This is a genomic window from Acidocella sp. (assembly GCF_050253495.1).
Lineage (GTDB): Bacteria > Pseudomonadota > Alphaproteobacteria > Acetobacterales > Acetobacteraceae > Acidocella.
In genome coordinates, this window is record NZ_JBFWIX010000003.1 from 108,959 (window position 1) to 165,323 (window position 56,365).

Annotated in this window: 54 protein-coding genes and 2 tRNA genes (2 of these 56 cut by a window edge); 40 read left to right on the forward strand and 16 right to left on the reverse strand. The window is 64.7% G+C overall.

The window, feature by feature from the left end:
• From lon to AB7D48_RS04080, 25 genes are all read left to right on the forward strand, one after another.
• On the forward strand, positions 1–1,882 hold the 3' portion of the coding sequence (gene lon / locus AB7D48_RS03960; protein ID WP_427976022.1) for an endopeptidase La. The gene continues 530 nt to the left of window position 1, outside the view; only the last 1,882 of its 2,412 coding nucleotides appear in the window; its start codon lies off the left edge, out of view; its stop codon occupies positions 1,880–1,882.
• 122 nt (positions 1,883–2,004) lie between these two features.
• Positions 2,005–2,283 (forward strand): HU family DNA-binding protein, encoded by a 279-nt coding sequence (locus AB7D48_RS03965; RefSeq protein WP_427976023.1) that lies wholly within the window; start codon positions 2,005–2,007, stop codon positions 2,281–2,283.
• Positions 2,284–2,333: 50 nt separating this feature from the next.
• A tRNA-Val gene (locus AB7D48_RS03970) sits at positions 2,334–2,405 on the forward strand.
• 87 nt (positions 2,406–2,492) lie between these two features.
• Positions 2,493–2,569 (forward strand) — tRNA-Asp (locus tag AB7D48_RS03975).
• A 196-nt stretch (positions 2,570–2,765) separates the two neighbouring features.
• Positions 2,766–3,131 (forward strand): NADH-quinone oxidoreductase subunit A, encoded by a 366-nt coding sequence (locus AB7D48_RS03980; RefSeq protein WP_427976024.1) that lies wholly within the window; start codon positions 2,766–2,768, stop codon positions 3,129–3,131.
• A 4-nt stretch (positions 3,132–3,135) separates the two neighbouring features.
• Entirely contained in the window at positions 3,136–3,699 is a 564-nt protein-coding gene (locus AB7D48_RS03985; protein ID WP_427976025.1) for a NuoB/complex I 20 kDa subunit family protein, read from the forward strand.
• The gene (locus AB7D48_RS03990) at positions 3,692–4,321 is read left to right on the forward strand and encodes an NADH-quinone oxidoreductase subunit C (RefSeq protein WP_427976026.1); all 630 of its coding nucleotides are present in this window, start codon (positions 3,692–3,694) and stop codon (positions 4,319–4,321) included. Before AB7D48_RS03985 ends, AB7D48_RS03990 begins: the two co-directional genes overlap by 8 nt.
• Complete coding sequence (locus AB7D48_RS03995; protein ID WP_427976027.1) at positions 4,318–5,517, forward strand: NADH-quinone oxidoreductase subunit D; 1,200 nt, start codon at positions 4,318–4,320, stop codon at positions 5,515–5,517. Before AB7D48_RS03990 ends, AB7D48_RS03995 begins: the two co-directional genes overlap by 4 nt.
• Entirely contained in the window at positions 5,514–6,155 is a 642-nt protein-coding gene (gene nuoE, locus AB7D48_RS04000; protein WP_427976028.1) for an NADH-quinone oxidoreductase subunit NuoE, read from the forward strand. The genes AB7D48_RS03995 and nuoE overlap by 4 nt, the downstream gene beginning before the upstream one ends.
• A 4-nt stretch (positions 6,156–6,159) precedes the next feature.
• On the forward strand, positions 6,160–7,452 hold the full coding sequence (nuoF, locus tag AB7D48_RS04005; protein WP_427976029.1) for an NADH-quinone oxidoreductase subunit NuoF: 1,293 nt from the start codon (positions 6,160–6,162) through the stop codon (positions 7,450–7,452).
• Between the two features lie 3 nt (positions 7,453–7,455).
• The gene (gene nuoG / locus AB7D48_RS04010; RefSeq protein ID WP_427976030.1) at positions 7,456–9,507 is read left to right on the forward strand and encodes an NADH-quinone oxidoreductase subunit NuoG; all 2,052 of its coding nucleotides are present in this window, start codon (positions 7,456–7,458) and stop codon (positions 9,505–9,507) included.
• Positions 9,504–10,508 carry an NADH-quinone oxidoreductase subunit NuoH gene (gene nuoH / locus AB7D48_RS04015; protein WP_427976031.1) on the forward strand — a complete coding sequence of 335 codons (1,005 nt, stop codon included), beginning with the start codon at positions 9,504–9,506 and terminating at the stop codon, positions 10,506–10,508. Before nuoG ends, nuoH begins: the two co-directional genes overlap by 4 nt.
• Positions 10,509–10,520: 12 nt before the next feature.
• The gene (gene nuoI, locus AB7D48_RS04020; RefSeq protein WP_427976032.1) at positions 10,521–11,009 is read left to right on the forward strand and encodes an NADH-quinone oxidoreductase subunit NuoI; all 489 of its coding nucleotides are present in this window, start codon (positions 10,521–10,523) and stop codon (positions 11,007–11,009) included.
• 12 nt (positions 11,010–11,021) lie between these two features.
• Positions 11,022–11,663 (forward strand): NADH-quinone oxidoreductase subunit J, encoded by a 642-nt coding sequence (locus tag AB7D48_RS04025; RefSeq protein ID WP_427976033.1) that lies wholly within the window; start codon positions 11,022–11,024, stop codon positions 11,661–11,663.
• The gene (gene nuoK, locus AB7D48_RS04030; protein WP_008494402.1) at positions 11,663–11,971 is read left to right on the forward strand and encodes an NADH-quinone oxidoreductase subunit NuoK; all 309 of its coding nucleotides are present in this window, start codon (positions 11,663–11,665) and stop codon (positions 11,969–11,971) included. Before AB7D48_RS04025 ends, nuoK begins: the two co-directional genes overlap by 1 nt.
• Before the next feature lie 2 nt (positions 11,972–11,973).
• Positions 11,974–13,884, forward strand: coding sequence for an NADH-quinone oxidoreductase subunit L (gene nuoL, locus AB7D48_RS04035; RefSeq protein WP_427976034.1), 1,911 nt, complete (start codon positions 11,974–11,976; stop codon positions 13,882–13,884).
• Positions 13,885–13,886: 2 nt separating this feature from the next.
• Positions 13,887–15,407, forward strand: coding sequence for an NADH-quinone oxidoreductase subunit M (locus AB7D48_RS04040; protein ID WP_427976035.1), 1,521 nt, complete (start codon positions 13,887–13,889; stop codon positions 15,405–15,407).
• Entirely contained in the window at positions 15,404–16,825 is a 1,422-nt protein-coding gene (gene nuoN / locus AB7D48_RS04045; RefSeq protein WP_427976036.1) for an NADH-quinone oxidoreductase subunit NuoN, read from the forward strand. The genes AB7D48_RS04040 and nuoN overlap by 4 nt, the downstream gene beginning before the upstream one ends.
• Positions 16,822–17,538: a biotin--[acetyl-CoA-carboxylase] ligase gene (locus tag AB7D48_RS04050; RefSeq protein ID WP_427976037.1), complete on the forward strand. Its 717-nt coding sequence runs from the start codon at positions 16,822–16,824 to the stop codon at positions 17,536–17,538. Before nuoN ends, AB7D48_RS04050 begins: the two co-directional genes overlap by 4 nt.
• 13 nt (positions 17,539–17,551) lie before the next feature.
• Entirely contained in the window at positions 17,552–18,361 is an 810-nt protein-coding gene (locus AB7D48_RS04055) for a type III pantothenate kinase (RefSeq protein ID WP_427976038.1), read from the forward strand.
• Positions 18,362–18,418: 57 nt separating this feature from the next.
• Positions 18,419–20,068 carry a ribonuclease J gene (locus AB7D48_RS04060; protein WP_427976131.1) on the forward strand — a complete coding sequence of 550 codons (1,650 nt, stop codon included), beginning with the start codon at positions 18,419–18,421 and terminating at the stop codon, positions 20,066–20,068.
• 444 nt (positions 20,069–20,512) lie between these two features.
• Complete coding sequence (locus AB7D48_RS04065) at positions 20,513–21,670, forward strand: acyltransferase family protein (protein ID WP_427976039.1); 1,158 nt, start codon at positions 20,513–20,515, stop codon at positions 21,668–21,670.
• Between the two features lie 8 nt (positions 21,671–21,678).
• Positions 21,679–22,971 carry a proline--tRNA ligase gene (gene proS / locus AB7D48_RS04070; RefSeq protein WP_427976040.1) on the forward strand — a complete coding sequence of 431 codons (1,293 nt, stop codon included), beginning with the start codon at positions 21,679–21,681 and terminating at the stop codon, positions 22,969–22,971.
• Positions 22,971–24,221: a lipoprotein-releasing ABC transporter permease subunit gene (locus tag AB7D48_RS04075; RefSeq protein WP_427976041.1), complete on the forward strand. Its 1,251-nt coding sequence runs from the start codon at positions 22,971–22,973 to the stop codon at positions 24,219–24,221. The genes proS and AB7D48_RS04075 overlap by 1 nt, the downstream gene beginning before the upstream one ends.
• Positions 24,214–24,888, forward strand: coding sequence for an ABC transporter ATP-binding protein (locus tag AB7D48_RS04080; RefSeq protein WP_427976042.1), 675 nt, complete (start codon positions 24,214–24,216; stop codon positions 24,886–24,888). Before AB7D48_RS04075 ends, AB7D48_RS04080 begins: the two co-directional genes overlap by 8 nt.
• 3 nt (positions 24,889–24,891) lie before the next feature.
• Here AB7D48_RS04080 and AB7D48_RS04085 read toward each other — a convergent pair whose 3' ends face one another.
• The 7 genes from AB7D48_RS04085 to AB7D48_RS04115 are packed head-to-tail and all read right to left on the reverse strand — an operon-like array spanning position 24,892 to position 32,380.
• Positions 24,892–25,374, reverse strand: a complete 483-nt coding sequence (locus tag AB7D48_RS04085; RefSeq protein ID WP_427976043.1) for an N-acetyltransferase family protein — start codon at positions 25,372–25,374, stop codon at positions 24,892–24,894.
• Positions 25,371–26,351: a TAXI family TRAP transporter solute-binding subunit gene (locus tag AB7D48_RS04090; RefSeq protein WP_427976044.1), complete on the reverse strand. Its 981-nt coding sequence runs from the start codon at positions 26,349–26,351 to the stop codon at positions 25,371–25,373. Before AB7D48_RS04090 ends, AB7D48_RS04085 begins: the two co-directional genes overlap by 4 nt.
• On the reverse strand, positions 26,348–27,298 hold the full coding sequence (pip, locus tag AB7D48_RS04095; protein ID WP_427976045.1) for a prolyl aminopeptidase: 951 nt from the start codon (positions 27,296–27,298) through the stop codon (positions 26,348–26,350). The genes AB7D48_RS04090 and pip overlap by 4 nt, the downstream gene beginning before the upstream one ends.
• A 1-nt stretch (position 27,299) precedes the next feature.
• Entirely contained in the window at positions 27,300–28,448 is a 1,149-nt protein-coding gene (locus AB7D48_RS04100) for a DegT/DnrJ/EryC1/StrS family aminotransferase (RefSeq protein WP_427976046.1), read from the reverse strand.
• A gap of 11 nt (positions 28,449–28,459) precedes the next feature.
• Positions 28,460–30,349, reverse strand: coding sequence for a polysaccharide biosynthesis protein (locus AB7D48_RS04105; RefSeq protein WP_427976047.1), 1,890 nt, complete (start codon positions 30,347–30,349; stop codon positions 28,460–28,462).
• Between the two features lie 60 nt (positions 30,350–30,409).
• Positions 30,410–30,871: a RidA family protein gene (locus tag AB7D48_RS04110; RefSeq protein WP_427976048.1), complete on the reverse strand. Its 462-nt coding sequence runs from the start codon at positions 30,869–30,871 to the stop codon at positions 30,410–30,412.
• A gap of 3 nt (positions 30,872–30,874) precedes the next feature.
• Entirely contained in the window at positions 30,875–32,380 is a 1,506-nt protein-coding gene (locus AB7D48_RS04115; protein WP_427976049.1) for a TSCPD domain-containing protein, read from the reverse strand.
• Between the two features lie 237 nt (positions 32,381–32,617).
• Between AB7D48_RS04115 and AB7D48_RS04120 the strand changes: the two genes are divergently transcribed.
• The 5 genes from AB7D48_RS04120 (at position 32,618) to AB7D48_RS04140 (ending at position 36,640) form a co-directional block, all read left to right on the forward strand.
• A complete protein-coding gene (locus tag AB7D48_RS04120) occupies positions 32,618–32,962 on the forward strand; it encodes an NADH-ubiquinone oxidoreductase subunit NDUFA12 family protein (protein WP_427976132.1) in 345 nt (114 codons plus the stop codon).
• Complete coding sequence (gene mlaD / locus AB7D48_RS04125) at positions 32,962–33,504, forward strand: outer membrane lipid asymmetry maintenance protein MlaD (RefSeq protein WP_427976050.1); 543 nt, start codon at positions 32,962–32,964, stop codon at positions 33,502–33,504. The genes AB7D48_RS04120 and mlaD overlap by 1 nt, the downstream gene beginning before the upstream one ends.
• Positions 33,504–34,172 carry a DUF2155 domain-containing protein gene (locus AB7D48_RS04130; protein WP_427976051.1) on the forward strand — a complete coding sequence of 223 codons (669 nt, stop codon included), beginning with the start codon at positions 33,504–33,506 and terminating at the stop codon, positions 34,170–34,172. Before mlaD ends, AB7D48_RS04130 begins: the two co-directional genes overlap by 1 nt.
• 147 nt (positions 34,173–34,319) lie before the next feature.
• On the forward strand, positions 34,320–35,357 hold the full coding sequence (locus tag AB7D48_RS04135; RefSeq protein ID WP_427976052.1) for an OmpA family protein: 1,038 nt from the start codon (positions 34,320–34,322) through the stop codon (positions 35,355–35,357).
• Positions 35,358–35,554: 197 nt separating this feature from the next.
• Positions 35,555–36,640 carry an OmpA family protein gene (locus AB7D48_RS04140; RefSeq protein WP_427976053.1) on the forward strand — a complete coding sequence of 362 codons (1,086 nt, stop codon included), beginning with the start codon at positions 35,555–35,557 and terminating at the stop codon, positions 36,638–36,640.
• Positions 36,641–36,694: 54 nt separating this feature from the next.
• Here AB7D48_RS04140 and AB7D48_RS04145 read toward each other — a convergent pair whose 3' ends face one another.
• Both AB7D48_RS04145 and ubiA read right to left on the reverse strand, forming a co-directional pair.
• The gene (locus AB7D48_RS04145; protein ID WP_427976054.1) at positions 36,695–37,651 is read right to left on the reverse strand and encodes an ABC transporter substrate-binding protein; all 957 of its coding nucleotides are present in this window, start codon (positions 37,649–37,651) and stop codon (positions 36,695–36,697) included.
• 123 nt (positions 37,652–37,774) lie between these two features.
• Positions 37,775–38,674, reverse strand: a complete 900-nt coding sequence (gene ubiA / locus AB7D48_RS04150; protein ID WP_427976055.1) for a 4-hydroxybenzoate octaprenyltransferase — start codon at positions 38,672–38,674, stop codon at positions 37,775–37,777.
• Positions 38,675–38,693: 19 nt separating this feature from the next.
• Between ubiA and AB7D48_RS04155 the strand changes: the two genes are divergently transcribed.
• Together AB7D48_RS04155 and AB7D48_RS04160 are read left to right on the forward strand one after the other, a co-directional pair.
• Entirely contained in the window at positions 38,694–39,398 is a 705-nt protein-coding gene (locus tag AB7D48_RS04155; protein ID WP_427976056.1) for a 16S rRNA (uracil(1498)-N(3))-methyltransferase, read from the forward strand.
• 22 nt (positions 39,399–39,420) lie between these two features.
• Positions 39,421–40,791: a glutamate--cysteine ligase gene (locus tag AB7D48_RS04160; RefSeq protein ID WP_427976057.1), complete on the forward strand. Its 1,371-nt coding sequence runs from the start codon at positions 39,421–39,423 to the stop codon at positions 40,789–40,791.
• A 103-nt stretch (positions 40,792–40,894) separates the two neighbouring features.
• Here AB7D48_RS04160 and AB7D48_RS04165 read toward each other — a convergent pair whose 3' ends face one another.
• From AB7D48_RS04165 to AB7D48_RS04175, 3 genes are all read right to left on the reverse strand, one after another.
• Positions 40,895–41,476: a hypothetical protein gene (locus AB7D48_RS04165; RefSeq protein WP_427976058.1), complete on the reverse strand. Its 582-nt coding sequence runs from the start codon at positions 41,474–41,476 to the stop codon at positions 40,895–40,897.
• Positions 41,477–41,630: 154 nt separating this feature from the next.
• Positions 41,631–43,052, reverse strand: coding sequence for a pyruvate kinase (gene pyk, locus AB7D48_RS04170; protein WP_427976059.1), 1,422 nt, complete (start codon positions 43,050–43,052; stop codon positions 41,631–41,633).
• A gap of 10 nt (positions 43,053–43,062) precedes the next feature.
• Complete coding sequence (locus AB7D48_RS04175; RefSeq protein WP_427976060.1) at positions 43,063–44,190, reverse strand: glycerate kinase type-2 family protein; 1,128 nt, start codon at positions 44,188–44,190, stop codon at positions 43,063–43,065.
• Positions 44,191–44,217: 27 nt separating this feature from the next.
• Here AB7D48_RS04175 and AB7D48_RS04180 point away from each other — a divergent pair, with 27 nt between their 5' ends.
• From AB7D48_RS04180 to AB7D48_RS04215, 8 genes are all read left to right on the forward strand, one after another.
• The gene (locus tag AB7D48_RS04180) at positions 44,218–44,529 is read left to right on the forward strand and encodes a DUF1244 domain-containing protein (protein WP_427976061.1); all 312 of its coding nucleotides are present in this window, start codon (positions 44,218–44,220) and stop codon (positions 44,527–44,529) included.
• A 63-nt stretch (positions 44,530–44,592) separates the two neighbouring features.
• Positions 44,593–44,850 (forward strand): DUF2312 domain-containing protein, encoded by a 258-nt coding sequence (locus AB7D48_RS04185; protein WP_427976062.1) that lies wholly within the window; start codon positions 44,593–44,595, stop codon positions 44,848–44,850.
• Between the two features lie 150 nt (positions 44,851–45,000).
• The gene (locus tag AB7D48_RS04190) at positions 45,001–46,815 is read left to right on the forward strand and encodes a M3 family oligoendopeptidase (protein WP_427976063.1); all 1,815 of its coding nucleotides are present in this window, start codon (positions 45,001–45,003) and stop codon (positions 46,813–46,815) included.
• Positions 46,812–48,161, forward strand: coding sequence for an ABC1 kinase family protein (locus AB7D48_RS04195; RefSeq protein ID WP_427976064.1), 1,350 nt, complete (start codon positions 46,812–46,814; stop codon positions 48,159–48,161). The genes AB7D48_RS04190 and AB7D48_RS04195 overlap by 4 nt, the downstream gene beginning before the upstream one ends.
• 1 nt (position 48,162) lies before the next feature.
• Entirely contained in the window at positions 48,163–48,915 is a 753-nt protein-coding gene (locus tag AB7D48_RS04200; protein ID WP_427976065.1) for a class I SAM-dependent methyltransferase, read from the forward strand.
• Between the two features lie 59 nt (positions 48,916–48,974).
• Positions 48,975–50,108 (forward strand): Re/Si-specific NAD(P)(+) transhydrogenase subunit alpha, encoded by a 1,134-nt coding sequence (locus AB7D48_RS04205; RefSeq protein ID WP_427976066.1) that lies wholly within the window; start codon positions 48,975–48,977, stop codon positions 50,106–50,108.
• A gap of 21 nt (positions 50,109–50,129) precedes the next feature.
• Positions 50,130–50,519: a proton-translocating transhydrogenase family protein gene (locus AB7D48_RS04210; protein WP_427976067.1), complete on the forward strand. Its 390-nt coding sequence runs from the start codon at positions 50,130–50,132 to the stop codon at positions 50,517–50,519.
• A gap of 6 nt (positions 50,520–50,525) precedes the next feature.
• Positions 50,526–51,935, forward strand: a complete 1,410-nt coding sequence (locus AB7D48_RS04215) for an NAD(P)(+) transhydrogenase (Re/Si-specific) subunit beta (RefSeq protein ID WP_427976068.1) — start codon at positions 50,526–50,528, stop codon at positions 51,933–51,935.
• Positions 51,936–52,046: 111 nt separating this feature from the next.
• On the opposite strand, the gene shc is transcribed toward AB7D48_RS04215, so the two are convergent.
• From shc to hpnC, 4 genes are all read right to left on the reverse strand, one after another.
• Complete coding sequence (gene shc, locus AB7D48_RS04220; protein WP_427976069.1) at positions 52,047–53,960, reverse strand: squalene--hopene cyclase; 1,914 nt, start codon at positions 53,958–53,960, stop codon at positions 52,047–52,049.
• 61 nt (positions 53,961–54,021) lie between these two features.
• A complete protein-coding gene (gene hpnE, locus AB7D48_RS04225; protein WP_427976070.1) occupies positions 54,022–55,203 on the reverse strand; it encodes a hydroxysqualene dehydroxylase HpnE in 1,182 nt (393 codons plus the stop codon).
• Between the two features lie 10 nt (positions 55,204–55,213).
• Positions 55,214–56,059 (reverse strand): presqualene diphosphate synthase HpnD, encoded by an 846-nt coding sequence (gene hpnD, locus AB7D48_RS04230; RefSeq protein WP_427976071.1) that lies wholly within the window; start codon positions 56,057–56,059, stop codon positions 55,214–55,216.
• Positions 56,056–56,365: the end of a squalene synthase HpnC gene (gene hpnC / locus AB7D48_RS04235; RefSeq protein ID WP_427976072.1), read on the reverse strand. The gene runs 560 nt beyond the window's last position; only the last 310 of its 870 coding nucleotides appear in the window; its start codon lies beyond the right edge, outside the window — the gene reads right to left on this strand; the stop codon is at positions 56,056–56,058. The genes hpnD and hpnC overlap by 4 nt, the downstream gene beginning before the upstream one ends.

The following is a 56,365-nucleotide window of genomic DNA, read 5'->3' on the forward strand; positions in this document are numbered from 1 at the left end:
GCTGAAGATTTCCGAACGCCAGGAATTGCTGGAGTTGGATGGCACGGCCGAACGGCTGGAGCGCGTGTTCAACCATATGGAAGCCGAGATCGGCGTGTTGCAGGTCGAGAAAAAGATCCGCAACCGGGTCAAGCGCCAGATGGAGAAAACCCAGCGCGAATATTACCTCAATGAGCAATTGAAGGCGATTCAGAAGGAGCTGGGCGAGGGCGAGGACGGCAAGGACGAAACCGCCGAGCTTGAGGAAAAGATCAAGGCCACCAAGCTGTCCAAGGAGGCGCGCGAGAAGGCCGTGGCGGAGCTGAAGAAGCTGCGCTCCATGAGCCCGATGAGCGCCGAGGCGACCGTTGTCCGCAATTATCTGGACTGGGTTGTCGGCATTCCCTGGAAGAAGCGCAGCAAGGTCAAGAACGATGTGGTCGAGGCGGAAAAAATCCTCGATACCGACCATTTCGGCCTGGAGAAGATCAAGGAGCGTATCGTCGAATATCTGGCGGTGCAGGCCCGCAGCCCGAAGGTGAAGGGGCCGATTCTCTGCCTGGTCGGCCCGCCCGGCGTGGGCAAGACTTCGCTCGGCAAGTCCATCGCCAAGGCGACGGGGCGGCAATTCGTGCGCATGTCCCTGGGTGGGGTGCGCGACGAGGCGGAGATTCGCGGCCACCGGCGCACCTATATCGGCTCCATGCCCGGCAAGATCATCCAGGGCATGAAGAAGGCCAAGACCTCCAACCCGCTTTTCCTGCTGGATGAGATCGACAAGCTGGGTGCCGATTGGCGGGGCGATCCGGCCTCCGCGCTTTTGGAAGTGCTGGACCCCGAGCAGAACGCAACCTTCGCGGACCATTATCTGGAAGTGGATTACGATCTTTCGGATGTGATGTTCGTGACCACCGCCAACAGCCTGCGCATGCCCCAGCCGCTGCTGGACCGCATGGAGATCATCCGCATCCCCGGCTATACCGAGGATGAGAAGGTGGAGATTGCCAAGCGCCATCTGCTGCCCAAGCAATCCGAGGCGCATGGGTTGAAGAAGGAGGAATGGTCCGTCGCCGACGATGCGTTGCTGGAACTGGCGCGGACCTATACCCGCGAGGCCGGCGTGCGTAACCTGGAGCGCGAGATCGCGACCCTGGCCCGCAAGGCGGTGAAGGAGATTGTCACCGGCAAGGCCAAGAAAGTGGCGATCACCAAGAAGAACCTGCAAAAATTCGCGGGCGTGCCGAAATTCCGCTATGGCGAGACCGAGGCCGAGGACATGGTGGGTGTGGTCACCGGCCTGGCCTGGACCGAGGTTGGCGGCGAGATTCTCACCATCGAGAGCGTGCTGCTGCCCGGCAAGGGCGTCATCAAGCAGACCGGCAAGCTGGGCGATGTGATGCAGGAGAGCGTGGCGGCGGCTTATTCCTATATCCGCTCGCGGGCCACGCAATTTGGCATCAAGCCACCTTTCTTCGACAAGCGCGACATCCATGTGCACGTGCCCGAGGGCGCGACTCCGAAGGATGGCCCCTCGGCCGGCATCGCCATGGCCACCTCCATCGTCTCCGCCATTACCGGCATACCAATCCGTAAGGATATTGCCATGACCGGCGAAATCACGTTGCGCGGGCGGGTATTGCCGATTGGCGGCTTGAAGGAGAAGCTGCTGGCGGCCTTGCGCGCGGGCATCACCACGGTCTTCATTCCCAAGGACAATGAGAAGGATCTCATTGAAATTCCTGCGAATGTGAAGAAAGGCCTGACCATTATCCCCGTCAGTCACGTGGATGAGGTGATCAGCCGCGCGCTGGTGCGCGCCCCGGAACCGATCCAGTGGGACGATGCGCCCGAGGAGCTGGCCAAGGCGCCGGAGGGAGGAGTCCCCGCTTCCTTGCCGCATTAGGAGCCGGGACACGTTTGACGGGTGGCGCGCAGTTTGGTTATGACCGCGCGCCACCTTTTTTTGTGGTCTGCCCGCTAGGTTTGCGGACAAGCCTGTCACACTCAACCCGATAACAGGGAGTTTTGCCCGTGAACAAAAATGATCTGATCGCCGCCGTGGCGGAGGATGCCGACCTTTCCAAGGCCAAGGCCGCCGAGGTGGTGGATGCCGTGTTCGGCGCGATCGAGAAGACGCTGAAGAAGAAGGAAGAGGTCCGTCTGGTCGGCTTCGGCACCTTCGCCACCGCCGAGCGTGAGGCCTCCAAGGGCCGCAACCCCCGCACGGGCGAAGAGATCGATATTCCCGCGTCCACCTCTGTCCGGTTCAAGCCGGGCAAGACGTTGAAGGACGCCGTTAACTAAGTTATCTGATTGCTGAAAATGGGCGGCGTTGCCGTCCATTTTCTTTTTTTGGGCGGTTAGCTCAGCGGTAGAGCGTCTCGTTTACACCGAGAGGGTCGGCGGTTCGAAACCGTCACCGCCCATTCGAAACATCCACAATTTCTTCGATAAACGCCCCGGCCTGTGCTTGACGCGCCTTTCAATGCCAAGTACACGGCGCCCACCCTTGCGCGGGTGTAGCTCAGTTGGTTAGAGCGCCGGCCTGTCACGCCGGAGGTCGCGGGTTCGAGCCCCGTCACTCGCGCCATTCCTTTTTTCCCCAAAATAGAATAGCTATTCATCGGTGGGCGTGGAAAAATATTTTTCCGCCATGCCATGAAGCAGCATGGCTGCCCTTTTTGGAGCGGGCTTGACCGCAACCTGTTGCGGTGCGACACGGCGGATAACAATTTCATGTGGGATTGGCGTTTCAGCCTTCCCGGCGCGATCAAGGAGATGAGCGAGTGCAGCTGAACCTGGCGCAGTACTTCCCGATTCTTATTTTTCTCGCTCTCGCCGCCATACTGGGCCTCGCCTTTGTGTTCGGCTCGCTGATCGCCGCCAGACAGAAGCCTTACCCGGACAAGCTCTCGGCATATGAATGCGGTTTCGAGGCGTTTGGCGATGCTCGCCGCCGTTTTGATGTGCGCTTTTACCTGGTGGCAATTCTTTTCATTATTTTCGATGTCGAAGTCGCGTTCCTGTTTCCTTGGGCCGTGTCGCTCGGGCGTATCGGCCTGGTCGGCTTCTGGTCGATGATGGGGTTTCTCGGTGTGTTGACGGTCGGCTTTATTTACGAGTGGAACAAGGGCGCTTTGGATTGGGAGTAAGGGCATGACCACGGCCGCAAACAGCGCTGACGTTGCCTGGAACAGGGAGCATCTGCCTCCCGGAGCGGAGCAGGACGCGGTGATCAAGGGGATCACCGGAGAGCTTGCCGGCAAGGGGTTCATCGTCGCCAATATAGATAAGGTGGTGAACTGGGCCCGCACCGGCAGTCTTTGGCCGATGACATTCGGCCTGGCCTGCTGCGCGGTGGAGATGATCCACGCTTATATGCCCAAATACGATCTGGACCGATTCGGCATTATCCCGCGTTCTTCGCCCCGCCAGTCGGATGTGATGATCGTGGCCGGCACGCTGACCAATAAAATGGCGCCGGCGATGCGCAAGGTCTATGACCAGATGCCCGAGCCGCGCTGGGTGATTTCCATGGGCAGCTGCGCCAATGGCGGCGGCTATTATCATTATTCCTATTCCGTCGTGCGCGGCTGCGACCGCATCGTGCCGGTGGATGTATATGTGCCGGGCTGCCCGCCCACGGCCGAGGCGCTGGTGTACGGCATCATGCAATTGCAGAAGAAAATCCGGCGGACGGGGACGGTGTTGCGTGGCTGAGGAAACCGAAATCCAGGAAGGCCAGCCGGTGCGGCCGGTCGATGAGGTGCTGGAGGCGCTGAAGACGCTGCCGGGTGTGGTCGAGGCCAAGCGCGAGCTTGGCGAGGTGGTGCTTCTGAGCGAGCGGGCCAAGGCCCATGCGCTGTTGAAAACACTGCGCGACGATTTCGCCTTTCAGCAGATGATGGATGTGTGCGGTGTCGATTATCCCGAGCGCGCCGCGCGATTCGAGCTGGTCTATAATCTGTTGTCCGTCACCCGGAATCAGCGCGTGCGCGTGATTTTCAGCACCGATGAGGACGGCGCCGTCGATTCGGTCAGCGATCTCTGGCCCGCCGCCGCCTGGTGGGAGCGGGAAGTTTGGGATCTGCTCGGCGTCAGTTTCGCCGGGTTGGAGGATCATCGTCGTATTCTCACCGATTATGGGTTCGAGGGGCATCCTTTGCGCAAGGATTTTCCGCTGACCGGTTATGTCGAGGTGCATTATGACGAAGACCGCAAATCTGTCGTTTACGACAAGGTGAAACTTACGCAGGAATTCAGGAATTTCGATTTCCTTTCGCCGTGGGAGGGCATGACCCTTTTGCCCGGCGATGAGAAAGTGAACAGGAGCCGGTCATGAGCGAGACCGTACCGAACACCCGAACCTTCGAGGTCGACAGCCACACCATCAATTTCGGCCCGCAGCATCCTTCCGCGCATGGCGTGCTGCGCCTGATTCTGGAAATGGATGGCGAGGTGATCGAGCGTTGCGACCCGCATGTCGGGCTGTTGCACCGCGGCACCGAAAAGCTGATCGAATATAAGAGCTACATGCAGGCGGTGCCGTATTTCGACCGTCTGGATTATGTCTCGCCGATGGGCTGCGAGCATGCGTTCGCGCTCGCCACGGAGAAGCTGCTGGGCGTGGAAGCACCCGAACGCGCGCAATGGATTCGCGTGATCTTCGCGGAAATCACCCGTGTGCTGAACCATCTTCTCAATGTCGGGCATTTCGCGCTGGATTGCGGCGCGATCTCTCCCAGCCTGTGGATGTACGAGGAGCGTGAAAAGCTCCTCGAATTTTATGAGAGGGCATCCGGCGCGCGATTCCACTCCAATTATTTCCGTCCCGGTGGTGTGGCGAAGGATCTGCCCGCGGGGCTGGAACAGGATATTGCCGCCTGGGCCAATGAGTTTCCGAAATTTATCGATGAGATGGAAGCGTTGCTCAACGGCAACCGCATCTTCAAGCAGCGTCTTGTCGATATCGGCGTGATTTCGGCGGACGATGCGCTGGCCTGGGGATTTTCCGGCCCGTCCCTGCGTGGCTCGGGGGTGGCGTGGGATCTGCGCCGTGCCCAGCCTTACGATAAATATGCCGAGGTGGAATTCGATGTCCCCGTCGGCAAGCATGGCGATTCCTACGACCGCTATCTCGTGCGCATGGCCGAGATGCGCGAGAGTGTGAAAATCGTGAAGCAGGCCCTGGCGAAAATCAAACCAGGGCCGGTCAAGGTGCAGGACCGCAAGATCACCCCGCCCAAGCGCGCGGAGATGAAGCATTCGATGGAAGCCTTGATCCATCATTTCAAGCTTTATACCGAGGGCTATCACGTTCCCGCCGGCGCGACCTACACCGCCGTGGAAGCGCCGAAGGGTGAATTCGCGGTCTATCTGCAAGCGGATGGCACCAACCGTCCCTATCGTTGCAAGATCCGGGCGACTGGTTTCTCGCATTTGCAGGCGACGGAAAAGCTCTGCAAGGGCCATATGCTGGCCGACATGGTGGCGATCCTCGGGTCGCTCGATATTGTTTTTGGTGAGATCGACCGGTGAGCAGTACACAAGCAGAACCGACCAGCTTCGCCTTTACCGAAGCCAACATGAAGTTGGTGGAAAAGGCGATCAAGAAATATCCCGAGGGCCGCCAGATGAGCGCGGTGAAAACGCTGCTGGATCTGGCGCAGCGGCAGATGGGGGCGCAGTCCGGCGCCGCCTGGCTGCCCCGCGCGGCCATGGACAAGGTGGCCGAAATTCTCGGCGTGGCGCCCATCCGCGTTTATGAGGTGGCGACCTTCTATTCGATGTTCAATCTGGAGCCGGTTGGCAAATATCATCTCCAGGTCTGCACCACGACGCCGTGCTGGTTGCGCGGTTCCGACGATGTGGTCGCCGCCTGCAAGAAGGCCACCGGCATTCAGGCATTCGGCGAAACCAGCGAGGATGGGCTCTTCACCCTGAAGGAGGTCGAGTGTCTCGGCGCCTGTGTGAACGCGCCGATCCTACAGGTGAACGACGATTATTTCGAGGATATGGACGCGGCGCGCACGGAAGCGCTGATCGCGGATTTGAAGGCGGGCAAGCCCTTGCCGCCAGCGGGTTCGCTGGGCGGGCGCAAATCCTCCGCGCCGGCCCCTGGCCAGACCACCTTGATCTCAGCCCCTGGGATCTCAGCCCCTGGTTCCTCGGAGTGAGCATATGCTGAAGGATTCAGACCGCATCTATCAAAATCTCTACGGCCAGCAGGATTGGAAGCTGGCGGGCGCGCGCGCGCGCGGAGATTGGGACAATACCGCCGCCATCATCGCCAAGGGGCGCGATGCGCTGGTGGATGAGATGAAGACATCCGGCATGCGCGGGCGCGGAGGGGCGGGTTTTCCCACCGGCATGAAATGGTCCTTCATGCCCAAGCAGAGCGATGGCCGCCCGTCTTATGTCGTCATCAATGCCGATGAATCCGAGCCCGGCACCTGCAAGGACCGCGACATCATCCGCAACGAGCCGCACAAGCTGATCGAGGGCGCGCTGATCGCCGCCTTCGCCATGGGGGCCAACAAGGCCTTCATCTATATTCGCGGTGAGTATTACAACGAAGCCCAGCGCCTCCAGTTCGCCATCGACGAAGCCTATGAAGCGGGTTTGATTGGCAAGAATGCGGCGGGTTCGGGGTGGGATTTTGACCTCGTGCTGCAACGTGGCGCTGGCGCGTATATTTGCGGCGAGGAATCGGCGATGCTGGAAAGCCTCGAAGGCAAGAAGGGCATGCCGCGCATGAAGCCGCCTTTCCCCGCGGCGATGGGGCTTTATGGCTGCCCGACCACGGTGAACAATGTCGAGACCATCGCGGGCGTGCCGACCATCATGCGCCGTGGCGGCGCCTGGTTCGCGGGGCTTGGCCGGCCGAAAAACGCCGGCACCAAGATCTTCTGCATCTCCGGCCATGTGAATAATCCCTGCAATGTCGAGGAAGAGCTCGGCACGCCGCTGAAGGACATCATCGAGAAGCATGCGGGCGGGGTGCGCGGCGGCTGGGACAATCTCCAGGCCATCATTCCCGGCGGCGCTTCCATGCCGGTGCTGAACAAGGCCATGGCCGATGTGCAATTGATGGATTTCGACAGCCTGGCGGCGGTGAAATCCGGCATGGGTTCCGGCGCCATCATCGTCATGGACAAATCCGTGGACGTGGTGAAGGCCATCTGGCGGCTTTCGAAATTCTTCAAGCATGAGAGCTGCGGTCAGTGCACGCCCTGCCGTGAGGGCACGGGCTGGATGATGCGTCAGATGGACCGCATCGTGCGGAACAAGGCCACGCTGGCGGATATTCATCTGCTGGAGCAGGTGACCACCCAGGTGGCCGGCCACACGATCTGTGCTTTCGGCGAGGCGTCTTCCTGGCCGATTCAGGGCATGATGCGCGCCTTCCGGCCGGAGGTCGAGGCGCGGGCAATCGATTATCAACCGCCCGCTCAGGCGCAGGCGGCGGAGTAAGCCATGGCAAAACTCACCATTGATGGCATCGAGGTCGAGGTTCCGAACGGTTCGACCGTGATCCAGGCAGCCGAGGCGGCGGGCGTTGAAATTCCCCGCTTCTGCTATCATGAGCGTCTTTCCATCGCCGGCAATTGCCGCATGTGCCTGGTCGAGATCGAGAAGATGCCACCCAAGCCCGTGGCCTCCTGCGGTCAGCCGGTGGCCGATGGCATGGTGGTGCACACCGACACCGAGATGGTCCGCAAGGGCCGGCGCGGGGTGATGGAGTTCCTGCTCATCAACCACCCGCTGGATTGCCCGATCTGCGACCAGGGCGGCGAGTGCGACTTGCAGGACGAGGCGGTGTCCTATGGGCGCGATCATTCGCGTTACGAGGAAGGCAAGCGCAGCGTGGCCCAGCCCGATTGGGGCCCGCTGGTGAAAACCACCATGACGCGCTGTATCCACTGCACGCGCTGTGTGCGTTTTACCACCGAGGTGGCGGGCACGGCGGAAATCGGTGGCACCTTCCGGGGTGAAAACACCAAGATCAGCACCTATGTCGAAAAGGCGCTGACTTCCGAACTTTCCGGCAATATCATCGATCTTTGCCCGGTTGGGGCGCTTACCTCCAAGCCCTACGCCTTCACCGCCCGCCCCTGGGAGCTGCGCAAGACAGACAGCATCGACGTGCTGGACGCGCTGGGCGCCAATATCCGCGTGGATGCGCGCGGCGCCGAGGTGCTGCGCATTCTGCCGCGCATCAATGACGAGGTGAACGAGGAATGGCTGGGCGATAAATCCCGCTTCTCGGTGGATGGGCTCAAGCGCCGCCGCCTGGATCGCCCCTGGATCCGCGAGAACGGCAAATTGCGCGCCGCGAGCTGGGAAGAAGCCTTCGCCGCCATCGCCGCCAAGGTCAAGGCGACCGCGCCCGCGAAGATCGGCGGGCTGGTCGGCGACCTGGCCGACGCGGAATCCATGCTGGCGCTGAAGGAGTTCCTGGCGGGGCAGGGCTCGAAGAATATCGATTGCCGGATCGACGGCTCCGCCTACGATGTTTCCAAGCGTGCTTTTTACAGCTTCAATACCGGTATCGCCGGCATCGAGGAGGCCGACGCGCTGCTGATCATCGGCGCCAATCCGCGTCATGAGGCGCCGGTCCTGAACGCGCGCATCCGCAAGCGCTGGCTGGCGGGCAAGTTCCAGATCGGCGTGATCGGCGCGGCCGCTGATCTCACCTATCGATACGAGCATGTGGGGGAGGGGCCCGGGGCGTTGCGGGCGCTTCTGGATGGTGCCCATCCCTTCGCCGAAATTCTCAAGAGCGCCGCCAAGCCGATGCTCATTCTGGGGGCTGGGGCGCTGGCGCGGCCGGATGGCGCGGCCATCCACGAAGCCGCGTGGAAGCTGGCGGTTCAGGCCGGCATGCTCACCCCGGACTGGCATGGCTTCAACGTGTTGCAGCACGCGGCCTCGCGCGTTGGCGCGCTGGATCTTGGCATCCTGCCGGGCCAGGGCGGGCTCAGTGCCCAGGCGATGCTGGGCGGTGCCGCGGACCTGCTCTGGCTGCTCGGCGCGGATCACGAGGCGGTGCGCGGCATTCCCTCCCAGACCTTCGTGATCTATCAGGGCCATCATGGCGATGCGGGGGCCGCCCGCGCCGATGTGATCCTGCCCGGTGCCGCTTATACCGAGAAGGACGGCACCTATGTGAATACCGAGGGCCGGGTGCAACAGGCCTATATCGCGGTGAAGCCGCCGGGCGACGCGCGGGAGGATTGGCGGATCCTGCGCGCGATCTCCGCCTATCTCGGCCATGCGCTGCCTTATGACGATCTTGAGCAGCTGCGGGCGCATATGAAGGCGCGCTATCCGGTTTTCGCGGAGGAGTTTCACCGCTTCGCCGGTACCGACACCGCCGCCCCCGCCAGCTATGGCGCGTTGTCCGACACGGTGTTCGGCGCGTTGCTGGCGAATTATTACCAGACGGACGTGATCAGCCGCTCCAGCCCGACCATGGCCGCCTGTGTTGCCGCCCATAATCCTGCCCTCGCGGAGGCCGCGGAATGATGAGCCCGTTCTGGGATAGCTATACCGGGATCTTGATCCTCTCGATCCTCAAGACCCTGGCGTTGGTCGTGCCGTTGCTGATCGGCGTCGCCTATCTGACCTATTTCGAGCGCAAGGTGATGGGCGCCATCCAGCTCCGCAAGGGGCCTAACGTGATCGGCCCGTTCGGTCTCTGGCAGCCCTTCGCCGACGCGCTGAAGATGCTGATGAAGGAAACCGTCATCCCCACCGGGGCCGACAAGGTTTTGTTTATTCTCGCGCCGATGATCACCTTTGGCCTCGCCATCATCGCCTGGGCGGTGATTCCGGTGAATAATGGCTGGGGCATCGCCAACATCAATGTCGGCGTACTGTATCTCTTCGCCATCTCCTCGCTGGGCGTCTATGGCGTCATCATCGCGGGGTGGGCGTCCAATTCCAAATATGCCTTTCTCGGCGCGCTGCGCTCCGCGGCGCAGATGGTCTCCTACGAAGTCTCCATGGGCTTCGTGATGGTGACGGTGCTGATCCTGGCGGGCACGCTGAACCTGAACGAGATCGTCAACGCCCAGCGTCATCTCTGGTTCGCGGTGCCGCTGTTTCCGCTTTTCATCATCTTCTTCATCTCCGGTCTCGCGGAAACCAACCGCGCCCCGTTCGACCTGGCGGAGGGTGAATCGGAAATCGTCGCCGGCTTTTTCGTCGAATACAGCGCCATGTCCTTCGCGCTGTTCTTCCTGGGCGAATACGCCAACATGATCCTGATCAGCGGCATGACCACCACGCTCTTCCTGGGCGGCTGGCTCTCGCCGGTGCCGTTCCTGCCCTCGGGGGTGCTCTGGTTCCTCATCAAGGTGCTCATCTGCCTGTTCGTGTTCGTCTGGGTGCGCGCCACGCTGCCGCGCCTGCGGTACGATCAGTTGATGGCGCTGGGCTGGAAGGTCTTTTTGCCGATCTCTCTGGTCTATCTCGTCGCGGTCGCGGGCGTGATGGAATATCTCGGATGGCTGCCGCATGCGTAAGGGAGCAGAATCATGAACAAGGTCCTCCGCTGGACATGGGGGCTGGTGCTTTGGGAAATCCTTTGCGGCCTCGGTATCACCTTGCGTTATTTCTTCCGGCCCAAGGCGACGATCAATTACCCGTTCGAGAAGAACCCCACCTCGGCGCGCTTCAAGGGGGAGCACGCGCTGCGCCGCTACCCCAATGGCGAGGAGCGCTGCATCGCCTGCAAGCTGTGCGAGGCGGTGTGCCCGGCCCAGGCCATCACCATCGAGGCCGAACCGCGCGAGGATGGCTCGCGCCGCACCACGCGTTACGACATCGATATGACAAAGTGCATTTATTGCGCGCTGTGCGAGGAGGCCTGCCCGGTGGATGCCATCGTCGAGGGACCGAATTTCGAATTCGCGGCGGAGACGCGCGAGGAGCTGATGTATAACAAGGCCAAGCTCTTGGATAACGGCGACCGTTGGGAGCCCGAACTCGCCAAGCGGCTAGAGCTGGACGCGCCGTACCGGTAAGGGGCCGCAGACATGATCGCAAATATCGCTTTCTATCTCTTCTCCTTCATCCTGCTGGCTTCGGCGGTGATGGTGGTGACGAGCCGTAACCCCGTGCATGCGGTGTTGTTTCTCATACTCGGTTTCGTGAACGCGGCGGTGCTGTTCCTGCTCGCCGGAGCGGAGTTCCTGGCCTTCATTCTCGCCATCGTCTATGTCGGCGCCGTCGCGGTGCTGTTCCTGTTCGTGGTGATGATGCTGGATGTGGATTTCACCGCCCTGCATGAGGGCTTCCAGCGTTACGCCCCGGTGGGCGCGCTGGTGGCGTTCATCATGTTCGTCGAGCTGGCCTTCATCGCGGGCAACTGGGCCATCGCCCCGGCGGGCAGCGCCGACAGGCTGTTCCCCACGCCCGACAATGTCACCAACAGCGTGGCGCTCGGCCAGCTCATCTACACTTCCTACCTGCCGCTCTTCCAGCTTTCCGGGGTGGTGCTGCTGGTGGCGATGATCGGCGCCATCGTGCTCACCCACCGCGACCGTCAGCGCTCGCTGCACCAGAATCTGGCCGCCCAGCATGCCCGCACACCGGCCCAGACATTGGCGCTGGTGCCCGCGAAGCTGGGCGAGGGAGCTTCCCTGCCGGCCAAGCAGCCGGAAAAGGAGACGCTGTGATGCTCATCCCGCTTTCTCATTACCTCGTCGTCTCGGCGATGTTGCTGGTGATCGGCATTTTCGGGATCTTCATGAACCGGAAAAACATCATCGTCATCATGATGTCGATCGAGCTGATCCTGCTCGCCGCCAACCTCAATTTCGTCGCCTTTTCGGGGGCGCTGCACGACATGGTGGGGCAGGTCTTCACCATGTTCGTCCTCACCGTCGCCGCCGCTGAATCGGCGATTGGTCTTGCCATCCTGGTCATTTATTTCCGCAATCGCGGCTCGATCGAGGTCGAGGACGTGACGCTGATGAAGGGCTGAACATGTTCACCTTGATTGCCGTTTTCGCGCCGCTTGTCGGCTCCATCCTCGCGGGTATCGCCCGGCCCGCCCTGGGCAAGCAGCTCGCCATCGCGGCGAGCATATTGTTCATGCTCATCTCCGCCGCCGCCGCCATCGCCGCTTACCGCGCCGGGGTGCAGCCGCCGCTTTATCTCGCCCACTGGATCCAGGTTGGCGGCTTCACGCCCAACTGGACCCTGCGTCAGGACCAGCTCAGCCTGGTCATGGTGGTCATGGTCAGCGTGGTGTCCATGCTCATCCATGTCTATTCCGTGGGCTACATGGCGCATGACAAGACGCCGCAGCGTTTCATGTCCTATATCTCGCTGTTCACCTTCGCGATGCTGATGCTGGTGACGGCGAACAATCTGCTTCAGCTCTTCTTCGGCTGGGAAGGGGTGGGGCTCGTCTCCTACCTGCTGATCAATTACTGGTATGACCGCAAGGCCGCCAACGATGCCGCCATCAAGGCCTTCATCGTCAACCGCGTGGGCGACCTCGCCTTCGCCGTGGGCATCGCGCTCACCTATTTCACCTTCGGCTCCATCCAGTTCGACGTGATCTTCGCCGCCGTCGGCTCTCATGCCAGCCAGCATTACATGTTGTTTGGCACGCAATTCCCGGTGCTGGAGATAATCGCCCTGCTGCTGTTCATCGGCGCCATGGGCAAATCCGCGCAGATCGTGCTGCATACCTGGCTGGCCGACGCGATGGAGGGCCCGACGCCGATCTCCGCCCTCATCCATGCCGCCACCATGGTCGCGGCGGGCGTGTTCATGATCGTGCGCATGTCGCCGCTCATCAACATGGCGCCCGATGTGATGAACTTCATCACCTTCATCGGCGCCAGCACGGCCTTCTTCGCGGCCACCATCGGCTGCGTGCAGAACGACATCAAGCGCGTCATCGCCTATTCCACCTGTTCCCAGCTCGGCTATATGTTCCTGGCGGCCGGGGTCGGCGCCTATCCGGTGGCGATGTTCCATCTCATCAACCATGCCTTGTTCAAGGCGCTGCTCTTCCTCTCCGCCGGCTCCGTGATCCATGCGATGTCCGACGAGCAGGACATTCGCCTGATGGGCGGGCTGGCGGGCAAGCTGCCCTTGACCTGCGCGATGATGCTGATCGGCTCCCTGGCGCTGATCGCCATTCCGCCTTTCTCCGGCTATTATTCCAAGGACGCGATTTTGGACGCGGCGCTGGCCGCGCATACGCCGATGGCGACCTATGGCTGGGTTTGCGGCACGCTGGCGGCCGGGCTCACGGCGTTCTACACGGCCCGCCTGTTCTTCCTGGTGTTCACGGGCAAATCGCGCGCGCCCAAGCATGTGCAGGAGCATGTGCATGAAAGCCCGGCGGTGATGCTGCTGCCGCTTCTGATTCTGGGTGTCGGCGCCTTCGGCAGCGGCATGGTGCTCAAGCCCTACTTCATCGGCGGGCAGTTCCAGGCTTTCTGGGGCAATTCCATCAATGTCGCGGCCAATTCCCCGATGTTCAGCATGGACAGCATCGTCGGCTGGACCAAGCTGGCGCCGCTGGCCCTGGCCATTTTCGGCATATTGGTGGCGGCCTTGTTCTATCTGCTGGCGCCCTCCCTGCCCGGGCGGCTCGCGCAGAGCTTTTCGCCGTTTTATAAATTCCTGCTCAATAAATGGTATTTCGACGAGCTGTACGACGCGCTGCTGGTGCGGCCCTCGCTCAAGCTCGCGCGCTTTGCCTGGCGCTTTGGCGATGAGCAGGTGATCGACGGCGTGCCCAACGGCCTCGCCGCCCTGACCTCCGATGCCTCGGCGCAGGCCGTGAAGCTGCAAACCGGCTCCATCGCGCTCTATGCCTTCATCATGCTGATCGGCCTGTTGGTCTTTGTCAGCCTCTTCATCTGGGTGCGGTGATCATGAACCAGCTCGGTTTTCCCATCCTCTCGCTCATCACTTATCTGCCGCTGCTGGGCGCCTTCCTGGTTGCCACGCTGAGCGGGGACGACGAGAAGGCGGCCGGCAAGGCCCGTTGCATCGCCTTCATCTTCTCCATGGTGGTGCTGCTTCTGGGGATTTATGTCTGGACGCAATTCAACCCCGCCATCGCGGGGTATCAGTTCGTCGAGGAGATGCCCTGGCTCGCCGGGATCAATGTCGAATACCGCATGGGTGTCGATGGCATCAGCCTGTTCCTCATCCTGCTGACCCTGGCGCTCACCCCCATCGCCATCCTCGCCGGTAACGGCATCAAGACCCGCGCGCGCTCCTTCTTCGCCGCCATGCTGCTGCTGGAGACGATGACGGTCGGCATGTTCGCCGCCACGGATTTCGTGCTGTTCTATATTTTCTTCGAGGCCGTGCTGCTGCCGATGTATCTGATCATCGGTGTCTGGGGTGGCGAGAGGCGCGTCTATGCGGCGGTGAAGTTCTTCGTCTTCACCCTGGCCGGCTCGCTCTTCATGCTGCTGGCCGTGGTCTGGATCTGGCGCCATCTCGGCACCACGGACATGGCGGTGATGGCTCATGCCCATATTCCGGCCTCCGCGCAGACCTGGCTGTTCCTGGCTTTCCTGGCGGCCTTCGGTGTCAAGGCGGCGGTGTGGCCGCTGCATACCTGGCTGCCGGATGCCTATGGCGAGGCCCCGGTGCCCGGCACAATCATGCTGGCCGCCGTGCTCTCCAAAATGGGGGCTTATGGTTTCCTACGTTTCGCCATCCCCATGCTGCCCAACGCCTCGGCCATGTTCGAGCCGCTGATGTTCGTGCTCGGCGTGGTGGCGGTGATCTATATCTCCTATGTCGCCCTGGCGCAGACGGACATGAAGCGCATGATCGCCTATTCCTCGGTCGCGCATATGGGGGTCATCGTCATCGGCCTGTTCACCTTCACGGTGGAAGGGATCGAGGGGGCCTTGTTCCAGATGCTCAGCCATGGGCTGGTCATCGCGGGGCTGTTCATTTGCGCGGGCATCGTCACCGCGCGCGGCGAGACGCTCACTTTGCGCAATCTCGGCAGCCTGGCGGTGAACATGCCGGTTTTCGCCGCGGCGCTGATGTTCTTCACGCTGGCCAATATGGGCCTGCCCGGCACGTCCGGCTTCATCGGTGAAATCCTCGTCATCGTCGGCGCGTTGAAGGTGAATTTCTGGGTCTCGCTGCTGGGCGGCGCGGGCATGGTGCTGGGCGTCACCTATTCGCTGGTGCTGGTCCGCGCGGTGCTGTTCGAGAAATATGCCCGTCCGGATCTGGCCAAGCTCAAGGATCTCACGGGCCGTGAATATGCCATGCTGGTGCCGCTCGCGGTGCTGGTGATGTGGCTGGGCGTCTATCCCTCCAGCTTCACCCATGCGTTCGACGCGCCGATCTCCGCCCTGGTGCAGGCGCATGTCGCTGCCCTTAACCCGCATATGGCCCTGGCCATGGTGAGCGCGAAATGACCGAAACATATTCTCTTCTTCCGGCCCTGTTTTTGGGGGTTGGCGGCATGGTGCTGCTGCTCGGCGGCGTGCTGGCCAAGAAAACCGACGCCACCTCCGCGGTGACCTTCGGCGCCGTGGTGCTGATGATCATCGCCGCGGTGCTGACCTGGCTAGCACCCGACGCGGTGCTGTTCGGCGGGCTGCTCAAGACCAGCCTGTTCACCCGCTATGCGGATATTCTGGTCTATCTCGGCGCCATCGCGGCGCTCATTCTCTCGGTCGATTACAATAAGCGCGAGAAGATCGCCCGGTTCGAGTATCCGATCCTGGTGCTGTTCGCGGTGCTCGGCATGATCGTCATGATCTCCGCCGCCGACATGATGACCCTTTATGTCGGGTTCGAGCTGCAATCCCTGGCCTTGTATATTTCCGCCGCCCTGGCGCGCGACAGCTTGCGCTCCACCGAGGCGGGGTTGAAATATTTCGTCCTCGGCGCCCTGGCCTCGGGCTTGCTGGTTTACGGCATCTCGCTGGTTTACGGCTTCGCGGGCACCACCAATTTCGCCACGCTGGCCGAGGTTTTCCGGCATGGGGCCGATTATGGCACCATTGTCGGGTTGGTGTTCGTGCTGGTGGGGCTGGCCTTCAAGATTTCCGCCGCGCCTTTCCATATGTGGGCGCCGGATGTGTATGAGGGGGCGCCCAGCTCCGTCACGGCGCTGTTCGCCACGGCGCCCAAGGCCGCGGCCATGGCCCTGTTTCTCTCGGTGATGGAAGGGCCGTTCGGTCATCTCGTCGATGAGTGGCAGTCCCTCATCCAGATTCTCGCGGTGCTGTCGATGGTGATCGGCGCTCTCGCCGCCATCGGCCAGTCCAACATCAAGCGTCTGCTGGCTTATTCCTCCGTCAGCCATATGGGGTTCGCCCTGATGGGGCTGGCCACCGGCACGGTGGCGGGGGTGCAGGCCACGCTGGTTTATATAGCGCTGTACGTGGTGATGTCCTTTGGCGCTTTCGCGTGCGTGGTGGCGATGCGCCGCAACGGCCAGGCGGTCGAGCGGATAGAGGATCTCGCCGGGCTCTCGGGTGAGCATCCAGCCTATGCCTTCGCCTTCGCGCTGTTCATGTGGTCCATGGCGGGCATTCCGCCGCTGGCGGGCTTCTTCGCCAAGCTTTACGTCTTCGCCACCGCGTTCAATCATGGCTATGACACGCTGACCATCATCGGTATCATCGCCAGCGTCATCAGCGCTTTCTACTATCTGCGCGTGATCAAGGTGATGTATTTCGACCAGGGTCAGCCGCAATTCGACAAGACCTCCGCCGGCGCCGGGTTCGTGATGGCCGTGGGCGCGGTGATCACCATGTTCTTCGTCGTCATCCCCGGTCCGTTGATGGCGGTGGCGGGCGCGGCCGCGAAAGCCTTGATGGGGTGATCTCCTGGCGTCTGGAGGCCCATGCGGAGCTGGGATCCACGTCGGATGAAGTGGTGCGCCGGGCCAAGGCGGGCGAGCCCGCTGGCCTCGCGGTACTGGCGCACCGGCAGACGGCCGGGCGTGGCTCGCGCGGGCGGGCCTGGAGCGCGCCGGAGGGGAACCTGAACCTATCCATTCTGCTCCGCCCGGCCCAGCCGCCGGCGCGGGCGGGGCTGTTTTCCCTGCTCTGCGGCATCGCCGTGGCGGAGGCGCTGAAAGGGCTGGGGGCTCGTTCCCTGTCTCTGAAATGGCCCAACGATGTCTTGTGCGGCGGGGCCAAGCTGGCGGGGCTCCTCATCGACGCGGCGCCCGATGGTGAGCGGCTGGACTGGCTCTGCGTCGGGATCGGCGTCAATCTGAAGGCCGCGCCGGATATTCCCGGCCGCCGGACCGCCGCGCTGGCGGCGCAAGGGTTGGACATCGCCCCCGAGACCGCCGCCAGGGCCATCCTCGTCCGGCTGGAAGGCTGGCTGGAGGCGCCGGCCTCGGAGATTCTCGCCGCCTGGCTGGCCAGGGCCCATCCCCCGGGCACGCAGATGGACATCGCCTATGCCGGGCAGCGCCGTTCGGGGCGCTTCGCCGGGCTCTCGGCCAGCGGCGAATTGCTGTTGCAATGTGAAGATCGTATCGAAACCATCAATACCGGCGAAGTCTTGCTGGCAAGGGGCTCATAGCGGGGAGGGAAGCATGCTTCTGGTCATCGATGCGGGCAATACCAACATCGTATTTGCCGTGCATGACGGTGTGGAATGGCGCGGCAACTGGCGCCTGGCCACGTCCACGCAACGCACCTCGGATGAATATGGCGTCTGGCTGGAGGCGCTGCTGCGCCGTGCCGGCATCGCCACGGGGGATATTTCCCATGCGGTCATCGGCACGGTGGTGCCCGCGGCCTTGTATCATCTGCGGCGCCTGTGCCGGGAATGGTTCGAGGCCGAGCCGCTGGTGGCCCGTGCCCCGCTGGACTGGGGCTTCGCCATCAAGACGCATAATCCCGAGGGGGTGGGGGCGGACAGGCTGTTGAACGCGCTGGCGGCGCATCAGCATTATCACGGCCCGCTGGTGGTGGTGGATTTCGGCACCGCCACCACCTTCGACGTGGTGGATGAAGCCGGCGCCTATGTCGGCGGGGTTATTTCGCCGGGCATCAACCTGTCCATCGAGGCGCTGCACCAGGCCGCCGCCCGGCTGCCGCGCATCGGCATCGGCCGTCCGCACGCGGTTATCGGGCGTGACACGGTGCCCGCCATGCAGTCGGGCATTTACTGGGGCTATATCGGCCTCATCGAAGGGTTGCTGGCGCGGATCGAGGGAGAGTTCGGCGCTCGCCTGAAAGCCATCGCCACGGGCGGGCTGGCCCCGCTTTTCGCGGAGGGAACGAGCAAATTCACCGCCATCGACCCTGATCTGACGCTGGAAGGGTTGCGCCTTCTCTCCTTGCGCAATAAGCCCCCAGCCTTACCGCGCGACCGCGCGCGGTTCCTGGAAACAGAGTGAGCGTACACGGGAGCAGACTGGTTCGTGGCTAATAGCAAAGGCAAGACCGCCCCTCCGATGGATGAGGCGGAGGACGGGTTCATCTTCGTGCCGCTCGGCGGCACCGGCGAGATCGGGATGAATCTCAACCTCTATGGCTGCGACGGCGCCTGGCTGGCGGTGGATTGCGGCATGGGCTTCTCTGGCCCGGAAACGCCGGAGACCGAGATCATCCTGCCGGATCCGGGTTTCATCGCGCAGCAGCGCGAGGATCTGCTGGGGCTGGTGATCACCCATGCGCATGAGGATCATATTGGCGGCATCGCCCGGCTCTGGCCACAATTGCGCTGCCCGGTCTATGCCACGCCCTTCGCCGCCGCCGTCATCCGCCGCAAGTTGCAGGAGACGGGTTTGCAGCGCGAGGTGCCCCTGCATGTTATCCCGCCCGGCGGCGCCTTCGAGCTGGGGCCCTTCAAGCTGCGTTATATCCGCATGACGCATTCCACCCCGGAAGCCCAGGCCCTGGCCATCACCACGGCTCACGGCACCGTGCTGCATACCGGCGACTGGAAATTCGACGCGGCCCCGGTGATCGGCGAGGTGTCGGACGAGGCGGCGCTGCGCGCGCTGGGCGATGCGGGGGTGCTGGCCATTGTCTCGGACTCCACCAACGCCATGGTGGAAGGGCATTCCGGCTCCGAGCTCGATGTGAAGAAAAGCTTCGAATCCTTCCTGCCGGATCTCACCGGGCGCGTGGCCATCACCTGCTTTGCCAGCAACGTGGCGCGGGTGGCCAGCATCATCGCGGCGGCGGAAATCGCCGGGCGGCACATCGCGCTGGTCGGGCGCAGCCTGAACAACTACATCACCGCCGCGCAGGAGGCCGGTTATCTCCAGGATGTGCCGGATTTCGTGCCGGAGGAGGAAATCGGCGGTATTCCGGAGGATCATCTGCTGCTTCTGGTGACCGGCAGCCAGGGGGAGCCGCGCTCGGCCATGGCGCGCATCGCGGCGGATACGCATCGTTATGCCGTGCTGGGAGACGGGGACAAGGCGATTTTTTCCTCGCGCACCATTCCCGGTAATGAACGCGCGATTTTCGCGGTGCAGGATCAGCTCGCCCGGCGCGGCGTGCAGGTGATCGTGGATGGGGACGAGTTCGTGCATGTCTCCGGCCATCCGGCGCGTGAGGAGCTGCGCAAGCTCTATAAGCTGGTGCGGCCCCGCTATGTGATTCCCACCCATGGCGAATGGCGCCATCTCTCCACCCAGGCCGCCCTGGCCCAGGAAGCCGGCATCAAGACCCTGCTGGTTGAGGATGGGGATGTGGTGTTGTTCACGGGCAATGGCCCGGCGGTGGTGGACTCCGTGCCCACCGGGCGGCTGGCGGTGGATGGCCAGCGTGTGGTGCCGCTGAAGGGCGGCGTGCTGGCGGCGCGCAAGCGCATGCTGTTCAATGGAGTCGTTGTCGGCAGTTTCGCCATCGACGCCAAGGGCCTGCTGCATGGCCTGCCGCGCATTTCCGCCCCCGGCCTGCTGGATGAGCTGGATGGCGCCCAGCGCCTGGCTTTTGAGCGGGAATTTCAGGAGCTTTTACAGGATCTCGCCCCGGCCTTGCGCCAGGATGAAGCGGCTTTCGCCGATGCGGCCCGGGCCGGCTTGCGCCGCATTGTCGGCAAGCCGCTGGGTAAGCGACCTCTGGTGGATGTTCATATTCTTCGTATTTGATCATAAAACGGTCCATTTTAGCCTAAAAACAATGCAACGGATCGAAAAAACCGGCTTTCCTCGCTTAAAAGCCTAAAAAATCCTCTTTTTCGAGGGTGTTTTTTCTGGACGGGTCATGATGCTGCGTTGCATTATGATGTCAGGATGAGGTTTGGTTCTTCATCCTGCCGTGTGACTGGCGTTTCCTCCCTGAACTTGGCCCGCCGCCCAACTGGGCTGGCGGGCTTCTTTCTTTCAGGCCTGTTTACACGCTTTATGGGGCCGGCGCGGCTTCAACCCGGGCGGATCTTGATCTAGAGTACGGCCATATCTGACTGATTCGCCTCGCGGATCGGCCGGATGCCTGAAACGCCCTCTCACTCAATGAGCGGAGCCGGGGTCCGGTGCGAGATGGTTTGCGCGGCAAGCTGTCTGGTGCTGTCCGGTTCTGAGCCAGATCCGCGGATGAGCCAGAAGCCGGACATCACCGACCTCACGATCTGCCGTGCCGCCTTCGCGGCCTGGGTGTTCATCTATCATGTGGATCTGCACCTGCATTTTTCCTCATGGCTCGGCCCGGCGGCGGCGCTGGTCACCCATGGCTATATGGGCGTGGACGGGTTCTTCATTCTCTCCGGCCTCATCCTCATGCACGCCCACCGGGAGTTCGACGTGCCGAAGATGGACACGGCTCACCCGCTTCTGCTCGGGCCGGGCCGGGCCGCGGCCCTGCGGTTTTACGGCAAGCGCCTGGCGCGGATTTATCCGGTGCATCTGGCGGTGCTCGCCATCTTGCTGGTGCTGGCCGGCGCGGGGGCGGCCTTCGGCGTGGCGGCGCATGAACCGCAGCGTTTCAGCCTCTCGACGCTGGTGCAAAATCTGCTCCTGGTGCAAGGCTGGGGGGATGACCGGTTCGGCGCCTGGAACTACCCTTCCTGGTCGATCAGCACGGAGTGGGCCGGGTATCTGCTGTTTCCCTTCATCGCCTGCCTGCTGAGCTATTTCATACGGCTGGTATCCGTCCAGATCGTGGTCGCCATGCTGCCCGTGCTGGGGCTGCTTTACGCTTTTCATGACTATAATCTGAACCTCGCCTTCGGCGCCGGGCTGGCGCGGTTCTTTCCGGAATTCCTGGCCGGCATGGCGACATACCGCCTGGTTCCGCTCGCGGCGGACCGGGATGGCGTGCGGCGTTTATTCCTGTGGGGTGGAGCGGGGCTGCTGGCCCTCGGCGCCGTCGCGGGGATCGATATTGTCACCGTGACCGGCTTGTGGGCGCTGCTCTTCACGTTTTACATGCAGGCCGAGGCGCAGTTTCCGCCTGTTCTGGGCAAGCGCCCGGTGCTGCGTGGGCTGGGGATGCTGTCTTATTGTTTCTATATGAGCTTTGCCACCGCCGAACTGCTCACCTCCCAGCTTTTCCGCCATCTGGGCTGGCAGCCCACCGGCCAGAAGCTGATCTTCGCCGCGACGATGACGGGGCTGACCTTCATCCTCGCCATCCTGCTGCGCGTTATCGTCGAAAAACCCTGCCGGCGGGCGGCCAATCGCTGGCTGCGTCTTGAAACTTCCGCCGCGCCGCCGCCCGCGCCGGCCACTGAAAAGCCTCAATCCCTGTTTTAAGGTTCCTCATGCGTCTCTCCAAAAGCCTGATTCCCACCCTCAAGGAAACGCCAGCCGAAGCGCAGATCGTCTCGCACCGGCTGATGCTGCGCGCGGGCATGATCCGCCAGATGGCCTCGGGCATTTATGCCTGGCTGCCCACCGGCAACCGCGTGCTCGCCAAGATCGCCCGGATCGTGCGTGAGGAGCAGGATGCGGCCGGGGCCGAGGAAGTGCTGATGCCCACCGTGCAGAGCGCTGATCTCTGGCGTGAATCCGGCCGCTACGATGCGTACGGCAAGGAGATGCTGCGCATCACCGACCGCCATGAGCGCGAATTGCTGTTTGGCCCCACCAACGAGGAAATGATCACCTCGATCATGCGGGATTCCATCAAGAGCTACCGTGAGCTTCCGCAAATCCCCTATCAGATCCAGTGGAAATTCCGCGATGAGGTGCGCCCGCGCTTTGGCGTGCTGCGCGGGCGTGAGTTTTTGATGAAGGATGCTTATTCCTTCGATCTCGACCGCGACGGCGCGGTGCGCTCCTACAAGGCGATGATGCTCGCTTATATGCGCACCTTCCAGCGCATCGGCATCACCGCGATTCCGATGCGCGCCGATACCGGGCAGATCGGCGGCGATCTCTCCCACGAATTCCATGTGCTCGCCCCCACCGGCGAATCCGGCGTGTTCTACGATGCCGCCTTCGAGGCCGGCGATGCGCTGGCCGCCACGGATATGGATGGTTTTTACGAGCAGATGACCACCATCTACGCCGCCACGGACGAAAAGCACGACACCGGGGTCTGGGACAAAATCCCTCGGGAACGCCGCCGCGAGGGCAGGGGCATCGAGGTTGGGCAGATCTTTTATTTCGGCACGAAATATTCGAAATCCATGAACTTCGCCGTCACCGGCCCGGACGGGCAGAAATTCTTCCCCGAGATGGGCTCTTACGGCATCGGCGTCTCCCGCCTGGTTGGCGCCATCATCGAGGCCAGGCACGACGAAGCCGGAATCATCTGGCCGGACGCCATCGCCCCCTTCAAGGCCGCCATCCTCAATCTGCGCCAGGGCGATGGGATCACGGATGCGCTGTGCGAGACAATCTATGCCAGCTTCGGCCATGACGCGCTGTATGACGACCGGGAGGAGCGCGCGGGCGCCAAATTCGCCGAGGCCGATCTGATGGGCCATCCCTGGCAGATCATCGTCGGCCCGCGCGGGGCCGCCAAGGGCATGGTGGAGCTCAAGCGCCGCGCCACCGGCGAGCGCTTCGAGCTTCCCGTCGAGGACGCCCTGGCCAAGGTCCGCGCCTGATGTTCAATGCTTTCGAGCGGAAGATCGCGGCGCGGTATCTGCGTGCCCGCCGCGGTGAGCGCTTTGTCTCCGTCATTGCCATTTTCTCGCTCGTGGGCATCGCGCTCGGCGTGGCCACGCTGATCATCGTGATGAGCGTGATGAACGGCTTCCGGCAGGAATTGCTGAGTCAGATCCTCGGGCTGAATGGCGATATCGGCGTTTACGGCGCCAGCGCGCCCTTGACCCATTACGATGAAATGGCCGGCAAGATCAGAAGCATCAAGGGTGTGACAGGGGCGTTTCCGATCGTGCAGGGGGAGGTGTTGATGTCCGGCCCGCAAGGTGGGGCGACGGGGGGCATCGCGCGTGGCATCACCCAGGATGGCCTGCGCCAGCTTCCCACCGTGTCCAAACATGTGATCGCGGGCAGCCTGGCGAATCTTACCGGGGGCGACACCATTGCCATTGGCGGCGCGCTGGCGCAGCAATTCAATCTGTCCGTCGGCTCCGAACTCACCTTGATCCTGCCTCAGGGAAAAGCCACGGTCATCGGCACCATCCCGTCCATTCAGAGCTTCAAGGTGGTGGCGATCTTCCAGACCGGCATGCAGCAATATGATTCGAGTTTCGTCTTTCTGCCGCTTGGCGCCGCGCAGACGCTCTTCCAGCAGAGCGGCGCGGCCTCGCAGATTCAGGTCTTCGTCACCGACCCGGATCATGACGAAGCGGTGAAGCAGGCCATCGTCAATGCGTTTCCCGGCACCGGGCTGAACATTCAGGACTGGAAGCAGAACAACGATTCCTTCCTTGCCGCCGTCACGGTCGAACGCAACGTGATGTTCCTGATCCTCACGCTGATCATCATCGTCGCCGCCTTCAACGTGATCTCCTCCCTGATCATGATGGTGAAGGATAAGGCGAGGGACATCGCGATCCTGCGCACCATGGGGGCAAGCTCGGGCTCGATCATGCGGATTTTCCTGATGGCGGGCGCCTCCGTGGGGGTGCTGGGCACCTTGATCGGCTTCGTGCTGGGCGTGCTGTTCTGTCAGCACATCAACGAGATCCGTCTGTTCATTCAGCATCTCACCGGCCAGCAGCTTTTCAACCCGACCATCTATTACCTGGAATCCCTGCCCGCCGAGCTGGACTGGCGCGAGGTGACGGAGGTGGTGGTCATGTCCCTCGTGCTGTCGGTATTGGCCACGATTTACCCGAGCTGGCGCGCCGCCAGGATCGATCCGGTGGAGACATTGCGCAGTGAGTGAATATCTTCTGTCCCTGAAAGCCCTTTGCCGCACCTACCGCTCCGGCGAGGGCGCGCTCACCGTGCTGAATGGCGCGGAGCTGACGCTCTCGCGTGGCGAGATCGTCGCCCTGGTCGCGCCGTCTGGTTCGGGCAAGTCAACCTTGTTGCATCTGGCCGGGCTGTTGGAGAAACCGGATGCGGGGGCGGTGATCATCGACGGGCGGAACGCGGGCGAGCTGAACGATGCCGCGCGTACCGCCATGCGCCTCAAATATATCGGCTTCGTCTACCAGTTTCATCATTTGCTGGCGGAGTTCACGGCGCTGGAAAACATCTCCATTCCGCAGATGGTCGCGGGCGTGACGCAAACGCGGGCCAATCAACGCTCGATGGAGCTGCTGGAGAAATTCGGCCTCGCCGCCCGTGCCTCGCATTTGCCGGGCAAGCTCTCGGGCGGTGAAAAGCAGCGCGTGGCCATTGCCCGCGCGCTGGCCAACAATCCCTCGCTGCTGCTGGCGGACGAGCCGACGGGCAATCTCGATGTCACGACCTCCAACATCGTGTTCGAGGAGCTTTTGCATGTGGTGCGCAGTGAAAACACAGCGGCCCTGATCGCCACCCATAACCCGGATCTGGCGGCGCGGATGGACCGGCGAATCGTGCTGCGCGAGGGCCGGCTGGCCTGAACCTCACGCCGGCGGGGTGAGGGGTTTGAGCATCTCCACCCCATGGGCGCAAAAACCGGCTTCCTCATAAATGCGCCGGGCGCGCTCATTGCCGTTCAGAACATACAGCCTGAGCCGGCGCACACCCTTGGCGAGGGCGATCTTTTCCGCTTGCGCCATCAAGGCGCGGCCAATGCCCCCGCCGCGAAAGGCTTCGTCCACGAACAGGTTCGAGATGAAGGCGTAACGGCGCCACGCCGCGCGCACATAGGCATCGTCCATGTCCAGAAACATGAAGAGATGCCCAGCGATCTTGCCGTCCATCTCGGCGACGAGCACATCGCCCTCGCCTTGCGCCACCGCCGCCAGTGCTTCGGCCAGCGTGTCCTGGGCACCGGCGCGGTCGGTCCGCCTGTCGCCGGTCAAGGCGTGCTCATGGCGGTTCAGCTCCCAGAGCTGGGTCAGCAACGCGTCATGGTCGGCTGGGGTGGCGTGGCGGACGATCATGCCTGCACGGCCTTGCGCGGCACGTCGATTCCCGCTTCCCGCAGGGCCTTGGCCGCGCCGGGATGGAAGCTGATCCCCGCTTCGTAGACGGGGGCTATGGCGGGTGCCTGGCTGGCGGCGCGCACGGCGGCGGAGAGGAGATGGCGGTTTTTCAAGGCCGCCATTGTCACCGCCGCGGCCAGCGTGTCGGGCAGTTCCGCCGTGCCGACCGCGATGTTGATCGTGCCGAGGCTGCTGACATCCACAGTCTGGCCCGGAAAGGTTCCGGCCTTCATGATCATGCGCGACAGGCCCGGAATGACCCGCCCCGCCTGCTCGGCCTCCGCCTGGGAAAACCCGATCAGCGCCAGTTTGCGGCCCCTGGCGGCGGCGGCGATGGCGGGCAGGGGGGGCGCGCCGATAAAGGCGCAGGCCGCCAGCTTGCCGGCCAGCATGGCCTGGGCCTGGGCCTCGTAATCGCCGGTTTCGATGCGCCCGGGCACCACGCCCAGCGCCGTCAAGATCTCTTTCACCGCGGCCTCGCCGCTGGCGCCCGCCGGGCCCACGCCAATATCGCGCCCGGCCAGCCCGGCCAGGGTGGATATGCCTGTTTCCACGGTGGAGACGATTTGCAGCATGGACGGGTAGGCCGGAAACAAGGCCCGGAACCGGTTCAGCTTGACCCCGGCGGTCCAGCTCGCGCTGCCAGCCCGCGCCTGCGCCGCCACCGTTACGGTGGACAGGCCGAGCTGCGCGCTGCCCTCCTCGATCAGCAGCAGATTGGCGCTGGAGCCGCCGGAGGCGCGGTAGGCGATGTCGATGCTGGTTGCCTTTTGCGCCAGCAGCCCCCAGGCGGGGCCAAAAATGGCGTAGGAGCCGCCCGGCCGCCCCGTGCCCATGATCAGCGCGCCAGGCCAGGCCAGGCCAGCCGCCCTGCCGGCGCGGGCGCAGGCCAGGCCGAGTCCCGCCCCCAGAATTGTTCGCCGCGCCAGCTTCATGACAGCACCCGGCTGCGTTCCAGCGCCGCCAGCAACGCCGCGCGCACGCCAGGCTCCAATGCCGAATGTCCGGCATCGGGCACCAGCGTCAGCCGTGCCCCGGGCCAGGCGGCGGCGAGTTCAAAGGCCGATTGCGCCGGGCAGATCATGTCGTAGCGTCCTTGCACGATTTCAGCGGGAATGCCCTTCAGCCGGTCCATATGCGCCAGCAGCCCGCCTTCCGGCAGGAACAGCCCATGGCGGAAATAATGCGCCTCGATCTTCGCCAGCCCGATGGCGGTGCGGTCCTGCGCGAAGGCCGAAACCGCCTCGAAGCTGGGCAGTAGCGTGGAGCAGGAGCCTTCATACACACTCCAGGCCCGCGCCGCGGCGAATTGCGTTTGCGGGTCGGCATCGGTGAGACGCTTGAAATAATGGGTCAGCAGGTCGTGGCGCTCTTCCGGCGGCAGAAACCCCGCGAAGGCGGCATGCGCGTCCGGAAACACGCGTTGCAGCCCGTACAGAAACCAGTCCACCTCCGCCGGCCGCCCCAGGAAGATCCCGCGCAGCACCGTTCCCGTCACGCGCTCGGGATGGGCCTGCGCATAGGCCAGCGCCAGGGTCGAGCCCCAGGAGCCGCCGAAGAGCAGCATCCGCTCGACATTGAGGAATTGCCGCAATGTCTCGATATCCGCGATCAGTTGCGGCGTGTTGTTGTTGTCCAGCCCGCCCAGCGGGCGCGAGCGTCCAGCCCCGCGCTGGTCGAAAATGATCACGCGCCAGATGGCGGGGTCGAAGAAGCGCCGGTGCACCACGCCGGCCCCCGCGCCAGGCCCGCCATGCAGGAACAGCACCGGCTTGCCCGCCGGGTTGCCGACCTGCTCCCAATACATCACATGCCCTTCCGAGAGGGGGAGGTATCCGGTTTCGAACGGCCCGATATCAGGAAACAGGTCGCCGCGCGGCATCTTATCCGCCCAATGACCGGGTGAGGGTGGCGGCCACGCGCCTAGCCTGCTCGTCGCTCAGGTCGGGATGGATGGGCAGCGCCAGAATGCGCCGGCCCAACCCTTCCGCCACGGGCAAGGGCGTGCCGTCATGCGCGCCCGCATAGGCGGGCTGCTGGTGCAGGGCGCGGGGATAATAGACCGCATGGCCGATTCCCGCCGCCGCCAGAGCCGCCTTGGCGGCCTCGCGCTTGGCCTCGTCGGGCAGCAGCACGGCATAGATGGCCCAGGCGCTTTGGCTGTCCGGCATCCGGGCTGGAATCTCCAGCACATCCTTCAGCGCCGCGTCGTAGATTTGGGCAATGGCCTCGCGCCGGGCCAGCTCGGCCTCGAACACTTCCAGCTTGGTCAGCAGCACGGCGGCCTGTAGCGTGTCCAGCCGTCCGTTCATGCCGGTGCGCAGCACCTCATAGCGTGTCGTCCCCTCGCCATGGGTGCGTAGCGAGCGGTAGAGTGCCGCCCGCGCGGCGGATTCGGTGAACAAGGCCCCGCCATCGCCATAAGCGCCCAGCGGCTTGGAGGGAAAGAAGCTGGTGGCCGTGGCGTCGGCCGCCTTGCCCAGCCTGGCGCCGCTCCGCGCGGCCCCGAAGCTCTGCGCGCAATCATCCAGCGTGAACAGCCCCTCTTGTGCGGCGATGGCGTTTATGCCCGCCCAATCCGCCGGCTGGCCGAACAGATCCACGCCGATAATGGCGCGCGGTTTCAGCTTGCCCGCGCGCTTCACGGTGGCGATGCGCGCCTCCAGGCCGGCCAGGTCGATCTGGAAGGTCCGGGGATCGACATCCACGAAAACCGGCGTCGCGCCCAGCAGCAGCGGCACCTCGGCCGTGGCGGTATAGGTGAAGGCGGGCAGGAACACCGCGTCCCCGCGCCCGATCTCCTCGGCCATCAGCGCGATCTGCAAGGCATCCGTGCCGGAGGAGACGCTGACACAATGGGCGGCGCCGCAAAAGGCGGCCAGCCTGGTCTCCAGCTCATGCACCTCGGGGCCGAGAATATATTGCCCATGGGCCAGCACCGCATCCAGCCGCTCCCGGAGCCGCCCTCCCAGCCGTGCCTGCTGTGCCTTGAGGTCGAGAAACGGGATCGGCGGAAAGGTCTCTGCGTTCATGGAGCGGCAGACTACTCCGCCGCGTGCGGTACGGCGAGCCCCGGCGGCGGCAAAAATTCGGGTACCATCCGGTGCAGCAGGGCCATCGCGGCGGTTTCGTCGCCTGTTTCCGCGGTTTCGCCCAGTTCGCGCAGCCCGGCGGCGACAGCGGCCAGATCCGCGAGGCGCGGCGTGGCCATCAACAGCCCGTCATAATCGGTCGGCACGGGCTTCTCGGCGCCGTGGAACAGCTCCTCGAACAATTTTTCGCCCGGGCGCAGGCCCGTGAATTTGATTTCTATATCATCGTCCGGCCTCAGCCCGGCCAGACGGATCATCTGCCGGGCCAGATCCACGATCTTCACCGGCTCGCCCATATCCAGCACGAAGATGCCGCCATCCGGGATCGCTTCCTCCCCGCTGCCCACGGCCGAGGCTTGCAGCACCAGCCCCACCGCCTCGCGCACGGTCATGAAATAGCGCTGCATGCCGGGGTGGGTCACGGTCAGCGGCCCGCCCTGGGCGAGCTGGCGGCGAAAGAGCGGCACCACCGAGCCGGTGGAGCCCAGCACATTGCCAAACCGCACCGTCACGCAGCGCATGCCCCGCTGGCCGCGCCGTGCCTGCACGTCCAGCGCCTGCGCGTACATCTCCGCCAGGCGCTTGGAGGCCCCCATCACCGAGCTGGGATTCACCGCCTTGTCGGTGGAGATCAGCACCATCAGCGTCGCGCCGGCGGCGGCGGCGGCATCGGCCACCACCTGGGTGCCCAGCGCGTTGGTGCGCAGCCCTTCCAGCCGGTTGGCTTCCACGATCGGCACATGTTTCAGCGCCGCCGCGTGGAACACCAGCTCGGGCCGGAATGCCCGCGTGATCGTACCGATATGCGCGGCGTCGCGTATATCGGCCACCACCGTCCGGCGGGGCAGGGCGGGGCTGGTTTCCCGGATTTCCAGATCGATCTGCCATAAGGCGAATTCGGAGGAATCGAGCAGCAGGATCTCAGCCGGGCCGAAGGCGGCCACCTGCCGGCAAAGCTCGGCGCCAATGCTGCCGCCCGCCCCGGTCACCATCACCCGCCGCCCGGCGATGAGCGCGCCCATCGCCGCGCGGTCCAGCCGCACCTGCTGGCGGTTGAGCAGATCCTCGATGGCGATGGGTTGTAGCGCGATCTTCTGGTCGGCCGGCGCCAGCCGCGTGAGGCAGGGGGCGCGCATCACGCGGATATTGCGCATATCGGCGGCGCGCAGCAGCGTCTTCAGCCTGTCGCCGGTGAATTGCGGGGCGGTGATGATCAGCAGATCCGGCTTTTCGGCCAGCCGCTCCAGCATCGCCTCGGCCTCGTCGGCGGCGCCGACCACGTTCAACCCATGCACGCGCCGGCCGATATGTTTTTCAGACAGCGCCATCAGCCCGGTCACCCGGTAGGGGGCGTCGCGCTGCTGCGCGTGGGCGGAGAGAAACAGCTCGGCATTCTCGCCGTCGCCCACCAGCAGCGCGGTTTGCGCCGCGCCATGTTCGCCGCGCTTCTGGCGGATCAGGCGGTAGAGCAGCTTGGGCACGGTCAGCGCCGCCGCCAGCATCAGGGCGAGGATGACCGGAAAGGCCGGCGAAGGCAGGGAAAAACCCGCTCCCACCATCAGCAGGCACAGCATCAGCGTGGTCACGATACAGGCCGCGCCGATCAGCGCCAGGTCGCGCAGGGACACAAAACGCCAATGCAGCCGCGACAGCCCGAAGGGAATGCCGATGAGCCAGATGGCCCCCGCCCCCGCCAGGGGCAGGGCGTGAGGCTGCGGCACGGGCGTGGCCGGAGTGGCGAGCCAGAAGCTCGCCGCCACCGCCAGCGCCGCCAGCGCGCCGTCCAGCGCGATGTTCACCGCCATGCGGATGGGCAAGAGCGGATTCTCGGTATGGCTCATGCCTGACTTATAGCCAGGACAAAAAGGCAGAAAAAAGTTTGTTCTGCCGCCCGGCGCCGCTTAGCCGATATAAAACTGCCCTTCGACCTCGACGGCGGCATCCAGCGGCAGGGAAGCCACGCCGATGGTGGAGCGCGCATGCCGCCCGGTGTCGCCAAACACGGCGACGGCAAGGTCCGAGGCGCCGTTCATCACCACCGCATGCTGGGTGAACTCCGGCGTGCAGGCAATGAACCCGCCGAGTCGCACCACCTGGGTGATGCTGTCCAACCCGCCGGGCAGGGCGGCCTGAAGCTGGGCCAGCAGATTGATCAGGCAAAGCCGCGCGGCATGGCGGCCTTCCTCAAGCGAGACGGCGGCCCCCAGCTTGCCGGTCACCGCGACCTTGCCGTCCATGGCGGGCAGTTGGCCGCTGACCGTGACAAGCTGGCCGGTGATGCTCACCGGCACATAATTCGCCACGGGGGCCATGGCTTGCGGCAAGGTAATGCCCAGCTCGGCCAGGCGGTTGGAAATGCTCATGGATCAGCTCACCAGTTTCAAATTGCGGCGGCGCTCGCGCGGTGCCGGGGCCGGCAGGTCCAGCGGCAGCAGCGGCGCGCGCTCGGCGGCACCGTCGCCCACGCTGTCGGCCTCGTCAATGCTGGCGGGGGCCAGATTTGTCCGGCCCAAATAATTCACGGCCAGGTTGCGGAACACATAATCCAGCAAGGAGGTGGCGGCGGGCACGGCGGGGTCGCCTTCCACGATTCCGGCCGGGCCGAAGCGGGTGAAGGTGAAGGCCTCGACATAATTTTCCAGATTCACGCCATGTTGCAGCCCGATGCTGACGGCGATGGCGAAGGCGTCCATCAGTCCCCGGAAGGCCGGGCCCTCCTTGTTCAGGGCGATGAAGATCTCGCCCAGTCGCCCGTCCTTGTACTCCCCGGTGGAGAGAAACAGCTTATGCCCGCCCACCGCGGCCTTCTGTGTGTAGCCGCTGCGCCGAGCGGGCAGGCTCTCGCGCGTGGAGGCGCCGCGCGGCGCCATCGGCGCGGCGGGGCGCGCGGGCATCGCGGGCATCAGGGCGGCCAGGGCGTCGTGCATCGCGGCATGGGCGGCGGCCCGGGGGAGGGGGAAGATCTCTTCGCCGCCGATCATGCGCGCCAGGGCGCTCTGCGTTGTCAGGCCGCGCGCGGCGAGAGCATGCAGGGCCCAATGGGCGAGCCCGCCCGCCTCGTCCAGCGCGGAGAGGGCGGGGGCGAAATTCACCTGCTCCGCCCCCAGCAGCGCCTCGATCTCAGGTTCGTTCAAAAAGCCCAGCAATGTCTCGTGGCGGCGCTGGCCCAGGCTGGCCGCCTCTTCGCGCGCCGTGATGGCGGCGGGCAACAGGCCGGGCAGGGCGCAGCGTTCCGGCAGCTTGGCCGGGGCGATGCGGTGGCCGGGGGCGGCGCCGCGCGCCAGCAGCCGGGCGGAGCCGATATCCGCCTGCGCGCCCATGAACCCGGCCAGCGTCACCGCGAGGTCGCGCGCCTCTTGCGAGTCGTAGGCCAGGCCCAGCCGGGCGAGAAACAGGTTGAGGTCGGTAAAGCCGATCCGCAGCCGGTGCTCGGCGGGGGCGGCCAGGGTCAGCGCGGTTACCGCCAGCCGCACATCCAGCCCCAGCGCGGCGCTGTCGAACAGCCCCGCCTCGTCCAGGTAAGCGGAGGGGTTGAACAGAAAGCCCGGCTGGCCGGCGGCGCGGTTGCGCCACACATTGCCGCTGGGGCTGCCGCGATGCGCGGCCAGAATGGCGTGCAGGCCGGGGGCGATGGTCTCGCCCAGCCCGGCGGCATGCGCCCGCGCGGCGATGGGGGCGATCCATGTCTCCGCCGCTTCGGCGATATGCAGCATGCGCTTGCCCGGCAGGATGGCGGCCAGCGCGTCGGCGGCCTTGCCGCCCCAGGCGGCCGGCAGCGTCACCAGCACCGGCGGCGCGTCCGGATCCGCCGCCGCCTCGAAGGTGGCCAGCTTGATACCCTGCCAGGATTTGTCTGTTCTGCTTTGTGCCATAAGCGGAGTTTAGGCGCTGATAAGACTCAATAAAAGTGCATCTTGTGTTGATTCTGCGCAATGACCACAAAATCCTGTGGATAGCTTGGCGTGGGCCTGAGACCGTCGCCGGCAAGATCGAGATGGACCATTCGCCCGGCTTCACCTATATCGGAGCGCATGAGCACCGCTGCCCAGAATCCGTCCGCGCACGGCCCCTCCGCCAAGGCCCGGCCGCTTGGCCTCAAGGGGCTGATCATGAACCCTGGTTTGTATTTCCTGACCCTGTTCCGAGGCCGCTTCATCGGCCGGGACGAGGCGGGCAACCAGTATTACGAGCGCCCGGGTAAGCCGCGCGCCCGCCGCTGGGTGGTCTATGCGGGGGCGCAGGATCCCTCCGTGGTGCCGCCCGAATGGCACGCTTGGCTGCATCATCTCACCGATGCCCCGCTCGCCGCGCCGCAGCGCCCCTGGCAGCGCCCGCACCAGCCCAACCTCACCGGCACCGCGCGGAGCTACCGCCCCGCCGGCCATGATTACATGGGCGGCAAGCGGGCCGCGGCTTCGGCCGATTATGAATCCTGGACGCCGGATCAGGCCTGATGGTCCGCCGCGTTCCCGAGCTTACCGCCGGCTTCGCCGTTATCGCCGTGGCCGTTTTGTTCCTGCTCTACGCCTTGCGCGGGGCGGGGGAGATCCATACCGGGGGCTATCCGCTGCAGGCGCAGTTCGGCTCCATCGGCGGGCTCACCGTCGGGTCGGATGTGAAAATCGGCGGCGTGGTCATCGGCCATGTCTCGTCCGAGCAGCTCAACCCCAACACCTATGCCGCGATCGTCAAGATGGCGATCAACGACAATATCAAGGTGCCCGACGACAGCAGCGCCTCCATCACCTCTGACAGCCTGCTCGGCGGCCCTTACGTGTCCGTCTCGCCGGGCGGTTCCAACACCATGCTGAAACCCGGGGCGAGCTTCCAGGTGACGCAGTCGGCGGTGAATCTGGAGGATCTGCTCGGCAAGTTCATCTTCTCCCTGGGCAATAGCGGCGGCCAGGGCAAGGGGGCGTCGTCCGGCGGCCAGACGTCCGGCGGCCAGACCGGCGCGGGCGGCGCCGGTGCCAACCCCGCGGCCCTGCCTCAGTAATGCGCCTGCTGCTTCTGGCGTCCGCCGCCACGTGCTGCCTGGCCACCGGTGCCCACGCGCAAAGCCTGCTCGGCCAGAGCCAGCCGGGCGGGCAAGCCCAGCAACCCGCCGTCGCCGTGCCGGCGCCGCCGCCCATCGTGGCGGCGCCGCCCACGCCGGCCCCAGCCCCCAAACCCGCGCCGCCCGCGCCACCGCCGGGCTTGGTGCAAACGCCTCTGCCGCCCTCCGGCGCGGCCAATGCCGATAATGGCGATGCCGCCGGGCAGGCCGCGCAGATGCAGGCCGTCTCACCCTCCGCTCCCTCCGCCACGCCCGCCGCCGGGGCGGCGCAACCCGCTCAGCCCGATGTCGCGCCGGTTCAGGCGAATGACTGGGTGCCGGGCAAGACCGCCGTGCTGGGTGTGCTGAACAAGGTGGATGGGAGCACCAAAAACATCACCGTGCCCGTCGGCGGGCAGGTCGTGGTGGGCGATCTGAATGTGAGCGTGCAGGCCTGCGTCACCCGCCCGCCCGGGCAATTGCCCGATTCGGCGGTTTTTCTCACCCTGCAACCCAAGGATGATCAAGCCGCCGCCCCTGTCTATCGCGGGTGGATGGTGCATTCCACGCCGGGCGCCACGGATGCGGGAAATGCCGGCCAGGCTTTCCGTGTCATTACATGCTCGTAAATTTTCTGGGGTTTACCCCTTGTTTGTGCCAAAAATGCAACAGCCCCATAATGTTAACGCTGAAAATGAATTTGCCCTGTTGATTCTGGGCGTGTAGGGCTAAATGGATACTGGTCAATTACTTTCACTCTGCATTGGAGTCACGACATGAAGCTGCGCTTAGCTCTTGCCGCCGCCACCTGCCTTGTGTTGCCCCTCGCGGCGCACGCGCAGCCGGTGACCGGCCCTTATATCAGCCTCGGCGTTGGCACGACCATCGAGAACCCGCTGAACCTGCATTCCAACACCACCGGTGCGGGTGGCAAGGCGCAGTTCCGCAATTCCTATTCCGGCGATGCCGCCATCGGTTATGGTTTCGGCGACGGGTTCCGCGTCGAGCTGAACGGTAATTTCTACCGTAACACCGTCCACAAGCTCGATGGTGACAGCGGCGTTCAGGAACGCGCGACTGGTGGCCTCAACACCTATGGCCCGATGGTCAACGTGCTGTACGACATGAATGTCGGCCTGCCGATCTTCCCCTATGTGGGCGCTGGTATCGGTTATCAGTGGCAGAAGTTCAACTCCTCCGTGAACGACGCCGATGGCCATGTTTTCGGCGGCACCAAGGGAAGCTTCGCCTATAACATCATCGGCGGTGTTTCCTACCCGCTGCCGTTCGTGCCTGGCCTGTCCGCCACGGCCGAATATAAGTTCACCCAGCTGACCGCCAGCCGCAATTACGGCGACGTCAAGGTTGGCCAGTCCTCCAGCCACACCTTCCTGCTGGGTCTGCGCTATCAGCTGTTCCAGCCGCCGCCGCCGCCCGCCCCGGCGCCTGCTCCGGCCCCGGTCGCCGCGCCGGCGCCCGCTCCGGCCAAGACCTATCTGGTGTTCTTCGATTGGGACAAGTACAACCTGACCCCGCGCGCGACGCAGATCATCGCGCAGGCTGCCTCCGATTCCAAGACCCAGAACGTCACGACCCTGGAAGTCAACGGCTATACCGACACGTCCGGTGCGCCGAAATATAACATGGGCCTGTCCATCAAGCGCGCGAAGGCGGTTGCCGCCCAGCTCGTGGCCGATGGTGTCCCCGCTTCCGAGATCGAGATGCACGGCTACGGCGAAACCCACCTGCTGGTGCCCACCGGCCCCGGCGTGCGTGAGCCGCAGAACCGCCGCGTGGAAATCATCTTCCACTGAGTTTCGCTTCCGCGAAGGAAAGGCCCCGGCAGGATTCTGCCGGGGTTTTTTCTGTCCGCTCTTCCAGCCGTGGCATTTTGGCTACAGCCACGGCCCGCCTGCGAAGCCCCCCTTCGCAAGCCGAGACTTGACCTCCACATAGGCTTTGCGTTCCTTACCGGAACCTGACACGCGCCTCGTCGAAAGGGAGACATATGATGCAGTTTCGAGCGGCCTTATTCACCGCCACCATGCTGGCCGCGCCGCTGGCGCTGGTGATGGGCGGCCGTGCCGACGCCCAGCCGGTGGCGGGCCCCTATGTCAGCCTGGGTGGCGGCTGGGATCTGAAAAGCGCCGTGACCCAGAAGAACTTCAATATTGGCGGCGCGGATGTGCCGGGCGACGCGAAGGCCGTGTTCAAGAACGGCTACGATCTGAACGCGTCGGTCGGGTACGGCTTCAATAATGGCTGGCGTGTCGAGCTGGAGGGCGATTATATCCGCAATGGCGCCGACAAGCTGAAATCCGGCGGCGCCAGCCTCGGGGCCAGCGGCCATGAATCCCAGTATGGCGGCTTCGTCAACGGCATTTACGATTTCGATGTCAGCCTGCCCTGGCTCTACCCTTATCTGGGGGCTGGTATCGGCTGGCAGGTCGCCAGCTATGACAAGTTCAGCGCCGGCGGCGCGACGGTGGACCAGTCCCACGGCTCTTTCGCCTATCAGGGTATTTTCGGCTTGTCCTTCCCCATCGCGCCGGTCGTGGGGCTTTCAGCCACGCTGGAATATCGCTTCATCGGGCTGACATCCGCCCGCCGCTATGATGTCGCGGGTGCCGGCCAGCCCGTCAGCTTCAAGCAGCAGGGCGAATATAACAACCAGATCAATGTCGGGTTGCGTTATGAATTCTCCCCCCCGGCACCGCCCGCGCCCGCGCCGACCCCCGCCCCGGTCGCCGCGCCGGCGCCCGCTCCGGCCAAGACCTATCTGGTGTTCTTCGATTGGGACAAATACAGCCTGACCCCGCGCGCGACGCAGATCATCGCGCAGGCGGCCTCCGACTCCAAGACCCAGAACGTCACGACCCTGGAAGTCAACGGCTATACCGACACGTCCGGTGCGCCGAAATATAACATGGGCCTGTCCATCAAGCGCGCGAAGGCGGTTGCCGCCCAGCTCGTGGCCGATGGTGTCCCCGCTTCCGAGATCGAGATGCACGGCTACGGCGAAACCCACCTGCTGGTGCCCACCGGCCCCGGCGTGCGTGAGCCGCAGAACCGCCGCGTGGAAATCATCTTCCACTGAGTTTCGCTTCCGCGAGGAAAAACCCCGGCAGGATTCTGCCGGGGTTTTTTCTGGTCAGGCGATGGTCGCCGCGTAATCGTCCAGCGGCAGCTTTTTCTTGATCACGCCGCTCTCGAACAGAAAATCCCGGTAGGTCCGGTAGCGCTTGGCGTTCAGCGCCGCCGGATCGTCGTCGAAATAAGGCGGCAAGGCATGCCAGGAGGCGATGTCCAGCTTGTCGTTGAGGCTGGGGTGATCCTTCAGGAATTTCGTCAGCATCCCGTCCGGGTCGGCTTTCAGCGCCGCGACGCCTTGCTTCAGCGCGCCCAGGAAGGCGGGCAGGGCGGGGGCCTTCAGATCGTTGGCGTTGGAGAGCAAAATCAGCTCGTCCGAAGGCGGCACGCCGTAATCCTCGGGCAGAAAGATCACCGGGTCCAGCCCATCCTGCGCGAGCTGAATATCCTCATAGGTCCGGTAGGTGCCGATCACCGCGTCCACCTCGTTCGAGCGCAGGGCGGAGACCAGTTCGAAATTCACGTTCACGAGCTGAATATCCTTCAGGCTCATGCCCACATGCCGCAGCATCGCGCCGATGATCACCGGCTCCACCCCAGCCACCGAATACCCCACCTTACGGCCCTTCAAATCGGTGAGCCGGCTGATCCCGCTGCGCTTCAGCGCGGTCAGCGTGTTCAGCGGCTTGTCGATCAGCGTGCCGGTGCGGCGCACGGGCAGGCCCTGGTCGACCAGCAGATAAAGCTGGGTCTGGTAGGTCAGCGCCGCATCCGCCTTGCCGGCGGCCACGAGGCGCGGGGGCAGGTCCGGGTCCGTGGGGGCGACAAGCTTCACCTCCAGCCCGGCCTGTTCGTAGGCGCCGCAATATTGCGCGGCGAATAGCGGCGCATGGTCCGGATTCACGAACCAGTCGAGAATAACGGTAAAGCGGCGCGGCGCGGCGGCGCGCGCCAGCGCGGGCGCGGCCAGCGCCCCCGTGACGGCGGAGGACAAGAATAAACGGCGATCGAGGCCCATTGGCGCTCTCCCTTCGCTGGCATGACCCAGACAGGTTCAACGGGTATGATCTCAGCCCGCACGATGCGGACACCCCGGCAGTTCCGGCTTGTCTCCGGTTTCCCTCAGCGCGTCAATAAAGCCTCACATCCATCCGACCAGGATCGCCAGCGCCACCGCCAGCCCCACCTCGCGGTTGAGCTTGAACAAGGCCAGGCAGCGCGCCGGATCGTCTATGTCCAGCCGGATAACCTGCCAGGCCAGCAGCGCGGCGGGCAGCAGCATCATCCAATAGCCCCAGTGATGCAGCGGGAACGCCGCCATGGCGAAGAGCAGCAGCAGGAACATGGCGCCATAGCAGAGGCACAGCGCCTCGCGTGTATGTTTGCCAAACAGCCGGGCGGTGGATTTCACGCCGATCAGCGTGTCGTCCTCGCGGTCCTGATGGGCATAGATCGTGTCATAGCCCAGAATCCATAAGATCGACGCCAGATAGAGCGCGGCGGCTGGCCAGGTCAGGCGCCCATGCGCCGCCGCATAGCCCAGCAGCGCGCCCCAGCCGAATGTGAAGCCCAGAAAAAGCTGCGGCCACCAGGTCACGCGCTTGGCCAGCGGATACAGCGCCACCAGGGCGAGGGAGAGCACGCCCAGCCAGCGCGCCGTGTTGTTGAGCAGCAGCAGAATCACCAGCCCGACGGCACAAAGCCCCGCCAGGAACAGCAAGGCCTGCATGGGGGTCACCATGCCCGCGGCCAGCGGCCGGCCGCGGGTGCGTTCCACCTGGGCGTCCATTTTCCGGTCCCAGAGATCGTTCACCACGCAGCCCGCGCCGCGCATCACCACCGAGCCGATGGCGAACAGAACGCTCAGCCATAGCCCTTGCCAGAGCCCGTGCGCGGTCAGGCAGATGGCCCACAGCCCCGGCAGGAACAGCAGCCATGCGCCGATCGGCCGGTCCAGCCGGGCCAGGAGAATATAGGGGAGATAACGTTCAGGCAGTCTCGCCACCCAGCCGCCACGCCGAATATCGGTAAATCCGCTCATGGGTGCTATTCAGCCCGGCATGGCCGATACGTCAATTCGTCTCTATGTCCCAGCGCTGCCCGATCCGGGCGGGGTTTTCGCCGTCTCCGATGGCCAGGCCCATTATCTTGCCAATGTCATGCGCCTGGCGGCGGGCGACAGTTTGCGCGTTTTTAATGGCCAGGCAGGGGAATGGCGCGCCACGGTGCGCCAGATCTCCCGCAAGGCCGCCATGCTGGAGGCGCTGGCGCAAACCCGCCCCCCCGCGCCGGAGCCCGATGCCTGGCTCTGCTTTGCCCTGCTGAAGCGCCAGAAGACCGACCTGGTGGTGGAAAAGGCGACGGAGCTTGGGGTCTCCGTTATCCAGCCCATCGTCACCGCGCGCACCAATGCCGACCATGTGAATCTCGACCGGCTGCGCGCCATCGCCATCGAGGCGGCGGAACAATGCGAGCGCCTGCATGTGCCCGAGATCCGCGCGCCTCAGCCGGTGATGAAGCTGATGGCGGGCTGGCCGGCGCGCCCGCTTTATGTCGCGGATGAGCGGCGCACCTCCGCCCTGCTCGGCCCCGCCACCGGCCCCACCGCGTTGATGATCGGCCCGGAGGGTGGCTTTACCGATCAGGAGCTTGAAGCTATCGCTCGCACACCCCTCATTACACGCGTGTCACTGGGGCGGCGCATCCTGCGGGCCGAGACCGCCGCCATGGCCGGGCTGGCGCTGCATCTGGCGGCGTTGCCGTAACGACGTTGAAGGAACGAAAGACTTGTCAAACCCCGGCGACGCCGACGCGCGTGAGATCACCAGCCTCAAGGATCTGGCCGCCTATCTGGAATCAGGCTGTAAACCGGCTCAGGATTTCACCATCGGCACGGAGCATGAGGCCTTTGGCTTCCACCGCGCGGGGTTTGCGCCCCCCGCTTACGAGGGGGGGGGTGGCATCGGCGCGCTGCTGCAAGCGGTCCGGGCGCGCGACGGATGGGCGCCGATTCTCGATCAGGGCAACATCATCGGGTTGAAAGGGCGGGGCGGTGCCTCGCTCTCGCTGGAGCCGGGCGGGCAGTTCGAGTTGTCCGGCGGCATGCTGACGGACCTGCACGCCACCAAGGCGGAGCTGGACGCGCATATCGCCCGGCTGCACGATGTCACGCCGGGTCTGGGTCTGGGGTTCGCGCCGCTGGGCTTTCACCCCGTCGCCACGCGCGCGGCCATGCCCTGGATGCCCAAGGGCCGCTACAAGATCATGCGCGCCTACATGCCCAAGGTCGGCACGCGCGGGCTGGACATGATGCTGCGCACCTGCACCGTGCAGGTGAATTTGGACTTCACCTGCGAGGCCGACATGGTGGCGAAACTGCGCGTCGCCTCCGCCTTGCAGCCCCTGGCCACGGCGCTCTTCGCCAATTCCCCCTTCCATGAGGGCAAGCCGAACGGCCTGCTCTCCAACCGCGCCCATGTATGGGGGGACACGGACAATGCCCGCTCCGGCATCCCGGCGGTCATCTTTCAGGATGGCTTCGGTTTCGAGGCCTATGCCGACTGGCTGCTCGACGTGCCGATGTATTTCGTCTACCGCGACGGTGTTTACCACGATGTCGCGGGCGCTTCCTTCCGGGATTTCATGGCGGGCAGGCTGGCGGCGTTGCCGGGTGAGCGCGCCACCATCGGCGATTTCGCGGACCATTCCACCACCGCTTTTCCGGATGTGCGTCTCAAGACCTATATCGAGACGCGCGGCGCGGATTCCGGCCATCCCGCGATGATGCTGGCGCAGTCCGCGCTCTGGACCGGCATTTTCTACGACCCCGCGGCGCTGGCGGCGGGCGCGGCGCTGATCCGGGGCTGGACATACGAACAGATCCTGGCCTTGCGCGCCGCCGTGCCCGCCACGGGCATCAACACGGCATTTGGCGCGGGAACGCTGCGCGACCTGGCCAAGGAGGTGGTCGCCATCGCCGAGGCCGGGTTGAAGAACCGGGCCCGGCTGAACGCGTCCGGTCAGGATGAGACGCTCTATCTGGCTCCGCTGCGGGAGATCGCCGGCGGCGCGCCGAGCCAGGCGGAACATTGGCTGGAGCGCTATCACGGCGCCTGGAGCGGGGATGTGACGCGCATATTCGAGGAAGCGGCGTTCTGATCCCGGCTGCGCCGGGGATTTGGCGGGTTTAACGCCCTGTCGGCCCGCCCCTGAAATTCACCGAGGATTTTCAGGGGCGGGCCACGGGATGGCCAAATTTACGTTACTGCCCCTGGCTCAGGCTCGCCACGCGGGCGGTGGGCGGCTGGTTGGTCACGAAGCTGTCCAGCTCCTGCGGTGTCTTGATCGCCAGCACGGCCTTATATTCGGCCTGATTGTTCAGGCAGAAGATCTGCCCCTGGGCGATGCCCGACACGGACTGGTTGTTGGCCAGCAGGGTAATGAAGCTGTCCTCCATCTTTTGCCCGCTATAGCGGCCGCTGGCCTTGTGGAAATAGGCGTCCATCGTGCGCTGGGCCGCCAGCACATGCGGCTGGAAGCTGTGCATGAAGGCGTCGTACTGGTCGCGCTGGTTGCAGGACAGCGCGGCCACCATCAGCGCCGATTTCAGGCTGATGACGTTGAAGGCCTGCTGGACCTTTGCCTGCTCGGCCGGCGTGAATTTGATCTTGGGCGATACGGGCGGTGGCACATCCACCGCCACGGGATAGATATGCCCGCTCGGCGGCGCGGCGGTGGCCACGGTCTTGGGCGCGTGCTTGGCACAGCCCGCCAGAAGGAGGGCGGCGGCTCCCATCCCAAGAACGATCTTGCCGTAGGCCGAAGCCCTGCTTTGTATTTTCAACGTGAAAACCCTCAACCTGTCGAAGCCTGAAAAGCGCTTGTTCAATACAGGCTTTCAATCGTCTGGCCAAGCCGCCAAACCCTGTAAGGAACAAAGCCAATCCCCTCATAATAAAACATTTGATGGAAGGCGAGTAAAAAGTAATCCAGCGGTATCAAAGCCGCGCGACGCGCAGCGCGTTGGTGGTTCCCGCCTGGCCGAAGGGGACGCCCGCCACCACCACGATCTCCTCGCCCTTCGTGGCGAACCCCTCCAGCCGGGTGATTTTCCTGGCATGTTCAACGGCTTGGGTCATTGAATGGACGGCCCCCGTGGTGAGGGCATGCACCCCCCAGACGGCCGCCAGGCGCCGTGCCACCTGCTGGCTGGTGGTGACGCCCAGCACCGGGCAATCGGGTTTTTCCCGTGCCACGCGCAGCGCCGTGGCGCCGGATTCGGTCAGCGCGACGATCGCGCGCGCATCGATGGTATGCGCCACATGCACGGAGGCGGCGGCAATGGCGTCGGCGGAATTTTTTTCCGGCTGCGGGCGCCGGGCATTCAGCCCGCTGCGCCAATCCTCGTCGCGCTCCACGCGGGTGATGATGCGGTCCATCATGTTCACCGCCTCGCGCGGGTACTGGCCCGCCGCGCTTTCGGCGGAGAGCATCACCGCATCGGCGCCGTCGAACACGGCGGTGGCCACGTCGGAGGCTTCGGCGCGGGTGGGGGCGGGGGCGGTGATCATGCTTTCCAGCATCTGGGTGGCCACCACCACGGGCAGGCCGCGCTGCTGGGCGGCGCGGATGATGCGTCTCTGCGCGATGGGCACTTCCTCGGGCGGCAGCTCCACGCCGAGATCCCCGCGCGCCACCATCACCGCCTCGGCCTCGCCCAGAATGGCGTTCAGATTGTCCAGCGCCTGGGGTTTTTCGAGCTTGGCCATGACCAGGGCCCGGCCCGCGGCGATGCGCTTGGCCTCGATGACATCCTCCGCCCGCTGCACGAAGGACAGGCCGATATAATCGATGCCCAGCGGCAGGGCGAACGCCAGATCGGCACGGTCTTTCCCGGTCAGGGCCGGGATCGGCAGCACCACGTCCGGCACGTTCACGCCCTTGCGGTCGGAGAGCACGCCGCCGGTCACGACCTCGGTCAGCAGATGGTCCTCGCGCTTGCGCAGCACGCGCAGCCGCAGCTTGCCATCGTCCAGCAGCAGCGTGGCGCCGATCTCGGCGGCGGCGATGATTTCCGGATGCGGCAGGCAGACCCGGCGCATGTCTCCGGGGGCGTTGTTCATGTCCAGCGTGAATGGCTGCCCTGTCTGAAGCCGGACCCGGCCCGACTGGAAGACGCCGACACGCAGCTTTGGCCCCTGCACATCGGCCAGGATGCCGATGGGCCGGCCGGTGCGTTTCTCCACGGCGCGGATCATGTCGATGCGCGCCTCATGGTCGGCATGCGTGCCGTGGGAGAAATTCAGCCGGAACAGATCCGCGCCCGCCTGGAAGAGACGCAGGATCATTTCCGGTGTGGAGCTGGCCGGGCCCAGCGTGGCGATGATCTTGGTCCGGCGGTGGCGGCGCGGTCTGTCCATGCGGGCAACCTCACATGATGAGAATGGCGCGAATATCGTTCACGTTGGTCAATGTAGGGCCGGTGACGACGAGATCATCCAGCGCGGCGAAAAACCGATAGCTGTCATGCTTGGCCAGATAGGCGGCGGCATCCAGCCCCAAGGCGCGGGCCCGGGCCAGCGTGTCCGGCCCGATCACGGCGCCAGCGGCATCCTCGGTGCCGTCGATACCGTCGGAATCGCCCGCCAGGGCGTGGATATTGGCCGCTCCGTCCAGCGCCAGGGCGAGGCTGAGCAGATATTCCGTGTTCCGCCCGCCGCGCCCGGGCTTGGCATTGCCGATGGTCACGGTGGTCTCCCCGCCGGAGAGCAGCAGCTTTGGCCCCTTGGTGTTCAGGGCCAGGGCGGCATGGGCGCGGCCCAGCTCCCAGGCTTCGCCCTCCAGATCGTCGCCGAGAATCTCGGTGGGCATGCCGGCCTCCCGCGCCGCGGCCTCCAGCGCCATCATCGGGGTGGCGATCATCCGGTAATCCGCTCCGTCCATCCAGGTGGGGCCGGAGCCGATCACCGCCGGGTCGTCCCCCGGCACGTCCGAGATCGCCAGGGTCACCAACCGCGCCGGGGCGCAGGCGGCGGCCAGCTTGCCGCCCTTCACGGCGGAGAGCGCCTTGCGGATGCGGTTCATGGTGGAGATCGGCGCGCCGGAGGCCAGCAAGGCCTTGTTCACCAAAATCTTGTCCCGCAAGGTCAGGCCGGGGGCGGGCAGGGCCAGCAAGGCCGAGGCGCCGCCGGAGATCAGCGCCACCACCTGGTCCTGTGGCCGCAGCCCTTGCACGGCGGCCAGAATCTCGCGCGCGGCGGCCTCGCCATTGGCATCGGGCACCGGATGGGCGGCTTCGCGCACGCGGATGCGCCGTGTGGGGGCGCCATGGCCGTGGCGGGTGACGACAACGCCTTCATAATCCGCGTCGCCCCAGGCGGTTTCCAGGGCTTTCGCCATGGCGGCGGCGGCCTTGCCCGCGCCGATGACGATATTGCGCCCCGAGCCCGGCTGCGGCAGGTTGGGGGGCACGCAATGCGCCGGGTCGGCGGCGGCGATCGCGGCTTGAAACAGGCCGCGCAGATAGGTTTTAGGATCGTTACGATGGGCGTTTTCCACGCCCTGACTATGAGCGGGAGCAGAAACTTGAGCAACCCTGCATTGGATGAGGCCACCCGGGAGAAACTGGAGGCCGCCGCGTTCCGCGCCTTGGTCGCGCATCTGCGCCAGCGCCCGGATGTGCAGAATATCGACCTGATGAACCTGGCGGGATTCTGCCGCAATTGTCTCTCGCGCTGGTACCGCGAGGCGGCGCAAGCCCAGGGCGTGGCGCTGTCCGACCCCGAGGCTCGCGAGATTGTCTATGGCATGCCGTACAAGGACTGGCAGGCGAAATATCAGACGCCGGCGACGCCGGAGCAGTTGGCGAAGATGAATGAATCGAAACCCGGCCACTGAAATCGCGCATTGACCGGGGGGGCTCCCTTCCTCTATCCCCGCCGCCCTGAATGGGAGTTGGGCATGTCTGCATCTACCGAAGAGAAACCGACCAACATTGCCGGCGAGCGGCTGCGCAGCATCATCGAGCGCATCGAGCGCCTGGAGGAGGAGCGTAAGGCGCTCGCCAGCGACATCAAGGATATTTACTCTGAGGCGAAATCCGCGGGATTCGATGTAAAGGTGATCCGCCAGCTGATCCGCATCCGCAAGCAGGAGCCCGCCGAGGTGGAGGAGCAGGAGACGCTGCTCGATATTTACCGCCGCGCGATCGGCATGTGATTCGCGCGCGCGGGGGCTCCTGAACCAGCCCCCATGGTGGCGCGAACAGGCCGGTCTCCGGTTTTTCTCCTGGGCTCGGGCGCGGCCCCTGTTTGACCTTGGCCCCGCAGCGCCTAAATCTGTGCCCACAGAGTTTGAAACGGAGCGGGCATGGACCAGAATCGCTTGGCGCGGCAGCCGGATGGAGTTTCCACCGGAAAGGCCGCGCCTCTCCCTAGCTGGGATCTCACGGATCTTTACGCCGCGCCGACCGACCCGCGCATCGAAGCCGACCTGAAAACCGTTCAGGACGGCGCGGACAGATTCGCCACGGCCTATCAAGGCAAGCTGGCGGGGCTCTCCGGCGCGGAACTGGCCGAGGCCATTCGCGCCTATGAGGCGTTGCAGGAAATTCCCGGGCGCATCATGTCCTACGCGGTGCTGCTGTTCTCGGCGGATTCCTCCATTCCCGCCCACGGCCAATTCTACCAGACCATGTCCGAGCGCGTGACCGCCCTGGGCACCAAGACCTTGTTCTTCACGCTGGAGCTGAACCGGATTCCGGACGCGGCGCTGGCCGCGAAGCTGCAAGACAAGGCGTTGGCCCATTATGCCTCCTGGCTGCGGGATCTGCGGGTGTTCCTGCCGCATCAGCGTGAGGATGTGATCGAGCGGCTCTTCATGGAAAAGGACGTGACCGGCCATTCCGCCTGGACGCGCTTATTCGATGAGACGATAGCCGGGCTGCGGCTTATCGTGAACGGTGATGAGCTGACCCTCTCCGCCGCGCTCAACAAACTCTCCGACTCCGACCGGGCCATGCGCGAGGAAGCCGCCAAGGCGGTGGCCAAGGCGATGGAGCGGAATGAGAAATTATTCGCGCTCGTGCTGAACACCATCGCCAAGGACAAGGCGGTCGACGATGAGTGGCACGCTTATCCGCATCCCTGGTCCTTCCGCAACCGGGCGAACATGGTCGAGGACGAGGTGGTGAACGCGCTGGTGGAGGCGGTGAAATCCTCCTACGGCCGCCTGTCGCACCGTTATTACGCGCTGAAGGCCAAATGGCTGGGGCTGGAGAAGCTGGAGCATTGGGACCGTAACGCCCCCTTGCCCGCCGATGCGGACAAGCCGGTCTCCTGGCCCCAGGCGCGCGATATCGTGCTGAACGCCTATGGCGGTTTCAGCCCGGATCTGGCCGCGACCATCAGGCCCTTTTTCGAGAAAAACTGGATCGACGCGGCCCCGCGCCCCGGCAAGGCGGGCGGTGCCTTTTCGCACTCCACCGTGCCTTCGGCGCATCCCTATGTGCTGATGAATTTCCACGGCAAAACGCGCGATGTGATGACGCTGGCGCATGAGCTGGGCCATGGCGCGCATCAATCGCTGGCGGCCAGGCAGGGCTATTTGCTGGCCGGCACCCCGCTGACCCTGGCCGAGACCGCCAGCGTGTTCGGCGAGATGCTGACCTTCCGCTCATTGCTGGATGCCGAGACCGACCCGGCCCGCCGGCGCATCATGCTGGCGCAGAAGGTGGAGGATATGCTCAACACCGTGGTCCGGCAGATCGCCTTTCATGAGTTTGAGGTCGCCTTTCATACCGAGCGCGCCAAGGGCGAGATTCTGCCGGAGCGCATTTGTGAGATCTGGCTGGATGTGCAGACCCGCAGCCTTGGCCCGGCCTTCAACTTCACGGCGGATTACCGGACCTTCTGGGCCTATATCTCGCATTTCTTCCATTCCCCCTTCTATGTTTACGCTTATGCCTTCGGGGATTGCCTGGTGAACGCGCTTTATGCCGTCTATCAGGAAAGCCCGGACAAAGAGGGGTTCGCGGCCAAATATCGCGAGATGCTGGCCGCGGGCGGGGCCAAGCGGCATAAGGAGCTGCTGGCGCCCTTCGGGCTGGATGCGTCCGACCCCGCTTTCTGGAACAAGGGGTTGGATGTGATCTCGGGCTTTATCGACGAGTTGGAAAAAGCATGAGCGAACGCGGCGGCAATCTCTTTGGCGAAATGCGGCGCATGGCCCGCACCTCGGGCGCGGTGGGCGGCATCGCCGCGCGCATCGCGGGGGAGCGCGTGTTCGGCATCAAGACCGACCAGGCCCGCCATGCGGAGGATCTGAAATCCCTGCTCGGCGGCCTGAAGGGGCCGATGATGAAGGTGGCGCAGTTTCTTTCCACCGTGCCCGATGCGCTGCCGCCGGAATACGCCAAGCAGCTGGCGGAGCTGCAATCCAACGCCCCGCCGATGGGCTGGCCCTTCGTGCGCAGGCGCATGTCCAGCGAGCTGGGCGCGGATTGGGAGAGCAAGTTCAAGAGCTTCTCGCGCGAGGCCGTGGCCGCCGCCAGCCTGGGGCAGGTGCACCGCGCCGTGCTGCCGGACGGGCGGGAGGTGGCGGTCAAGCTGCAATATCCCGACATGCCGAGCGTGATCGAGGCGGATCTGCGTCAGGTGAAGCTGGCCATGGCGGTTTACAAGCGCATGGATAACGCGATCATTCAGGACGATATTTATGTCGAGCTGACCGAGCGGTTCCGCGAGGAGCTGGATTATACCCGCGAAGCCGCGCAGATGCGCCTCTACCGGCTGATGCTGGCGGATGTGCCGGATGTGAACGTGCCTGAGCCGGTCGAGGGCTACACCACCACCCGCCTGCTGACGATGAGCTGGCTGCGGGGCCAGGGGTTCCGCTCCTGGATGGAAGGCAACCCCAGCCAGGCGCAGCGCAACGCCTTGGCCACGGCCTTGTTCCGTGCCTGGTATATTCCCTTCTACCGCTATGGCGTGATCCATGGCGACCCGCATCTGGGCAATTACCAGGTGAGCGAGGCGGGCGGGCTGAATTTGCTGGATTACGGCTCCATCCGCGTGTTTCCGCCGAAATTCGTTACGGGCGTGCTGGAGCTTTACGCCGCCGTGCGCGATGGCGACGATTCGCGCGCCCGCAACGCCTATGACATCTGGGGGTTCAAGGGCATCACGGACGAGCAGGTGGATGTGCTGAACGATTGGGCGAAATTTCTGTATAAACCGCTGATCGAGGACCGGGTGCGCCCGATCCAGGAAGGGGAGGGCACGGAATTCGGCCGTGAGGTGGCGCAGAAGGTCCATGCCGGGTTGCAGCGCACCGGAGGCGTGCGCCCCCCGCGTGAATTCGTGCTGATGGACCGTTCCGCCATCGGGCTGGGGGCGGTGTTCATGCGTCTGGGCGCGGAGCTGAACTGGTGCCGGCTGTTCCAGGAGACGGTGGCGGCATATGACGAGGCGGCGCTCGCGGCCCGCCAGGCCGCGGTACTGGCCGAGGCGGGCGTGCCGGAAGCCCGATAGCATGGCGATTCTCAAACGTGGGCTGCGCGCGGGGCTGCTGGCCCGGGCTTACCGGAAGCTGCTGCATTCCATTTACGCGAACGATCTCTGGCTGGATTTGCGGCTGCACGCCAAGCGCGAGGCGGTTGACTACATCATCGCCCATATGCCCGAGGCGATGGTGCTGGCGGACCGTTACGAGCTGGCCCGCTTCGCCCTGGCCCGCGCGCCGCGGGAGGGGCTGGTGCTGGAGTTCGGCGTCGCCAAGGGGGCGAGTCTGCGCAACCTCGCCGGCCAGACCGCCCGCCCCGTGCATGGCTTCGACAGTTTCGGCGGTCTGCCGGAGGATTGGGCGGGCACCAGGGAAAAAGCCGGCGCCTTCACACAGCGGGGCAAGCTGCCCAAGGTGCCGGCCAATGCCGTGCTGCATCCGGGCTGGTTCGAGCAGAGCCTGCCACCGTTTCTGGCCGCCCAGAAGGAGGCGGTGGCCTTCATCCATGTGGATTGCGACATCTATACCAGCACGGTGACGATCTTTTCCGCGCTGGAGGGGCGGATCAATCCCGGAACGGTCATTCTGTTCGATGAATATTTCAATTATCCCGGCTGGCGCGCGCATGAGTACAAGGCGTTCCGGGAATTCATCGCCAGGACGGGATTCTCCTATGAATATATCGGGGTCGCGGCCGAGAAGGGACATGTGGCGGTGCGTATCGGCGCGCCGGGGAGCCTGCCGGAGCCGGGGCGTGTCCACGCCCCGGGAGGACAGGCTTGAAATATTATGCGCCTTAACCCATGGTGGCGTAAAACTTTAAAGGTTTTAAGGACAGGTAAATGCGTCTTGCGGTTTTAAGGGAGCGCCGTGCGGGGGAAGCCCGTGTTGCGGCGACGCCCGATACGGTGAAGAAACTGATCGGGCTGGGGCTGAGTGTCGCCATCGAGGCCGGAGCGGGCATTCAGTCCGCGATTCCCGATGAGGAATTCGCCGCCGCCGGCGCCGAGATCGCGCCGGATGCGGCCGCCGCGCTGGCTGGCGCCGGGATTTTGTTCGCCGTGAACGCGCCGGATGAAAGCGTGCGCGGGCTGATCGCCCCGGGCACGCTGCTGGTGGCGACCCTTGGCGCGGCGTCCGACGCCATGCTGGCCCCGGCGCTGGCCGAGGCGAAGATCGACGCGGTGGGGCTGGAGCTGCTGCCGCGCATCACCCGCGCGCAGAGCATGGATGTGCTATCCTCCCAGGCGAATCTCGCCGGTTATCGCGCGGTGATCGAGGGGGCGTATAATTTCCCCCGCGGCTTTCCGCTGATGATGACCGCCGCCGGCACCGTGGCGCCGGCGCGCGTGTTCGTGATCGGCGCCGGGGTGGCGGGGTTGCAGGCCATCGCCACCGCGCGGCGCCTGGGCGGCGTGGTCTCGGGCACCGATGTGCGCCCGGCCGCGAAGGAGGAGATCAAATCCCTCGGCGCCAGCTATATCGGCGTGGACGATGAGGAAAGCGCGAAGCAGACCGGCCCCTATGCCGGGCAGATGTCCGAGGAGTTCCGCCAGAAACAGGCGGAGCTGATGGCCAGCACCGTCGCCAAGAACGACATCGTGATCTGCACGGCCCTGGTGCAGGGCCGCAAGGCGCCGGTGATCGTCACCTCCGAGATGGTGGCGTCGATGAAACCGGGCTCGATCATCGTGGATCTGGCGGCGGAATCGGGCGGCAACTGCGCCGAGACGGTGCCGGGCGAGACCATCACCACCCCGAACGGGGTGACCATTATCGGGCACCGGAACTGGCCCTCGCGCATCGCGGTGGCGGCTAGCCAGCTTTATGCCCGCAATCTGCTCACCTTCCTCTCCACCTTCTGGGACAAGGAGGCCAAGCAGCCCGCCCTGAAACCCGACGACGACCTGATCAAGGGCGCGCTGGTGACCCGGGGCGGAGAGATCGTGCACCCCAATTTCAAGCCCGCCGCTTAATCCGAAGGGAGGCTTTCACTCATGACACCCGCAGATTTGGCCGCCCAGGCGGCGGACCTTGCCCATCAGGCATCCATATTGGCGCAGAACGCCGCCGGCGTGGCCGCCGTGGCCGCGCAGCACGTGCCGCCCGCCGCCCCCTTCATCTATCTGTTCAGCATCTTCGTGCTGGCCGTGTTTGTCGGCTATTACGTGGTGTGGAGCGTGACCCCGGCGCTGCATTCGCCGTTGATGGCCGTCACCAACGCCATCTCCTCCGTCATCATCGTCGGCGCCATGCTGGCCACCGGGCTGCATGGCAGCCTGATCGCGCATATATTCGGTTTTCTGGCCGTGGTGCTGGTGAGTATCAATATCTTCGGCGGGTTCGCGGTGACCAACCGCATGCTGGCCATGTTCAAGAAGAAGTAACGCAAGATGAACCAGTCTCTTACCTCGCTTGCGTATCTCGTCGCGGCGGTTCTGTTCATCCTGGCGCTGCGCGGGCTTTCCCACCCCGCCAGCTCCCGCCGGGGCAACCGGTTTGGTATCATCGGCATGGTCATCGCCGTCGCCGCCACGTTCCTGCATGGGGGCATGGATTGGGGCTGGGTGCTGATCATTCTGGCGGGCATCGCCATTGGCGGCGCCATCGGGCTGGTCGTGGCGCAAAAGATCAAGATGACGGCGCTGCCGCAGCTTGTCGCGGCTTTCCACTCGTTGGTGGGGCTGGCGGCCGTGTTCGTGGCGGCCGCGGCGTTGAACGCGCCGCAGAGCTTCGGCATCGGCATGCCGCACCATATCCATATCGAGAGCCTGATCGAGATGTCGCTCGGCCTGGCCATCGGCGCCATCACCTTCACCGGCTCGCTGATCGCCTTCGCCAAGCTGCAGGCGCTGATGAAGGGCACGCCCATCACCTTCCGCGGGCAGCATAAGCTGAATGCCGGCATCGGCGTGGTGATCGTGCTGCTGATCATCGCCTTCGTCAGCTCCGGCGGCAGCCCGCTTTTGTTCTCGCTGATCGCGGCGCTGGCGCTGGCGCTGGGCTTCCTGCTGATCATCCCCATCGGCGGGGCGGACATGCCGGTGGTGGTCTCGATGCTGAACTCCTATTCCGGCTGGGCGGCTTCGGGCATTGGCTTCACCATCGGCAATCTGGCGCTGATCGTCACCGGCGCGCTGGTCGGCTCTTCGGGCGCCATCCTGTCCTATATCATGTGCAAGGGCATGAACCGCTCGATCATCAACGTCATCGCGGGCGGGTTCGGCAATTCCGGCGATGCCGGGGCCGTCGCGGGGGCTTCCTCCGGCGACAAGGCGGTGAAGACCGGCTCCGCCGACGATGCCGCCTTCATCATGAAGAACGCCGCCAAGGTCATCATCGTGCCGGGCTATGGCATGGCGGTGGCCCAGGCGCAGCACGCCTTGCGTGAAATGGCCGATATCTTGAAGAAAGACGGTGTCGAGGTGAAATACGCCATCCATCCGGTGGCGGGGCGCATGCCTGGGCACATGAACGTGCTGCTGGCGGAAGCCAACGTGCCTTATGACGAGGTGTTCGAGTTGGAGCAGATCAATAACGAGTTCGCCACCGCGGATGTCGTGTATGTGATCGGCGCCAACGACGTGACCAACCCCGCCGCCAAGACCAACCCGGCCAGCCCGATTTTCGGCATGCCGATCCTGGAGGTGGAAAAGGCCAAGACCGTGCTGTTCGTGAAACGCTCCATGGCCTCGGGCTATGCGGGGGTGGAAAATGAGCTGTTCTTCAAGGACAACACCATGATGCTCTTCGGCGACGCCAAGAAGATGACCGAGGAAATCGTTCAGGCATTGGGGCACTGAGCCCAGCCGCAACGAAAAAGGCCGGAGCCGATGCTCCGGCCTTTTTTCATGGCCCCGAATCGAGAAGAGTGTCTGGATTGTCCGGGCCGCTTCATCCGGCCGGATGAAGCTTTAAAACCCGTATTTCACCACACGGTCATTGCTGGCCAGCACTTGCTTGTAGCGGCTCAGCGCCAGCAGCGGGAAGAAGCGCGGATAGCCGTGATATTTCAGATAGAACACGCGCGGAAAGCCCACCGCGTTATAAGGCGCTTCCGTCCAGCTTCCATCCTCGCCCTGCGCGGCCTGTAGATATTCAATGCCGCGCCTGACGGCCTCATGGTCCGCCAGCCCGGCCGCCATCAGCCCCAGCACCGCCCAGGCGCTCTGGCTCGGCAGGCTTTGCGCGGCCACGCCGTGGAATTCGCCCGCCGGGGCGTCGCCATAGCTTTCATTGTCCTCGCCCCAGCCGCCATCGGCGCGCTGCTTGGAGATCAGCCAGGATGCCGCCTTCACCATCATCGGGTCGTCATGCGCCACCCCGGCCGCGTTCAGGGCGCAGAGCACGGACCAGGTGCCGTAAATGTAATTCGTGCCCCAGCGGCCGAACCAGGAGCCGTCCGGTTTCTGGGTTTCGCGCAGATACTGGATGCCGCGTTCGATGGCGGGCTTGTCTTCCTCATGTCCCAGCTGGGCGAGGAAGGAGATGCAGCGCGCCGAGACATCCTCCGTCGGCGGGTCGAGCAGCGCGCCATGGTCCGCGAAGGGGATATGGTTGAGGTATTGGCGGTCGTTATTGATGTCGAACGCGCCCCAGGCGCCGTTGGTGGATTGCATGCCGAGAATCCATTCCCGCGCGCGGGAGATGGCCTCGGCATATTTCGGGTCGCCCGCGCGGTGCAGCAGCATGGCGGCCACGGCGGTGTCGTCCACATCCGGGTAATGGGCGTTGTTATATTGAAAGGCCCAGCCGCCGGGGCGCGTGCCGGGCGTGTTGTCCGCCCAGTCGCCCACCACGTTCAGCTCCTGGCGGGGGATCAGCCAGTCGCAGGCCCCGGCCACGGCCTGGGCTGCCCCGGCTTCCGCCAGGGCGTGCCCGGCCAGGGCCGTGTCCCACACAGGGGAGAGGCAAGGCTGGCAATAGGCCTCGTCCTCGCGGATCACCAGCAGCTTGCGCACGGAGCCCCAGGCGATGTCGAAATGCGTCTTGTCGCCCAGATAGTCGAACATCATCGTGGCGTTGGCCATGGCGGGGTAGATGGCGCCAAGCCCGTCCTCGCCGTTGAGCCGCTCGATGATCCAGCTTCGGGCCTTTTCTTCCGCTTTCGCCCGGCTGTTCTTGGGAAAGAACGGTTCGGCGGCGCGCAGCATGTCGTCCAGCAGCTTGAAGGCCGGGCCCCAGGCGGATTTATACGGCCCCTTGATCCAGTCCTTCACCTGCGCGGGTGGCGTGCGGAACAGCTCGTCGATGCGGATCTTGCGCGGGTTGCGGGCCAGGGGCTTGCGGCTGGCCAGGAACATCAGCGGCATCATCACCGTGCGCGACCAATAGGAGACCTTGCGCATGGTGAAGGGAAACCAGTCCGGCATCAGCACCGCCTCGATGGGGATCACCGGGCAGGCATCCCAGGGCACGGCGTCGAACAGGGCCATCTGAAAGCGGGTGAACACGTTGGAACGTTCCGCCCCGCCCGCCGCCAGAATGGCTTCCCGCGCTCGGACCATATGCGGCGCATCGGGCGAATCCCCCAATGCCTTCAGGGCGAAATAGGCCTTCACCGAGCAGGAAAGGTCCATCTTGCCGCCATGGAAGAGCGGCCAGCCGCCCTGGCAGGTGTCGTAATCGCCCTGGATGCGGCGCAGATACACGCCGATCTTGCGTTCCAGCGCGTCGTCGATCCGGTCGAGATAATGTTCCAGCAGCACATATTCGGCCGGAATCGTGGCATCCGCCTCCAGCTCGTAGCAATAATGCCCGTCCGTCCGCTGCTCAGCCGTCAGGGAGGCACGGGCCAGCTCGATCGAATTGTCCAGTATCGCGTTCATTCTTGAGGATTTGGCAGTTTTCGCGGCGTTTTGCCAGTGTTCTCGCCGGAGGGAGGGTTGCTCAGTCCGAGGTCAGCAGGGCCGCCACGGCGGCCTCGCCGGAGCGGATGGCGCCTTCGATGGTCGCGGGCAGGCCGGTATCCGTCCAGTCACCCGCCAGCACCACGCCACGGCGCGGGCTTTGCGGGCCGGGGCGCCGGGCGAGTTGCGCCGGCGTGCAGGCGAAGGTGGCGCGTTTTTCCCACAACACCCGGCAGGGTGGCGGATCCGGCGGCAAGTCGAAGGTCCGGGACAGTTCCATCCAGACTTGCCCGGCGATCGCCTCATGGCTCAGATGCGCATAGCGGTTGGCCGCCGAGATGGTGACCGAGATCACGCTGTCGCGCGGGAAGACCCATTCGGCCATGCCGTTGAGCAGGCCGTGAAAGCCCGCCGCGCCGGGCGGCATATGCGCCTTGAAATGCAGGTTGCAGATGGATTCGAAGGCATCCGGCACGGTAAGTTCGGGCATCAGCTCCTTCGCCGCCCAGGGCGGCACGGCCAGCACCGTGGTCTGGCCGGGGCGCAGCGCGCTCACGCGCTCCCCCAGCCGGATTTCCACGCCGCGATGGCGCAGCCAGTCCAGGGCCGGGTCCACGAAGCTTTCCGAAAGCCCGATTCGGGCCCAGCGCGGCAAGGCGGCGAAACCGCCACGCTCCACCGTTTCGGCCAGCACGGCCCCCAGCGGTTGGGCGGCGGCCTTGTCGGGCATGGTGTTCAGCGCCGCGATGGCCAGCGGCTCCAGCAGATTCGCATAAAGCGCGCCGCCCCCCGCCAGCTTGTTCACCAGATCGTCCGGTTTCGCCTTGAGCAGCTTCTTGAGCGCCAGATAATCCCAGAAGCGCGTGCCGGGCACGCGCCGGGCGGGAGAGAAGATCCACCAGGGAAAACCACCCGCATTCAGGCGCAATGTCCAGCTTTTGCCGGTCTTGAGGTCATGGAACGGGAAGGCGGGGTCCGCCGGGCCGGTCAGCGAGCGCCGTGCGCCGATCCGTTGCAGGTAATGCAGCGCGGACAGGTTGCCCGAGAGCAGCATGTGATTGCCGTTATCGATCCGGCAGCCGAGCTGCTTGTCGAAATAAGAGCGTGCCCGTCCGCCCGCCTGGGGGGCGGCCTCGAACAGCACGACATGATGCCCCAGCTCAGCCAGCCTGCAAGCGGCCGAAAGACCGGCCAGTCCCGCACCGATGACATGTACGCTCATGCCCTCTTCCTCATCCCGCCAGCAATTTTGCCGCCAGCATTAGTTTTTTCCATTTCGGAAGTGAAACGCGACCTTGTGCATAGTCGAAATTCCGGCGTTGTAAAATATCCAGCAGTGGACGGTAGCTGGCTTCCATCATCTGGGCGGGGCGCATGGCGCGGGCATCGCAGCGGGCCATGGCGTCGTTGGCGTGGGTGAAATGCCGCTCGGCCATGTCCGCCACGCGGGCGCAGGCGCGTGGCAGGGCGGGGGCGGCGAGGATCGAGGCGGGGTCGGCCGGGATGCCCGCCTCTTCGAGGAATTCGGCGGGCAGATAGATGCGCCCGCGCTCCGCATCCTCGGCCACGTCGCGCAATATGTTGGTGAGTTGCAGCCCGCGCCCCAGCGCGTGCGCCACCTCGTCCGCCGCGGGGGAGGAATCCCCGAACACCCGCACGGAGAGCCGCCCCACGGCGGAGGCCACGCGGTCGCAATAAAGGTCCAGCTCCGCCAGCGGCGGCGCGATGATCGGCTCGCCCGCATCCATCTCCATGCCGTCGATGATGGCGATGAAATCCTCCCGGCGGACATGGTAATCGTGAATCACGATCAGCAAGGCCCTGGTGATCGGGTCTTCGGCCTCGCCGCGCTCATACAAGGCCGCGATGCGCTGGCGCCAGGCTTCCAGCTCGGCCTGCTTGGCGGTGAAGCCGCGGCCTTCCTCATCGGCGATGTCGTCCACCACCCGGCAGAAGGCGTAGATGGCATACATCGCATCCCTTCGTTCCGGCGGCAGGATCTTCATGCCGTGATAGAAGGAGGTGCCGGAGGCTTTCACCAGGGCGGTGACATAGGCGCTGTCGCCGGGGGTGATCATGGCGCGTGCCTCAACCCTTTCAAACCGGCGGCGAGGACATCCAGCTTGGAGAGCTTCACCCGCGTGGCCAGCGGGTCGCCATGGCGCAGCAGCACGGCGAGCCGGTTGGCCAGCGCGCAGATGATGGCGGTTTCGATCCGCAGGCGGCGGGATTTGACAAGCTTGGGCAGGGCGGCGGCGGCGCGGTTCAGACTGTCTGTTTCGTCCAGCATTTTGTCGAACACGGCGCGCAGGGCGGGCATGGTTTCGGTGCGGGCGATGTCGTCCGTGGTCAGGCCGGCTTCGCGCAGCCAATCCCGCGGGACG

What these genes read in the sequence shown, in the direction of transcription:
- AB7D48_RS03985 (WP_427976025.1), top strand. Translation starts at nt 3,136, where the DNA reads ATGACCACGGCCGCAAACAGCGCTGACGTTGCCTGGAACAGGGAGCAT.
- AB7D48_RS03995 (WP_427976027.1), top strand. Translation starts at nt 4,318, where the DNA reads ATGAGCGAGACCGTACCGAACACCCGAACCTTCGAGGTCGACAGCCAC.
- nuoF (WP_427976029.1), top strand. Translation starts at nt 6,160, where the DNA reads ATGCTGAAGGATTCAGACCGCATCTATCAAAATCTCTACGGCCAGCAG.
- nuoG (WP_427976030.1), top strand. Translation starts at nt 7,456, where the DNA reads ATGGCAAAACTCACCATTGATGGCATCGAGGTCGAGGTTCCGAACGGT.
- nuoH (WP_427976031.1), top strand. Translation starts at nt 9,504, where the DNA reads ATGATGAGCCCGTTCTGGGATAGCTATACCGGGATCTTGATCCTCTCG.
- nuoI (WP_427976032.1), top strand. Translation starts at nt 10,521, where the DNA reads ATGAACAAGGTCCTCCGCTGGACATGGGGGCTGGTGCTTTGGGAAATC.
- AB7D48_RS04025 (WP_427976033.1), top strand. Translation starts at nt 11,022, where the DNA reads ATGATCGCAAATATCGCTTTCTATCTCTTCTCCTTCATCCTGCTGGCT.
- nuoK (WP_008494402.1), top strand. Translation starts at nt 11,663, where the DNA reads ATGCTCATCCCGCTTTCTCATTACCTCGTCGTCTCGGCGATGTTGCTG.
- nuoL (WP_427976034.1), top strand. Translation starts at nt 11,974, where the DNA reads ATGTTCACCTTGATTGCCGTTTTCGCGCCGCTTGTCGGCTCCATCCTC.
- AB7D48_RS04040 (WP_427976035.1), top strand. Translation starts at nt 13,887, where the DNA reads ATGAACCAGCTCGGTTTTCCCATCCTCTCGCTCATCACTTATCTGCCG.
- nuoN (WP_427976036.1), top strand. Translation starts at nt 15,404, where the DNA reads ATGACCGAAACATATTCTCTTCTTCCGGCCCTGTTTTTGGGGGTTGGC.
- AB7D48_RS04055 (WP_427976038.1), top strand. Translation starts at nt 17,552, where the DNA reads ATGCTTCTGGTCATCGATGCGGGCAATACCAACATCGTATTTGCCGTG.
- AB7D48_RS04060 (WP_427976131.1), top strand. Translation starts at nt 18,419, where the DNA reads ATGGATGAGGCGGAGGACGGGTTCATCTTCGTGCCGCTCGGCGGCACC.
- AB7D48_RS04065 (WP_427976039.1), top strand. Translation starts at nt 20,513, where the DNA reads ATGAGCCAGAAGCCGGACATCACCGACCTCACGATCTGCCGTGCCGCC.
- proS (WP_427976040.1), top strand. Translation starts at nt 21,679, where the DNA reads ATGCGTCTCTCCAAAAGCCTGATTCCCACCCTCAAGGAAACGCCAGCC.
- AB7D48_RS04075 (WP_427976041.1), top strand. Translation starts at nt 22,971, where the DNA reads ATGTTCAATGCTTTCGAGCGGAAGATCGCGGCGCGGTATCTGCGTGCC.
- AB7D48_RS04085 (WP_427976043.1), bottom strand. Translation starts at nt 25,374, where the DNA reads ATGATCGTCCGCCACGCCACCCCAGCCGACCATGACGCGTTGCTGACC.
- AB7D48_RS04090 (WP_427976044.1), bottom strand. Translation starts at nt 26,351, where the DNA reads ATGAAGCTGGCGCGGCGAACAATTCTGGGGGCGGGACTCGGCCTGGCC.
- pip (WP_427976045.1), bottom strand. Translation starts at nt 27,298, where the DNA reads ATGCCGCGCGGCGACCTGTTTCCTGATATCGGGCCGTTCGAAACCGGA.
- AB7D48_RS04100 (WP_427976046.1), bottom strand. Translation starts at nt 28,448, where the DNA reads ATGAACGCAGAGACCTTTCCGCCGATCCCGTTTCTCGACCTCAAGGCA.
- AB7D48_RS04105 (WP_427976047.1), bottom strand. Translation starts at nt 30,349, where the DNA reads ATGAGCCATACCGAGAATCCGCTCTTGCCCATCCGCATGGCGGTGAAC.
- AB7D48_RS04110 (WP_427976048.1), bottom strand. Translation starts at nt 30,871, where the DNA reads ATGAGCATTTCCAACCGCCTGGCCGAGCTGGGCATTACCTTGCCGCAA.
- AB7D48_RS04115 (WP_427976049.1), bottom strand. Translation starts at nt 32,380, where the DNA reads ATGGCACAAAGCAGAACAGACAAATCCTGGCAGGGTATCAAGCTGGCC.
- AB7D48_RS04120 (WP_427976132.1), top strand. Translation starts at nt 32,618, where the DNA reads ATGAACCCTGGTTTGTATTTCCTGACCCTGTTCCGAGGCCGCTTCATC.
- mlaD (WP_427976050.1), top strand. Translation starts at nt 32,962, where the DNA reads ATGGTCCGCCGCGTTCCCGAGCTTACCGCCGGCTTCGCCGTTATCGCC.
- AB7D48_RS04130 (WP_427976051.1), top strand. Translation starts at nt 33,504, where the DNA reads ATGCGCCTGCTGCTTCTGGCGTCCGCCGCCACGTGCTGCCTGGCCACC.
- AB7D48_RS04135 (WP_427976052.1), top strand. Translation starts at nt 34,320, where the DNA reads ATGAAGCTGCGCTTAGCTCTTGCCGCCGCCACCTGCCTTGTGTTGCCC.
- AB7D48_RS04140 (WP_427976053.1), top strand. Translation starts at nt 35,555, where the DNA reads ATGCAGTTTCGAGCGGCCTTATTCACCGCCACCATGCTGGCCGCGCCG.
- AB7D48_RS04145 (WP_427976054.1), bottom strand. Translation starts at nt 37,651, where the DNA reads ATGGGCCTCGATCGCCGTTTATTCTTGTCCTCCGCCGTCACGGGGGCG.
- ubiA (WP_427976055.1), bottom strand. Translation starts at nt 38,674, where the DNA reads ATGAGCGGATTTACCGATATTCGGCGTGGCGGCTGGGTGGCGAGACTG.
- AB7D48_RS04155 (WP_427976056.1), top strand. Translation starts at nt 38,694, where the DNA reads ATGGCCGATACGTCAATTCGTCTCTATGTCCCAGCGCTGCCCGATCCG.
- pyk (WP_427976059.1), bottom strand. Translation starts at nt 43,052, where the DNA reads ATGGACAGACCGCGCCGCCACCGCCGGACCAAGATCATCGCCACGCTG.
- AB7D48_RS04185 (WP_427976062.1), top strand. Translation starts at nt 44,593, where the DNA reads ATGTCTGCATCTACCGAAGAGAAACCGACCAACATTGCCGGCGAGCGG.
- AB7D48_RS04190 (WP_427976063.1), top strand. Translation starts at nt 45,001, where the DNA reads ATGGACCAGAATCGCTTGGCGCGGCAGCCGGATGGAGTTTCCACCGGA.
- AB7D48_RS04195 (WP_427976064.1), top strand. Translation starts at nt 46,812, where the DNA reads ATGAGCGAACGCGGCGGCAATCTCTTTGGCGAAATGCGGCGCATGGCC.
- AB7D48_RS04200 (WP_427976065.1), top strand. Translation starts at nt 48,163, where the DNA reads ATGGCGATTCTCAAACGTGGGCTGCGCGCGGGGCTGCTGGCCCGGGCT.
- AB7D48_RS04205 (WP_427976066.1), top strand. Translation starts at nt 48,975, where the DNA reads ATGCGTCTTGCGGTTTTAAGGGAGCGCCGTGCGGGGGAAGCCCGTGTT.
- AB7D48_RS04210 (WP_427976067.1), top strand. Translation starts at nt 50,130, where the DNA reads ATGACACCCGCAGATTTGGCCGCCCAGGCGGCGGACCTTGCCCATCAG.
- AB7D48_RS04215 (WP_427976068.1), top strand. Translation starts at nt 50,526, where the DNA reads ATGAACCAGTCTCTTACCTCGCTTGCGTATCTCGTCGCGGCGGTTCTG.
- shc (WP_427976069.1), bottom strand. Translation starts at nt 53,960, where the DNA reads ATGAACGCGATACTGGACAATTCGATCGAGCTGGCCCGTGCCTCCCTG.
- hpnE (WP_427976070.1), bottom strand. Translation starts at nt 55,203, where the DNA reads ATGAGCGTACATGTCATCGGTGCGGGACTGGCCGGTCTTTCGGCCGCT.
- hpnD (WP_427976071.1), bottom strand. Translation starts at nt 56,059, where the DNA reads ATGATCACCCCCGGCGACAGCGCCTATGTCACCGCCCTGGTGAAAGCC.